Below are 57,007 nucleotides of genomic sequence, written 5' to 3'. Positions count from 1 at the left end.
CCGAGCGTTTCAGAACGCGGTTCATCACCGGATCAATCACCGTGACGATGTCGGAAATGCCCGAGTTCTTTGCATATTCCAGCGATGCGGCCATCAACTCGCAGGTGGCGTAGCCGACCGAATTGCGGGAATTGCCCCGATCCAGAACCTCGGTATCCACGCAAAACCGCGTTGATTCCCACAAGGTCGCGCTGCGCAGCGGCGGCTCTCCGTCGAGAATGTCGTGAAACACGTCCGACAGCATGTGCGGCCCCGTCGTCTGCAACGCGCGCACGCAGGACACGACATTTCCTGCGTCGTTCAGTCCGATGACATAAGCCGGGTCAAGCGCATCGAACTGGTCGATCTCCTTGCCGTCAATAATGTCCACATCCCAGCCCAATCGCTGACCGAACACCCGCGCACGCAATGCAAACATTTCGTCGAGGAGGCGGTTGTAGCGATGCCGGTTAAGGCCGTCGATTACAATGATCATGATTTTCTCCGCTACTAAATTGCTGTGGAGAGCATCAGATTTTTAAGTGTTAACTGCTATACGGGGAATCCCGTAGGGTCCGCACCGCTCCGTCAGGGCTAACTCGGGTGGATCAGACCCAGGCCAATGGCACGCCCGACGGCCTGCGGCGTGGTCAGCGCGCCCAGCTTTGATCGCCCCGACCGCAGGTGCACTTCAACCGTCCGGTTCGAAATCGACAGGATGTCGCCCACGTCCTGCTGGCTTTTGCCGGCGGCGATCCATTGCAGGATTTCCAGCTCGCGCGCCGACAGGCTGGGGTGATTCAGCTTGCGGTTCAGCGAATGCGACTGGATCACGTTGTCATGCAGGTGCACGGCGGCGGTTTGCAATCCGCCCAGGATCTTGGATTTCAGCAGTCCCCACTCGCGGTCGGAACAGTTGCGCGTGACGCTGAACAGACCGACATCGCCATAGGGGCCGCGCACCGGCACGGTCAGGCCCTGTTCGGAAATGCCGTGGTCGCTGGCGGCGCGGAATATGTCCTGAAACGTGCTTTCGCCGCGCAGGCGCTGCCAATCGACAGGTGCGATGCTGCGGCTGGCCAGAAGCAGCGCAGGGTCGCGGTGCTGGAACCCTTCGCTGACGTAGCGCGTCTGCCATTCATCGGGGTAGTTCACAAAGCCGTGTATGGTCTGCGCAATCGGGTCCATCCCCGCATAGGCCGCGAAATCCAGTTCATGTTCTTCGCACACGGAATCCAGAAACGAACGCAGGTTGTTCCCCGGAAACGGCAGATTGCTAAGATCAATAACGGACAAAACGTCCCTTTCCCGGCGCGATCTAAAAATTTTGTGCAAAATGCTTGCGTCAGATATCTCTGGAGGGAACTCGTTAACGCAACACGGGGGCAGAATACCCTGTTTGCGCGCACTGGGAAAGTCCGTTTCGGTCCCTCTTTGTCCCTCTGCCGCCCTGACCGGGTGAAAACGCCCGCGTCAGAGCACCGTGACAACCGTTCCGATGGGCACACGCTCGTAGAGGTCGATGGCATGGGCGTTCAGCATCCGGATGCAGCCGTTGCTGACCGACCGCCCGATGCTTTCGGGTTCGGTGGTGCCGTGGATGCGGAAATACGTGTCCACGCCGTTCTGGAACAGATAGAGCGCCCGCGCCCCCAGCGGGTTCGACGGACCACCGGGCTGGACATAATCATTGTCGATGAAACGCTCGTAACTCTCGGGGCTGCGCTCGATCATCTCGTCGGTCGGGCGCCATGTGGGCCACTCCTTCTTGACGGCGATGGTCGCGGTGCCGGTAAATTCCAGCCCCGCCTTGCCCACGCCGACGCCATAGCGGATCGCGGTGCGCGGCTCTGTCACCCAATAGAGGTAGTAGCTGCGCGGCAGGATCAAAAGCTGACCGGGCAGGAAATCCTTCTTGATGTTCACATATTGCGGGGTCGGATCAAACACGACCTCTTGCGCGATGGCCGGTGTCGCAAGCTGGCTTGCCAAGGGCGCAGCGAGGGCTGAGGCGATGAACGAACGGCGGTGCATGGCAGGCTCCTGATCTGAAAACGCGTGTGTTCATTAACACTTGTCCGTTTCCACAGGGATTTCAAGAGCGGCAGCCGCGTCACCCATACTGCCCCGTATCGGAAGACGTATCGCAATACGTATCGGGGCAGGGCACGCCGCAGCGCACCCTGTCCTTGTTTTGTCGTCTTAACGCGCGAACTTCTTGTGTTTCAGGCGTTTCGGCTCAAGCGCGTCGGCACCCAGACGGCGTTTCTTGTCTTCTTCGTAGTCCTCGAAGTTGCCCTCGAACCACTCCACATGCGCCTCGCCTTCAAAGGCAAGGATGTGCGTGCAGATCCGGTCGAGGAAGAAACGGTCGTGGCTGATGACCACGACACAGCCGCCGAATTCCACCAGCGCATCTTCGAGCGCGCGCAGGGTTTCCACGTCCAGGTCGTTGGTCGGTTCATCCAGCAGCAGAACGTTGCCGCCCTCTTTCAGCAGCCGCGCCATGTGCACCCGGTTGCGTTCACCGCCCGACAGCAGGCCGACTTTCTTCTGCTGATCGCCCCCCTTGAAGTTGAACGACGAGCAATAGGCGCGGCTGTTCACTTCCGCGTTGCCAAGCGCGATCAACTCGGCCCCGCCCGAGATTGCCTGCCAGACGTTGTCGTCGGCATTCAGATCGTCGCGCGACTGGTCAACATACGAAAGCTCGACCGTGTCACCGAACTCGATCTCGCCCGCGTCGGGCTTTTCCTGACCGGTCAACATCTTGAACAGCGTCGACTTGCCCGCGCCGTTGGGGCCGATCACACCGACGATGCCACCGGGCGGCAGCGAGAAATCCAGCCCGTCGATCAGTTGCTTGTCGCCCATGTGTTTCTTCAGACCGCTGACGTCGATCACCTTGTTGCCCAGACGCGGGCCGTTGGGGATGACGATCTGGGCATAGGCCAGCTTTTCGCGCTCGGTGGTTTCCAGCAGGTCGTTGTACGAGCTGATCCGCGCCTTGGACTTGGCCTGACGCGCCTTGGCACCCTGCCGCATCCACTGCAATTCGCGCTCCAGCGTCTTTTGCTTGGACTTGTCCTCGCGCGCTTCCTGCGCAAGCCGCTTGGCCTTCTGTTCCAGCCATGCGGAATAGTTGCCCTCGTAGGGGTTGCCGCGGCCACGGTCCAGTTCCAGAATCCAGCTGGTGATGTCGTCCAGGAAATACCGGTCGTGGGTGACGATCAGGATCGTGCCCTTGTAGTTGATCAGGTGCTGTTGCAGCCAGGCGATGGTTTCCGCATCGAGGTGGTTGGTCGGCTCGTCCAACAGCAGCATGTCGGGCGCTTCCAGCAGCAGCTTGCACAGCGCGACGCGGCGGGCTTCACCGCCCGACAGATCCGCGATGCGCGCGTCGTCGGGGGGACAGCGCAGCGCCTCCATCGACACGTCGATCTGGCTGTCCAGATCCCACAGGTTCTCGGCGTCGATCTGGTCCTGCAGGGCGGCCATCTCGTCGGCGGTCTCGTCCGAATAGTTCATCGCCAGCTCGTTGTAACGGTCCAGCTTGGCCTTCTTGCCTGCGACGCCCAGCATCACGTTTTCACGCACACTCAGGGACTCGTCCAGTTTCGGCTCCTGCGGCAGATACCCCACGCGCGCGCCTTCGGCGGCCCAGGCCTCGCCGGTGAAATCCTTGTCCATGCCCGCCATGATCTTCAGCAGCGTGGATTTACCCGCGCCGTTGACACCCACGACGCCGATCTTGACGCCGGGCAGAAAGTTCAGGTGGATGTTCTCGAAAAGCTTCTTGCCGCCCGGATAGGCCTTGGAGACTCCGGACATGTGGTAAACGTACTGATAGGCCGCCATTGGACGCTCCTTGCCGATGCGTGAATTTGTCTGGTGTCTTAGGCTGCGGCGCGTGACTTGGCAAACAGGTTTGATGCGCGGGGGCCGCCCTTTCGGCCTTTCTGGCCCTTTATTTCAAGGCGCAAGCCAGACTTCCAGCAGATTGGGCCGTGCGATCAGCCCCGCCTCTGAAAAGTCGTTCACCAGAACCTCGGCTCCGTCCAGTTTCTCCGACAGATCGCGGGCCAGCCATCGCGCGTTCTCGGCATAGTCGGCGCTGTAGTATCTGACTTGGGTTTTCGACGGTCCGCGCGCAACTTCTTCGCCGCCCTTATCTTCCCCCGCGACGTTCCAACCGGCTTCGGCAAGATCGTTTGCGATATCGCGCGATGTGGCGCGGGTGACGGGGGGCGTGAATTGCATGTGGACCAGTGGCGGAGTGGCTGCGGTCCCGCCGACGATCACGGGTTCTTCAATCGGAGCCGTCGTGTCGCTGGCGACATCGGGCAAAATAAGCGTCTCGACAGGCTCGGGCGCGTTCGACGTCACCAGGAAACTGTTGCCGTGCTCGCCGCTTTCAAAGCGCGCCTTGCACACGTGCGGCGGCTCTTGAAAAATGGTCCGCCAGCAGGGCGGCGAGGGCGTGCGCCCCGTCATTTGCAGCACACTGTCGAAGGCGCAGAACAGAATCAGCCCCAGGACCACGACGAACATCCAGCCCATCACGGTTTTCATCAGCGGGTTGGACACCACAAAGGTCAGCACCGTCGCGATCAGTCCAAAGCCAAGAATGTAGGTCGCCAGCGTGATGACGTTCTGCCCACTCCCGACCCAACTGACCGCAACAGCCCCGGCGGCGACAACGCCAAGGCCCGTCATGATCAGGATCGTGCCGCTGCGGTTGATCTTGAGAAGGGATTGCAGAAATTCTATCGGGGTCATTGAAAAAGGTCCTTGGGTCGAATGAATGACGTAAGGGTAATGCAATTTAGACGGGAAGCGTTAATGGTTTTTGCGCAAGGCAGCGGGGCGCACGCATGCACCTGATGGCGGATTTGCTGGCGCGGCACGCGCAACCCGGTCGTGTGGACTGGATCGGCGTGCGCCCGGAACGGCGCGCGGCGGTGGTCTCCCTGCCGCAGGTTCAGGTCGAGATGGCCGGTCTGGACGGCGACCGCGCGCGGGCGGGAAAGCGGGCGGTGACGCTGATCCAGGCCGAACATCTGCCGGTGATCGCGGGGCTTCTGGGCGGGCCAGAGGTGACGCCCGAAGCCTTGCGGCGCAACATCCTCATCTCCGGCATCAACCTCGGCGCGCTCAAGGGGCGCGATATCGCCGTGGGCGATGCGGTCCTGCGGCTGACCGTCATCTGCGCGCCATGCAGCCGGATGGAGGAAACCTTCGGCCCCGGCGGCTACAACGCGGTGCGCGGACACGGCGGCTGGTGTGCCGAAGTGGTCACGCCGGGGCTGGTCCGCCTGGGCGACGCGGTGCGCGTGGTTGATTGACGCCGCACTCTGGGGCAACAAGCGATGATGAACAGCGCACGCCCCTTTGCCACGACCGGCCAGACCATCGGGCTGTTGGGCGGATCATTCGATCCGGCCCACGCAGGTCACGTGCACATCACCCGCGAGGCGTTGAAACGGTTCGATCTCGACGCGGTGTGGTGGCTGGTCAGCCCCGGCAACCCGCTCAAGGCCAAGGGGCCCGCCCCGCTGGACAAACGCATGGCGCAAGCGCAGCACCTGATGCAGCACCCGCGCGTGACGGTCACCGATATCGAGGATGCGCTGGGCACGCGCTATACCGCGCAGACGCTCAAGGCGTTGCAGGCGCGCTATCGCGGTGTGCGCTTCGTCTGGCTGATGGGCGCGGACAATCTGGCGCAGCTGCATCTCTGGCAGGACTGGCGCTGGATCGTGGCCAATGTGCCCATCGGCGTGGTGGCCCGTCCGGGTGACACGATCTCGGCCCGGATGAGCCCGGCGGCCCGGCTCTTTGCACCCTACCGCATCGCGGGGCGGCATTCGCATCAGCTGGGGCATGCGGACGCGCCCGCGTGGTGCTTCGTCAACGTGCCGATGGTGGCGCAATCGTCCAGCGCGATCCGCGCGGCGGGCGGCTGGTCAGCAGCGTGAATCAGCGGCGCAGCCGCGCCGACACCACACCCGCGCCCACGATCAGCGCCAGCCCGACCCATGTCAGCGCATCGGGCAGGGCACCGAATATTGCCCAGCCCAGCCCGACCGCCGCCAGCAGCTGAAAATAGACCAGCGGTGCCAGCTTGGTCGCCGGCGCGATCCGGTTGGCGTAAAGCAGCAGCAGATTGCCCAGCATCGACCCCGCGGCACTCAGCAGCGTCAGACCCGCGACCGCAGCCGTGGCAGGCGGCAGATTGGCAAGGCCAAAGGGCAACAATGCCAGCGCCGCAATCGAAAACTGCGTGAACGCCAGCGCGACGGGCGACCCAAGGCCCGCCAGCCAGCGCGACGCGGTCAGGAACATGCCGTAGAACGTGCCCGCAGCCACCGCCCAGATCAGCCCGGCACCGCCGCCAAAGCCAGGCCGCACCACGATCAGCACGCCGACAAACCCCAGCGCGATCAGTGCCACGCGCAGTCCGGTCACCCGCTCACGCAGCACCAGCGCCCCCAGCGCAAAGCTGATCAGCGGGCCGATGAAGAAGGCGGCAAAGACGTCTGCCACCGCTTCGGTCCGCAGCGCCATCTGGATGCAGGTGATGCCCGCCGCCAGGATCAGCGCCCGCAGCCAGATCCGCCAGTTTCGCAGCAGACCAAAGGCGCTGCGCGGCGCAAAGGGCGCGATCATCACGGCGGCCAGGAAAAACCGCGAGGACGCGACCCACAGCGGCGACGCACCATGACCCGACGTCAGCAGCTTGCCCGCGCTGTCTCCCAATGGGATCAACGACATGGCGACAAACATGATCAGCGCGGCGCGGTGCATGATGCGCAGCTATCACGCAGTTTCGGGGTTGGGAATGGACCACGTTTCTGTGACCGCAAACCCTCTGATTGCGGCTTGTCCATCCATTCGGACCAAGGTTATTCTGGCGTCCATGTCCTATCAGATTTCCAGACGTTTCTTTCTGTCCGCAAGTGCGGCGTCCCTCGCCACGGGGGCCGTTGCCGACGCGCCCAAGACCTCCCTGCTGCCGCGTCTGCGCGGCGAGGGATTCCGCAAGAAGGCCGTCGCAGGCCCCGAGGTCATCGTGGCCGACGCCAATCTCGGCGGGCAGGTCTGCTATACCGTCGCCGACGCCAAGACCGGCCTGCGGCTCGAGGGGATGAACCCGCAGACCGGCACGCCCCCTGCCAGCACCGCCAAGGCGATCACCGCGCTCTATGCGATGGACGTGCTGGGCGGCGATCACCGTTTCGAGACGCAGGTGGTGGCGACGGGATCGGTGACCGACGGTGTGGTCTCGGGCGATCTGGTGTTGCTGGGCGGCAGCGATCCCAGCCTCGATACCAACGCGCTCGCCAAACTGGCGGCTGACGTCAAGGCGGCAGGCATCCGCGAGGTGCGCGGCGGGCTGGTGATCTATGACGGCGGCTCGGCCAACGTGACCACGATCGACCCGGACCAGCCGGCGCATGTGGGCTACAGCCCCGCCGTCTCGGGCATCGCGCTGAACTACAACCGCGTGCATTTCGAATGGAAACGCAGCGGCGGCGATTACGCGGTGACGATGGACGCGCGGTCGGACAAGTACCGCCCCGATGTAGTCGTGGCGCAGATGCGCGTCGAGGATCGCTCCGGCCCTGTCTACACCTATGCCGACATGAACGGACGCGACGACTGGACCGTTGCGCGGGGTGCGCTGGGCTCGGGTGGCGCGCGCTGGCTGCCGGTGCGCAAACCGGCACTTTATGCAGGCGATGTGTTCCACACGATGCTGCGGGCGCAGGGGATCAAGCTGTCCGCGCCCAAGGTGACATCGACCCGGCCATCGGGGCAGGTGCTGGCCCGACATTTCAGCGACGACCTGCGCGCGCTGGTCAAGGATATGCTGCTCTATTCCACCAACCTGACCGCCGAAATGGTCGGACTGGCCGCCACCATCAAACGCGGGCAGGCACCCCAGACGCTGAAGCAGTCGGCGGCAGAAATGAACGCTTGGGCGCGGCAGACGCTGGGCGTCGAGGGGCTGGCGCTGGTGGATCATTCCGGCCTGAGCGAAGACAGCATGGTCACGGCGGACGCGATGGTCGAGGCGCTGGTAAAGGTACACGGCGACGACAACCTGCGCCCGCTGCTCAAGGAAATCCCCCTGCGCGATGCGAAGGGGCGCCCGATCTCGTCCGGGCCGGTCACGGTTCAGGCCAAGACCGGCACGCTGAATTTCGTGTCGGGGCTGGCGGGCTATATCTCGGCCAATGACGGCACCGTCATGGCCTTCGCGATCTTCGCCGCCGACGAGGACCGCCGCGCCAAGCTGACCAAGGCGCAGCGCGAACGCCCCGAGGGCGCACGCTGGTACAACGGACGCGCCAAGAACATGCAGCAAGAGCTGATCGAGCGCTGGGGCACGCTCTACAGCAGCTAAGTCACAGCGTCAGGTGCCGGGCGCGCGCGCCACGCTCGATCGCGGCGGCGTGCAGCCGGTCGAGGTTCAGCTCATAGCGGATTTCTTCCAGCAGACGCAGCTCGCTTTCGTTCAGATGCGCGTTCGACGCGGCCACGTCGCAGGCCAGCGCATAGGCAGTCTCGAACAGCCGTTCGGGCAGGGCCTCGCGCACCAGCCCGAACAGCGCGTCCAGCCCGTCTTCCTGGTCGAACAGGTCAAACACCACCTGACTGACGGTCGACAGACGGTCGACGTCATAGCCTGCAAAAACCGGCAGCGTGTTGATGGCGGTGTTGATCTTCAGCAGCTCGGTGGTTTCCATTTCGGAATCCGACGCAGAAACCGCGATCATGACGGCGACCAGCGCATCCTGCTCGGTCATTGACGTTTGGGTGTCTTGGGGCACGGGGCGCGGTCCTTTGGTCTGCGTGTTGCAGGTGCAGAATATTGACGCGCTACCCTTTGCACAATAGGTAGCGGCGGTATTGCGCGGTTATGCGCGTTCGATGTTAAGGATATAGTGACATGGCGAAAATGACGGAAGCTGGCATGACCAGCAAAGCGTGGCCCTTCGAAGAGGCCCGCCGCATCCTCAAACGCTATGAAAAGGCCCCGCCCGAGAAGGGATACGTGCTGTTCGAAACCGGCTATGGCCCCAGCGGCCTGCCGCATATCGGCACCTTCGGAGAGGTGGCGCGCACCACGATGATCCGCCGTGCCTTTCAGGAAATCAGCGACATCCCGACGCGCCTGATCTGCTTTTCCGACGATCTGGACGGCATGCGCAAGGTGCCCGGCAACGTGCCCAATCCCGACAACCTGCAGGAATACCTGCAGATGCCGCTGACATCGGTGCCGGACCCGTTCGAAAAGTTCGAAAGCTTCGGCCACCACAACAACGCGATGCTGCGCCGGTTCCTCGACACCTTCGGCTTCGACTACGAGTTCATTTCCGCCACCGAATTCTATGCCTCGGGAAAATTCGACGAGGTGCTGTTGCGCGCCGCCGAGAAATATGACGAGATCATGGAGGTCATGCTCAAAAGCCTGCGCGAAGAGCGCCGCAAGACCTACTCGATCTTCCTGCCGATCCACCCCGACACCCGGCGCGTGCTCTATGTGCCGATTAAAGAGGTCAACGCCGCCGACGGCACGATCACCTTCGACGACACGGACGGCACCGAAATGACCCTGCCGCTGACCGGCGGCAACGTGAAACTGCAATGGAAACCCGACTTCGGCGCGCGCTGGGCAGCACTCGAGGTCGACTTCGAGATGTACGGCAAGGATCACAGCACCAACACGCCGATCTACGACAGCATCTGCCGCATTCTGGGCTGGAAGGCACCCGAGCATTTCACCTACGAGCTGTTTCTGGACGAGAACGGCCAGAAGATCTCGAAATCTTCGGGCAACGGCGTCAGCATCGACGAATGGCTGACCTATGCCAGCGCCGAAAGCCTGTCGTATTTCATGTACCAAAAGCCCAAGACCGCCAAGCGGATGCATTTCGACGTGATCCCCAAGGCCGTCGACGAATACCACCAGCAATTGCGCGCCTACGAGGATCAGGACGACAAGGCGCGTCTGAACAACCCGGTCTGGCACATCCACGGCGGCGATGTTCCGACGTCGAAGATGCTGGTGCCGTTCTCGATGCTGCTGAACCTCGCCTCGGTCTCGCAGGCCAAGGACAAGGACCAGCTTTGGGGGTTCATCCAGCGTTATGCGCCGGATGCGACACCGCAAAGCAATCCCGACATGGATCAGGCGGCAGGCTTTGCCGTGCGCTATTTCAACGACTTCGTGAAGCCCAAGCGCACCTTCCGCCTGCCCACCGATCTGGAACGCGAGGCACTCGAGGCACTGCGCGACGAACTCAAGGCCTACGATGGCGCGCTGGACGACGAGGCGCTGCAATCCATCGTCTACGCCGTGGGCCGTGATCGTTTCGACCCGCTGCGCGCATGGTTCTCGGCGCTCTACGAGGTGCTGCTGGGCGCGACCCAGGGCCCACGTTTCGGCGGGTTTATCGCGCTTTACGGCGTCGATGAAACCGTGGCGCTGATCGACCGCGCGCTGGCGGGCGAACTGGTCGCCTGACCTGATTGATAGACGCGGGCGGGGACCTCTCCCGTCCGTGTTTTGCCGTGGGGCAAATTTACGCTAGGTTACCTCCCATTCATAAAGAGGTAAGCCATGTCACGATTTTTCTTGTCCATCCTTTTCGCTTTGACCCTGTCCCTGACCTTCGCGGTGCCCGCAAAGGCGCAGGAGGCCGGGATCGAAGACACGATCACCCGCCAGATCGAAGCCTTTCAGGCCGATGATTTCGATCAGGCCTTCGGCTATGCCAGCCCGTCGCTGCAAAGCATGTTCCGCACGTCCGAAAACTTTCGCCAGATGGTCACCCAAGGCTATCCGATGGTCTGGCGCCCGGCCCAGGTGGAATATCTGGAACAACGCTCCGAAGATGGCGCGATCTGGCAAAAGGTGCTGATCACCGACCAGAAGGGCGGTGTGCATGTGCTGGATTACCGGATGCTGCAAACCGACGAAGGCTGGAAAATCAACGGCGTGACCCTGCTCGACAGCAGCGCCGTGGCCGTCTGAATACACCCCGCCGATGCCGACCACCGTGACGGTGCTGTGAAGTCCCGTTAACGCCCGCACGCTACATCCTGCCCCCGGAACGGGTGGCGTCGCCCCCGGTCAGGTCAACACTGGCGATTGCAGGGGGGCGGATGAAGACCCTTTGCCGCGCCACGGGAAAGGGTGATACTCATGAACAAGGCAATAACCGACGGCGTGCTGCTGATGCCACCGCCGTTCGCAAACGGCTTGGGCGTCTATTCCAGCGGCGACGGCACGCCGGGGTCGGACACCTATGCGAATGCAGCCAACGCGGCCTTTGTCCCCGCCGATCAGGACTTTGCCGGGTGTCTTGAGATCCAGAAAAACGCCAGCACCACCAAACTGCGCTACATGGGCGAAACCCCGATGCTGCCCGGCTGCTATCTGCGCGTCACGGCGCGCATCAAGGCGATCAGTGGCAACCTGCCCTCGGTCCGCATCGCGGGCTTTGCCGCTGCAGCAGGCGGTGCCAACGTCGCGGGCGTGGTCCAGACAGGCGATGCGGTGCCCCTGACCAGCTACGGCCAGATCGTCGAGGTCAGCGCGATCATCGGCACCGGCGACCGGGGCGGCGTCGACATGGTCTGGGGCCGCCAGGCGCTCTATGGCCATTTCGGGCTGGACCTCACGGGACCGAACGGCGGCGTCGTGCGCGTCGACGACATCGTGATCGAAGACGTCACGCAGGTCTTCCTGCGCGATATGTTGGCCCAGGTCGATGTGCGCGACTACGGCGCGATAGGCGACGGCACCACCGACGACAGCGCCGCCTTCGATGCGGCCAATGCCGCGGCGGCAGGGCGGCACGTGCTGATCCCCGCAGGCGTCTACCGGCTGAACAGCGACATGACCTTCGACACCCATGTGCGCTTCGAGGGCACGCTCTCGATGCCGACCGAGGCGGTCCTGCTGCTGCGCCGCGATTTCCATCTGCCCGCCTACATCGACGCATTCGAGAACGAGGAACTCGCGTTCACCAAGGCGTTTCAGGCGCTCTTGAACAACGCCGACCATGAATCGCTGGACATGGGCGGGCGCAAGGTCAACGTGACAGGCCCCATCGACATGATCGCAGCCGTCCCCAGCAAGACCAGCTATGCGACCCGCCGGATCATCCGCAACGGCCAGTTCGAGGCGTCGGGAACCGCCGCTTGGGCCACGCAGACCACCACGTCGCAGGCCACCTACGACCCCGACAACGCCACGCGTCTCGACAATGTGGTGAACGTCGCCAACATCGAGGTGGGCAGCGTGGTCACGGGCAACGGCGTCGGCCGCGAGGTCTACGTGCGCTCCAAGAACGTGGCCCAGCAGCGCATCACCCTGTCGGCACCGCTCTATGATGCGGCGGGCACGCAGACCTTCACCTTCAGACGGTTCCGCTACCTGCTGGATTTCAGCGGCTTTTCAAGCCTGTCCAAATTCGGGCTGGATGGCATCGAATTCCAGTGCAACAACGTCTGCTCCGGTATCCTGCTGGCGGAATCGGGGCTCACGTTCACGGTGCAGGACTGCTTTATCTCGCGGCCCAAGGATCGTGGCATTTCCTCGCACGGCGGCGGCTGTCAGGGCATGATCATCGACCGCTGCCAGTTCCTGTCGTCGGAGGATGGCGCGGACATGTCCGACCGCGTGTCGATCGGCTTCAACGTCAACGCCAATGACGTCAAGATCCGCAACAACCGCGCCACCAAGTTCCGCCATTGGGCGGTGATCGGCGGCGGATCGTCGATCATCATCGGCAATCACTTCTTTCAGGGCGATACGGTCAACGGCGGTGTGCGCAGTGCGGGGCTGGTGATGGCCAAGCCGCACAGTTCGGGGGTGATCTCGGCCAACTATATCGACAACTGCTTTATCGAATGGACCAACGAGCACGACCAGGCCCCCGAATTCAACTCTGAATTCTCGTTCAGCGCGCTGTCGATCACCGGCAACACCTTCCTGTCGGGCGGCGTCGCGCCGTGGTTCAGCTATATCGTGGTCAAACCGCACGGCGCGGGGCACTTCCTGTCCGGCGTGTCGATCACCGGCAACAAGTTCCGGTCGATCAGCGGCAACATCGACAGGGTCGAACGGGTCGACACCTCCTTTGCCGATCTGGACCGCGGACGGTTCAAGGATATCGAGTTTCACGGCAATTCGTTCCACGGCATCAACACCTCCGTCGCCAACCCCCTGCGCCTGCGCCACGGCGAAGCCAGCCCATCGCAGACATGGGTGATCGACACGGACGGTCAGCTGCCCTTCGGCGGCCGGGCCGTGCAGGTTGCAAGCGTCACGGCCCACGGCCCGCTGCGCAATGGCAACAACGTCATCCAGTACGAAACGCCCTATACCGACCCCGAGGAAGGCCCGGACCGCGATCAGGTTCACCTGCACTGGGGTCAGGCGGTGAAGGGCACCGTGAACCTGACGGTCCGTCTGGACAATTAGGGGGGCCCGTCGTTTCAGGGCCCGCATCTCCCTCCGGTGCGGGCCTTTTGCCATCTCCCTCTCAAAAATCGCTCCAAAGTCCCAGCTTGATCCCATAGCGCTCGGATCGCCCCCGGATCGCCTCGACCCCCACGACATAGCTGAACCTGCCGCGCTCCGGCGTATAGACATAGGACGGCGTCAGGGTCGCGCTGCTGGTGCCCAGGCTGTCGGCTGTCCAGAACAGCTGCACCATCGCCTTGCTGTGCTCGTTGAATGTCAGACCCGCCGTGGTGTCGACCTTCAGGCTGCGCACCGAGGTGCCGAAATCCCACTGCGCGGCGCTGTCCACCGCCAGCCAGCCGTCATATTTCCCCAGCTTGATGCCCCGCCCATAGCTCAGGCCCAGCTTTGCCAGCGGTGTCACCGCCACATCCTGAAACGCAGCGCCCAGACCGATCTGATAGGCCCAGACGCCCTTGCCCCCGAACGGCAGGGCGCGGCGGGCAAAGACATGGCCGCTGCCCGATTGCCCCGCCTGCGTCAGCCTCATGTCGATGTCCAGCCCCACGGTGGTCCCAGCGGTCAGCCCGTATTCCAGATAGAACCCGTTCTGCGCATTGAACTGGTCGGTCACCCCCGTCGAGGTCGCGGCAAACCCCGTCCCCTGTTCGCGCAGCCACGCACCCGCGTCGGCGGACGCTGCGCACAGGCTGGCGCAAAGGATGGCGATCCGCAGACGCATGACGATCCCCCCGAAGTGGACCTTCATCTTGGGCGAGACATGGTTAACAGGGCGTTACCGTGCACCCACGCGCGCCCATCCGGGGAACCAACCCGCCGCCCCTGCGGTTAACTGACGACAAACACAGGATTTCAAAGCGTTCACAGGAGACCGTCATGAGCACCGGAGCAAAGATCGCCCTTGCTGTCCTTGCCATTCTGGCAATCATCGCAGGTGTTTACCTGATCGACCTCGACCAGATCGAAGATGTGGGCGACCACACCATCGACGCATCGCCCGCGACGGACCCCGCTGCCTGACAGATGGTCCGTTTCGGCCATAGGCTTGCAACCCGTCGCAGCCCCTTGGGGGCCTGCATCTTGCACCAGTGCAGACCCTCGGTGCAGTTGCGCACGTTGAGCGTGGGCGTGCCGCATGATAGGCCTTTGGCATGGTAAAACCCGCTCATCTTCTGGCGCTCGATCAGCGCGACGGCCTTCCCGACAGCCTGCGCGTGCTGGCCGATGCCTATCCGCGCGGCACGTGGGAACAGCACGAGAATTTCAACCAGATGATCCAGTTCTGGATGCAGCGGCACATGATGTTCCGCCAGCTGATGGACCTGCTGAACCAGGACGCCGAAAAGGTGATGGACCGCAAGATCGCCTTCAACGACTACGCGCCGCGCCTGTCACATTACGCGGGCGCGCTGCTGAACGAATTGCACGGCCACCACCACATCGAAGACGCGCATTACTTCCCGCAGCTGATCCAGCTCGATGGCCGCATCGAAAAGGCCTTCGACCTGCTGGAAAGCGACCACCTGGCGATGGACGGCCTGCTGCACGGCATGGCCGACGGCGCGAACGCCGTGCTTCAGGGCGGCGAAGTCGGCACCTTCCGCGACACCCTGACCAACTTCGGCACCCTGCTGGAACGCCACCTGACCGACGAGGAAGACATCGTCGTCCCCGTGGTGCTGGAAACGGGGTTCCGGGGGTAGGGCAAACCCCTACCGCTTCCCCCCGTACCGTGACTTGCCGCCGCGCATGCCGCCGCGGCCTCCGGTGCTGCGGCCAGATGCCTTCTGTGCGTCGCCCACGGCCTTTTCCACCGCGTATTGCCGCGCCATCGGATCGTCGGCGACCACCAGATCGACCGCTTCCAGCCGTTTGACCTCGTCGCGCAGCCTTGCGGCCTCTTCGAACTCCAGGTTCTCGGCGGCCTTGCGCATGTCGGTGCGCAGACCGTCCAGAACCGCCTGAAGGTTGCCGCCCGCGAGCCCCTTGTCGATCTTGGCGGTGACGCGGCTCTGGTCGGTGTCGCCCTTGTAGAGCCCCGCCAGAATGTCCTCGACGTTCTTCTTCACCGTCGCGGGGGTGATCCCGTGTTCGATGTTATAGGCGATCTGCTTGTTGCGGCGACGCTCGGTTTCGCCCATCGCGCGTTCCATGCTGCCGGTGATGCGGTCGGCGTACATGATCACCCGCCCGTCGGCATTGCGCGCCGCCCGCCCGATGGTCTGCACCAACGAGGTTTCAGATCGCAAAAACCCTTCCTTGTCCGCGTCCAGAATGGCCACCAGCCCGCACTCGGGAATGTCCAACCCCTCGCGCAGCAGGTTGATCCCGATCAGCACGTCGAAAGCACCCAGTCGCAGGTCGCGCAGGATCTCGATCCGCTCGATCGTGTCGATGTCACTGTGCATATAGCGCACGCGGATGCCCTGTTCGTGCATGTATTCGGTCAGGTCTTCGGCCATGCGTTTGGTCAGCGTGGTGCACAGCGTCCGCATCCCCTTGGCCGCGACCTTGCGCACTTCGTCCAACAGGTCATCGACCTGCATCTCGACGGGGCGGATCTCGATATAGGGGTCGATGAGGCCGGTGGGGCGGATCACCTGTTCGGTGAACACGCCGCCGGTCTGCTCGATCTCCCAGGCGGCGGGCGTGGCGCTGACGAACACCGATTGCGGGCGCATCGCGTCCCATTCCTCGAACTTCAGGGGCCGGTTGTCCATGCACGACGGCAACCGGAACCCGTGTTCCGCCAGCGTCATCTTGCGCCGAAAGTCGCCTTTGTACATGCCCCCGATCTGCGGCACGCTCACGTGGCTTTCATCGGCAAAGACGATGGCATTGTCGGGAATGAACTCGAACAGGGTGGGGGGCGGCTCGCCCGGCGCGCGGCCCGTCAGATAGCGCGAATAGTTCTCGATGCCGTTGCAGACGCCCGTGGCCTCCAGCATTTCCAGATCGAAATTCGTCCGCTGCTCCAGCCGCTGCGCCTCCAGCAGCTTGCCTTCGCCGACCAGTTGGTCCAGCCGCATCCGCAGCTCTTTCTTGATGCCGATGATGGCCTGGCTCATCGTCGGCTTCGGAGTCACATAGTGGCTGTTGGCATAGACCCGGATATGATCCATGTTCGCGGTCTTCTCGCCGGTCAGCGGGTCGAATTCCGTGATGCTCTCCAGCTCCTCGCCAAAGAACGACAGCCGCCACGCACGGTCATCAAGGTGCGCGGGAAAGATCTCCAGCGCATCGCCACGCACCCGGAACGCCCCGCGAAAGAACGCGGAATCGTTGCGTTTGTACTGCTGCGCCACCAGATCGGCGATCACCTGCCGCTGGTCGTAACTCTGCCCGACCTTCAGATCCTGCGTCATCGCGCCATAGGTCTCGACCGAGCCGATGCCATAGATGCACGACACCGACGCCACGATGATCACGTCGTCGCGCTCCAACAGTGCCCGCGTCGCCGAGTGGCGCATGCGGTCGATCTGTTCGTTGATCTGGCTTTCCTTCTCGATGAAGGTGTCCGACCGCGCCACGTAGGCTTCGGGCTGGTAATAATCGTAATAGCTGACGAAATACTCGACCGCGTTGTCGGGAAAGAACCCCTTGAACTCGCCGTAAAGCTGCGCCGCCAGCGTCTTGTTCGGGGCCAGGATGATCGCGGGGCGCTGGGTCTCCTCGATCACCTTCGCCATGGTGAACGTCTTGCCCGTGCCCGTCGCCCCCAACAGCACCTGATCGCGCTCGCCCGCGTTGACGCCCTCGGTCAGCTCCGCAATCGCCGTCGGCTGGTCGCCCGCCGCCTCGAACTCCGTGTGCATGGTGAACCGCTGTCCGCCCTCCAGCTTGGGGCGGTTCTTTACATCCGGCGCAGGGTTCGACAGCACCGGCGCAGAAGAGTCGGAGTGGGCATAGGGCATGGCAGTCTCGCTTTCATTCCCCAACTTGGTCCGTTTCGCGCAGGGCGCAAGGGGCAGGCAGGCCATTGATGTCAGTTTTTGTCAGCATTGCCCGCTGCGAATCTCTCCCGTTCAGCGCTGCCAGATCGTGCGCGGTATCAGTGGCAATGCACGGGCTGCGACCCGCCGTGGCAGCACTGGCCTGGAGGCGAAGATTTCCGGCAGCCGCCGCTGTGTGCAATGGTCGTCTGGCCAGCGAGAGTAAGCTGGACAGGCCCCGTTTTCGCCAGAACGGGCGCGGACACGGCCGAGGCAGCACAAAAGGAAAGAATTGCAAGATATTTCATGTTTTTTGACCTTTGATAAAAAGATTACCAAATAGTTAACGCATCGAAACTGAAACCGGTCAACTCTTTGCATGTCGCGCGCACGGGGGCGCCCCCCAGCCCCCGCGTCAAAACGCATCTTGCCCCAAGCGGCGAAATTGCCGATATATGCAAGACGTCAGAACAGGAGCCTGTCCATGCGCGCACGAATCTACCAACCCGCCAAGACCGCCATGTCCTCGGGCAATGCGCGCACCAAGGGCTGGGTGCTGGAATTCATCCCCGCGACCGCGCGCACGGTCGACCCGCTGATGGGCTGGACCTCCTCCGACGACACCCAGGCCCAGGTGCGCCTGCGTTTCGACACCCGCGAGCAGGCCGAGGATTACGCCCGCGAAAACGGCATCGACGCGGTGGTGCAAGACCCCAACAAGCGCAAGCCGAACATCCGTTCGGGCGGCTACGGCGACAACTTCGCCACCAACCGTCGCGGTGTCTGGACGCACTAGGCGACGGGAAGCGACGGGCGTTCGCGCGCCTCTCCGATACCCCAAAAAACGGCAGCCCACGGGGTCGCCCCAGACCCAAGGCCATGCCATGACCATCGCCCACCTCGTGACCCATTCGGGCGGCTTTCACGCCGATGAACTTCTGTCGTCGGTCCTCCTGACGCGCCTGTTTCCCGACGCCGCCCTGATCCGCAGCCGCGACAAGGCGTGGATCACGCCCGGCTCTGATCGCATCATCTATGATGTGGGGGGGCAGTTCGATGCCGCCGCGCAGATCTTCGACCACCACCAGCGCCCCAATCCCCTGCGCGAAGATGGCCAGCCCTACAGCTCGTTCGGGCTGATCTGGGCGCAGTACGGGCGCGACTACCTTGCCGCGATGGATGTGCCTGCGCGCGATATCGACGCCATCCATGCCTCGGTCGACCGCAATTTCGTGCTGCCTGTCGATCTGCTGGACAACGGTGCCGTGAACGCCTCCGAGGCGGGGCCGATCTTTGCGGGCATGACGCTGCCTGTCCTGCTCGAAAGCCTCAAACCTGCATTTGACGATCCGGCGGAGGATGCCGATGACCGCGCGTTCATGGCGGCCCTTCCCGTCGCCCGCGCCTTCGTCGAGGCGCAAGTCAACCGCCGCGCCGCCAAGCACCGCGCCGAGGCGATGGTGCTGGCCGCGATCGAAGCGGCAGGCGACAACCGCGTGCTGGAATTGCCGATGGGCATGCCGTTCCGCGCGGGCGTCGAGGCGTCGGGCGCCGATCATCTGCTGTTCGTGGTCCACCCGCGCGGGTCAGACTGGGCGCTGACCACGATCCGCACCGGCGACGACACGTTCGATACCCGCGCCGATCTGCCCGCAGCCTGGGCGGGCCTGACCGATGCGGCATTTGAGGCAGCCTCGGGCGTCACCGGCGCGAAATTCTGCCACAACGGGCGGTTCATCGCGGTCGCAGACAGCCGCGACGCGATCCTGCGACTGGCGCAATTGGCCGTGGCCGAGGCGGAATAGCCGCCCCGGCTTGATCGTCGGCTTAGTCGGCAGCCATGAACACGCCACAGGCGATGCGCGATCCGGCATCCCCGGACGGTTGCGATGTGTAATCATCGGCACCCGAATGCACGATGAACGCGGCGCCATCGCCGTCCATGATCATGCTTTCCATGTCCAGAAGCTCCAGAAACACGTCCGCCTTCAGCACGCCGTCGGCGCCCACGGTCATGTTTGGCATGTCACCCGGATGCGGGCCATTTTCGGCCAGAACGCCGTGCATCTGGTCCCCCGCAATGTGCCCCCCCGCCGATGTGAAATCGGGCGCAGAGCAATCGCCGGTCTCGTGCAGGTGCACGCCGTGCACGCCCTCGGGCACGCCGCTCAGGTCGATCTGCACCAGCGTGCGGCCCGAGAGGGTGTTGTTCAGGCCGACAGTGCCGGAAATCTCCGGCCCCTGCACGTCGGCCACGGCGTCCGGGCTCATGTGCCCTTCGGCAAAGGCGGGCAGGGCCAGCGGCAAGCACAATGTCGTGGCGAGAAGTGTCTTTGTCAGTCGCATGATGGTTCTCCCTTTGTGTGATAACACCTCAACACACGGCGGATTGCATGGTTCCCCTTGATGCACCGCGCGGCTTGGACCATAACCACGCCCAAGCGGTCCCTTAGCTCAACCGGATAGAGCAGCTGACTTCTAATCAGCAGGTTGAGGGTTCGAGTCCTTCAGGGATCGCCATCAGCTTTTCAATCCGTCACCGCCGCCCGCAGGGATCATGACCCCTGCGGCAAGCTCAGGCGGGTCTCTTCCCCCATCGTCGTCACCTCGACCCGAAGGGCAGGCGGCTGGTTGGCTTCTGCCCGTGACGATACCACCTTGGCGCAGGCGTCGGGGTCGCTGTCACAGATCAGGACTTCGCGCTCGGCGACCTGCCGCATGCGGAACACCATCGCCATCTCCGACTGCACATATGCGCCCTCGTAGCTGCTCAGCTTGTCCAGCGGGCCATAGATCAGGATCGGCCCTTCGGACGCCTCGGCAACCTCTGCCAGCGTGCGCGTCTCGGCCTGCCAGGGGCGATAGATCGTGTACTGGTTGAAGGTCTGCAACAGATAGCTCAGCACCACCAGCAGCGCCAGATTGCGCGCGATGCGTCCGCGCAGGCCGCCACCGTGGTCCAGACGGCTCAGCAGGGCCGCCGTGCGCAAAAAGATCAGCGCATAGAAAACCCAGGCAAACAGGAACGTCCGCGGCGGCACCTGCACGCCCAGCTTGAGCACCTGCAGCACGATCAGCCCCATGCCCATCAGCATGCCCGCATGCAGATACAGCGTCTCCATCGGGGCCAGACGCAGCATCATCAGCGTGGCCAGCACCAGCATCGCGATGTGGAAATAGGATGCAGGCATAAAGCCATAGCTGGTCACATCCAGCAGCGTCGCAAAGGTCTCGCGCAGAACGCCCAGGTTCGCGACCATGCCCGCCAGATCCGCCGCAGGCGTGGCTTCGCGCCAGTCCGCCAGCGGCACGCCAAAGATGCCGTGCACGTACCAGTTCAGCGTATAGGTCAGCAGCACGGCGGCGGCAAAACTGGCTACGAACAGCGTGCACAGCCCGATCAGGTCGCGCAGGCTGCGCTTCTCGGTGCGCACCAGGCAGACCGCCAGCAACAGCAGCGGATAGGTGGTATAGGCCCAGAAACTGACGATCACGAACAGCGGCAACAGCGTGCGCAACGTCCGCGGCGTCACCCAGCACGCGATCACCGCAAACAGCGTGACAACGGCAAGACCGGGGATCAGCGTGTTAAACCACAGCGAAATCAACGTGGCGGGCGGGGCGATCAGGATAAAAAGTGCCAGTACGCGCGCGAACCACGGATGCCCGTCGCGCCCCATCGCAGCTACGGCAATGGCGGCGGCCAGCACGGCCCAAAGCGCCTGATAAACGGCAAAGTTCAGCCAGGACGGCGTGACGAACCCGCGAATATGCCAGAGGTAATTCAGCCACCGACCTTCGTTCAGGGTCTTTTCCCAGAACCATTTCCCTTCCGCGAACAGCGCCGGATAATCATCATGGCGCATGAAGGGGTCGATCAGATTGGGCAGCGAAATCGCAAGGACCGCCAGCAGCGCCAGCGCAACCACGGGCCCCAGACGCAGCGCGGCGGGCCGGTCTTCGGCACGCGCGCGTGTCGTCAGCCCAGCGTCACCCGGCACATCCGCCGCGAGGGTCAAGCGGCACCTGTCTTGCCGGGCGCGTTCATCGCGATGATCCTGGCGCGCACCTGCGCGATGCGGGTCACGGTGCCGCGCGGCAGCGTCGACACGACGGCACGGCGCAACCGCCAGATCGCATCGCCGCCGTTTTGCACGGCAGCGCCCTGCGGCACCGCATGTTTGGTCACGCTCTCGGGCAGACCCTTGCGGCCTGCCTCGTTGACATACAGGACCGCGTTATAACGATACCACGGCTCGACATCGCGGTTCTTCGCCAGATGCGGGCGGATGCAGTCATAGGCGGTGTATCCGCGCGCCGCGAACAGGTCCTGCCAGAACGACAGCGGCTGCTCGTTGACGTGAAACTCGCCGCCCTGTCCGGTCACGGCTGCGGAAAACAGCACCCGGTCAGAGGCGCGCGTCAGACTGTCCACCAGCGTTTCCGACGCGGATGTCGGCAGGTGCTCGCCCACCTCCAGGCTTTGCGCCAGATCGAACCGGCGGTCGGTGAACACCGGCGCGGTCAGGTCGGCGGCCATGAAATCTTCGCGCGGCACCGCAAGCTGGTCGCGGTTCACATAGTCGCCATCGACGGCCAGCACGTCGGCCACGCCGGTCTTGCGCCATTCGTCCAGCCACACACCGCGTCCCGATCCCAGATCCAGCACCGATGTGGGGGCAAGCCACGGACCCAAAAGCCCCAGAAGCTGTTGCGCCGAGCGGCGCGCGCCCTGGTCGATATAGTCAAAGAATGTGTCGGAATAGATATGTGTCATGGAAAATCTCTCTCTCAGATAGCGGACTTGGCAAAGACCCACAGGGTCATGATTATGAAATTCTGCACCGGCAGCACCAGCATCACCATCAGCGCGGCCAGCCAAGGCTCCAGCCCCAGCATCGGGCCCAGCAGCCCCGTCACCAGCGCCGACGTCACGAACCCGCAGCCCGTCATCACGCCAAAGCGCAGAACCTGCCCCGGATCGGCCAGCCGACGTTCGAACGTGAACCGTGCCTGCCCCGCATATTGCGCCGCGATGGCGATCACAAAGGCCAGCGCATTGGCGGCCACCAGCGACATCCCGATCTGCAGGAATGCCAGATACAGCAGCATGTAAAGCACGGCGATCAACACGCCGATGATCGCAAAGCGAATGATGCGGGCGGGGGTGGCCACGGTCTCAGACCACCTTGCGCAGGGGCAGCGTCTCGGCGCTGCGGGTGTCTTCCGAGACAAAGTACAGCGGACGGTTCTTGGCCTCGACGTACAGTCTGCCGATATATTCGCCCAGGATGCCCAGCGTCAAAAGCTGCACGCCCGAGAACAGGCTGATCACCAGCACCACCGACGCCCAGCCGGGGGCGGTCTGGTACACGATCAGCGAATGCATCACGTAGATCATCATCAGAAAGGAAAACGCGAGGCTGGCAAAGGACATGCGCGTCGCGAACTTCAGCGGCTTGGTGGAAAACGCGGTCATCGCATCGACGGCGAAACGCATCATCTTGCGCAGGGGGTATTTCGTCTCGCCCAGCTCGCGGGGGGCGCGGGTGTATTCAATCCCGACCTGACTGAAGCCTGCCCATGCGAACATGCCGCGCACGAACCGCGCCCGCTCGGGCATCGACAGCACAGCGTCCAGCGCCTTGCGGCTGACCAGACGGAAATCGCCGGTGTCGCGGGGAATTTCGATATCCGACATCGCGTTCAGCGCACGGTAGAACATCCAGGCGGTCGCGCGCTTGAACACCGTCTCGCCCTGACGTTCCTTGCGGCGCCCGTAAACCACGTCATAGCCGCGATCCATCATGCCCATCATGTCACCCAGCAGTTCCGGCGGGTCCTGCAGATCGGCGTCCAGCATGAAGATCCGTTCACCCTTCGCCGCCTCAAGCCCGGCGGTCAGCGCCACCTGATGCCCGCGATTGGCCGACAGACGAATGCCGCGCAGCTGCGGACAGCTTTGCCCGGCGCGCTGGATTTCGGCCCATGTGTCGTCGCTTGATCCATCGTCGACCAGCAGGATTTCGGCCCGCGCCCCATAGGGCGCGATCGTCTGCGTCAAACGCTCGACCAGATATGGGACAGAGGCCTCTTCGTTCATACAAGGCACAACAACAGAGATCAGCATCACAGCCACCTTTGATCAGTTCATATGGCGAAGCTAGTGGGTAAATGTGTCTGGATTGCGGTCATGATTGGGAAGGATTTGGAAACATCGCCGCTGTCTGCGTGCACCGTCTCGCAGGATACGCCGCCGCGACGGGGGGCGGGGCGGGGGGCGCAGCCCGATGGCGCGAAATCCTGATCAGACCAGATTTATGTGATATTTCAATCCCGTGGGGGCATGTTATGCGGGCATTCTGCCGCGCGTGGCCTGCTGTTAGCCCCTGTCGGGCCTGGCCGTGCCACCCCCCTCGGGGCGGCGATTTTGCGGCACGGGGCCGCGGTGCGCCAATCAGGCTGTGCATTTTCCGTACACCGCAAAATGCGGGATCGGCCGTTTATTGTTTCCAAAACCGCGACCTGGGGGCGCTCCTCCCGAAACGGTGGTGCCGTGACACGCAAACCCCGTTTCCACTCCCGGTCCTGTCAGGTCATGCCGCCTGCGTCTGGCGCATCTGGTCCCAGCTCACGGCGGAACTGACGTTCATGATCGCCGCCTGCGTGTTGTCGCCGTCGATGTTCAGCTTTGGCCCCATCGGCACCGCACTGAACCCCAGACGCGTCATCCAGCGCTGAAAGATCGCGGGCACGATGCCGATCACGAACTTGGCACCTTGGGCGCTGGCCGAACTTGCCATCGCCTGCATCAGTTGCATCTGCACGATCATCCGACGCTCTGCGGTGACGTCCGGTGTGATGAACAGCCGTGTCGCCTCGATCACATGCGGTGCGACTGGCGCCGTTTCGTACAGCACCTTTTGCGGAATATCCGGCAGCAACCCGCGCTGCGCGTCCTTCAGCATATAGGTATAGCACCCGCAATGCGCCGTTGTCGGCAGCAGCCTGACACCGGCCAGCACGCGCCCGAACTCGTGCACGACCACCGCCGAGCTTTGCGGTGTGTCGTATTGATCGAACTCCATGCCATCGGTCTGCGGCAGGTCCCAACGCTTCTGGTCGATAAAAACCCGCTTTCTGGCGCGCAGGAAATCGACATAGAGCTCCCCAAACCGGTGCTGATTTGTCACAGATATGGTGGTCGCGGTAAGCCTGCCGGCCTGCGAATTTAGGGCACCTATGTTGACATATTCTGACTTTGGCTTATAGGAACCTTGGGTTTTGACAAGTTTTTCATTGCCTTGTGGGGCAAGGTGAGGGAGTCTCGAGGCACCTGTAGCCTTCTTTGCGAACATTTCCATCGTGTAGTGATACCCTTAAGATTGTGTTAACCACTAAGCATACAACTAGTACGATCCGTTCACGATTTCGCCACCTTATTGACAATTTTTCCCGTTAGGGTGGGTTTGTTGATTAATCTGCAACAATTACGGGCGACGCCCGCACTGGCTCGAGAATGACGGATGGAGATGCCTGACACTGCTGCTTTTGACGAGGGCGTATTGCCGAAGGCGGCTGTCACGTGGTCGGACAGGAACCGTCTCCACGACTATGCCGCAATCGGGCAAAAGCTCTTTGTGCAACGCATCGTCATATATTCCGCAGCGATGCTCCTGACGGGCTTCTATCTCGACTGGGCCACAGCCGTCTATTTCTACGCGGCGATCTGGCTTTGCGAAGCCTTCGACGCGCTGTCCCTGCGCAGCGTCCTCAAACGCGCTGCCCTGTCGCCGGGCGAGTTTCGCGTCGAAATAACGCGGATCTATGTCGTCACCTTTCTTGGTGCCCTCACCATCGCGCTGTTCAGCATCAGCATCGCCAGTTTGCAAGGCACTGATTCAGGGCACTTCTTTCCGCTGTTCATCCTGGTGTCGGCGTCTATCTTCGCCGCGATGAACAACCACCACTTTCTCAAGGTTCTGGGGCTTCGGCTGGTGATCTACGTCATCGCCATCCTCTACATTCCCATCCGCGACGTCTGGATCGAACGTCCGCCGCTGTCTTCCGAAATCTGGATGAACCTCTTCACCGTGCTCTTCGTCCTGGGTTTTATCGTCGAGTTGGCGCGCAACTTCCTGGTGGGCTATTCGGCGCAACTGGAAGGCCGTCAGGCGCTGGAGGCCGAACACAAGCGCACCCTCGCCGCCTACGAGGCCAAGACGCGGTTTCTGGCCACCGTCAGCCACGAGTTGCGCACGCCGCTCACGTCGATCAAGGGCGCGCTCGACATGATCAATTCGGGCCTTGTGGGCGAACCGCCCGACAAGATGAAGCGTTTGCTGGACATGGCAGGGCGCAACAGCGACCGGCTGGCCGATCTGGTGGGCGATCTGCTGTTCCTGCAATCCTCCGACGCGGGACGCCTGAACCTCAACATCGAACGCGTCGATCTTGCCGTGCCCGCGCGCGACGCGGTCGAACAGACGCTGCCGTATGCGCAACGTCTGGGCATCACGATCGAAATTCAGGCCGCGTCGGGCAGGTTCTGGATAAACGCGGACAAAAAACGCATCGAGCAGGTCATAGCGAACCTGCTGTCGAACGCCGCCAAGTTCTCGCGCAAGGGCGACAATGTCGTCGTTTCAATCGACAGCACCAACGCGCACGTCCAGCTGTATGTGCAGGATCAGGGCATCGGCATTCCCGCGGGCACGGGTGCAAAGATCTTCGAGGAGTTCTTCCAGATCGACGCGCAGGACGACCGCCAGTTCGAGGGCACGGGCCTGGGCCTCAGCGTGTCCAAACGCATCGTCGAGGCGCATGGCGGCACCATCACCTACGAAAGCGAGGTCGGTCTCGGCACGACCTTCTGCGTGGAACTGGACGCCGCCGATCTGCCTGCCGACCCGCCCGCTGACCCGCCCGCCTGACAGCACGCCTTGGCAAACCCGCCGGTTTTTGCCATCAGGTCACAACACTTCGGGGGCGCACGAAAGGCTTGTCATGTATCACCGCTATGCCATCTACGTCACGCCACAGCCTGACAGCCCGCTCGCGGATTTCGGCGCGCACTGGCTGGGTTGGGACAGCGCCACGGGCCAGCCGGTTGCGCAGCCCGACATCGCAGGGCTGGACCTGCCCGCGATCACCGCAGCGCCGCAGCCATACGGCTTTCACGGCACCGTCAAGCCGCCGTTCCGGCTCGGCGACAAAAGCACGCCCGACGCGCTGCTGGCCGATCTGACGACGCTCTGCACGCGTCTGGCTCCCGTCACCCTCGCGGGGCTGGAACTGGCGCGGCTGGGCGGTTTCTTTGCCCTCGTGCCGCGCGGCGACAGCGCCGCACTGGCCGATCTGGCAGCAGAGGTGGTGCAGAGGCTCGACGCCCACCGCGCGCCCCCGACCGAGGCCGAGATCGAAAAGCGCCGCGCCGCGCGCCTGAACCCGCAGCAAGAGGCGCACTTGCAGCGCTGGGGCTATCCTTACGTGATGGACCAGTTCCGCTATCACATGACCCTGTCCGGACGGCTGGAGGCCGACACCCGCGCGCCGGTGCAGGCGGCACTTGCAGAACGCCTCGCCGACATCCCGCTGACCCCTTTCGCCATCGACGCGCTGACCCTGCTGGGCCAGGACGACGCGGGGCGCTTTCACCAGATCGCACGGGTGCCGCTGGCCGGTATCGCCCCCTGATCCGTCGCGGCCTCAGGCCATCTCGTGCGTGCCCTGCAACGCGCGCAGCGCCTCTGCGGCAATCTCGAACGACCGCACCCGCGCCGCATGGTCGTGGATCATGCCCGTCACCATCAACTCGTCCGGTTGGTGCGCCTCGATGATCCGCGCCAGCCCCTCGCGCACCCGCGCGGGCGATCCTTGGGCCGAACAGGACATCGCCTGCTGCACGCCCGCCATCACCTGCGGCGGGATCTGCTCTTCGACGTTTTCCACCGGATAGGGCAGCTTGCCGGGCCGCCCCGTGCGCAGCCGCGCAAAAGCCAGCAGTTGCGAAGACCGCAGATATTCCGCCTCGGCGTCGGTTTCGGCGGCACAAACACCCGCCGCGACCATCACATAGGGCTTGTCCAACCAGGCCGACGGCTTGAAATCGCGCCGGTAGATTGCCAGCGCGTCCTCCAGCATCGCGGGCGCGAAATGCGAGGCAAAGGCATAGGGCAGCCCGAAATGCGCCGCCAGTTGCGCACCATAAAGCGACGAGCCCAGTATCCATACGGGCACGTTTGTCCCCTCGCCGGGAAACGCGCGCACAGCCGCCGTGCCGTCACCATCCGCCATGTAGTTGATCAGTTCCGCCACATCCTGCGGAAAGCTGTCCTCGGGCGCCATGTAGCGGCGCAGGGCCCGCGCGGTCGCCATATCGGTGCCCGGCGCTCGGCCCAGCCCCAGGTCGATCCGGTCAGGGTACAGCGTCGCCAGCGTGCCGAACTGTTCGGCCACCATCAGCGGCGCGTGGTTGGGCAGCATGATGCCGCCCGCACCCACGCGAATGCGCGAGGTGGCCCCCGCGACGTGGCCGATCACCACCGCCGTGGCGGCGCTGGCAATACCGGGCATGTTGTGATGTTCCGCCAGCCAATAGCGGTGATAACCCGCGGCTTCGGCGGATTGCGCCAGTGCCACGGTGTTGGAAAGCGCATCGGCGGCGGTCGACCCTTCGGGCACCGGCGACAGATCAAGAAGCGAGAAGTGTTGCATGTCAAAGAAACCTTTCCTTGACCTCAATCTAGGGGCTCGCGATCCCCAGACCAACCACCTGACTGATATCAATCTGCGGCAACAGGATCGAAACCGTGGTTCCCGTCCCACCCGACACGATCTGAACCCCGCCGCGAAAGTGTTCGGCGATGGAATGCACGATGGACAGACCCAGCCCCGTGCCCTTGCCCGCAGGCTTGGTGGTAAAGAACGGCTCGACCACCGACGCGCGGATCGCGGGCGCGATCCCGTGTCCGGTGTCGCACACCTCATAGCTGATATAACGCCCCGCAGGCAGCACGCGCCCGCCCGCCACATGCAGCTCGGCGGCCAGCACGATCCGGCGCGCCCCGACACGCAGGCTGCCGCCCTCGGGCATCGCGTCACAGGCGTTGATCACCAGGTTCAGGATCGCGGTCACCAGCTGGTTCTTGTCCGCGTGGATCATGTGGCAGTGCGGCAGGGGCTGCACCTTCATCGTGACCAGCGCCGCATTGGCGTCTATCGCCTCGGGCCGCGTCGGCGTCTTGCGGGCAAACAGCAGCAGTTCGTTCACGGTCGATGCCGCCTGCTCCGTGGCGGTCTGCGCCGCGGCCAGACAGGCCGCCCGTTCCGCCTTGTCGTCCATATCTTCAAGCAGTTCCAGATTGCCGATGATGACCATCAGGTTGTTGTTGAAGTCATGCGCAACCCCGCCCGCCATCTGCCCGATCGCCGCCAGCTTCTGCGATTGCGCCACCTCGTCCTTGGCGCCTTTTTCCGCCAGCGTCAGCTTGCGCGACTGCCAGATGGATTGCGCAAAGAACCCGACCAGCGCCAGCCAGCTCATCACCATCCCGCCCTGTGCAATCGGACTGCCCAATTCGGGCAGCACATGGTACGCCACAAAGGCCATGCTCAGCGACATCACACCGATCTGGCCCAGCACCGCAAACAGAAACACCTCGTTGCGCCGGATCAGATAGACCAGCGAACAGCCGAACAGCCCGGTGCCGACCAGGTTCAGCGCGCGGTCGTCCTGTATCACCATCCAGACCGGCCCCAGCACAAAGCTTGCCAGCACCAGCAGAAACAGGCTTTGCGCGATGCGCACGTCCCGCAATGACGCGGTCCCGACCCGGCTGCGCATAAACAGGTAATAGGCCAGATGCGCCGCGCCATAGCTTGCGATCCACAGCAGGCCCCACGGGTTTTCGGTATAAACCGCAAGCATGACGCTGCCCGCCGCGATGCCCGTCAGACGCACCAGCCATTCCGCCACGTCGGAATATTCCAAGGCGCGCAGGCGCGTGATTTCCGCTATATGGTTCATCTGTGGAAACCCTACAGGATCGCATGCAAAACGCATCGCAAATTTCCTTCCCGGCGGCCTTGTTCGCACTCGCTCTGACATACGCCTGCGAATGTGCCACTTATTCAGGCGCACACCCCGATAAGCCCCAATTCTCGCGCGCGCGGGTTGCGCCGAAGCGCACACGCCTCATACTCGGGCCACATGACCGAACGCACCCAACCCCTCAGCCGCCGTGTCCAGCACCTTGTCGCACAGATCTATCCCGATCTGGACGCCGCCATGCTCTCCGCCCAGATCCTCGACGCCTTCTGGCCCGAGGGCACAGAGCGGCGCAAGCGGGGCAGGGCGCGCGGCAACACGCTGTGGTCCGAAGCCGATGCGCTGGTCATCACCTACGGCAACTCGATCATCGACGGCGCGCACAAGCCGTTGGATCTGCTGAACGATTTCCTGCACCGCTACCTGCGCGGAGCGGTCAACTGCGTGCACATCCTGCCGTTCTTTCCCTACACCTCCGACGACGGCTTCGCGGTCTCGGATTTCCGCATGGTCAATCCGCAGCTTGGCGACTGGCCCGACATCAACCGCATCGCGGCGGATTTCAAACTGATGTCCGATCTGGTGCTCAACCACGTCTCAAGCCAGGGCAAATGGTTCAACGCCTACCGCCAGGGCCAACAGCCCTACGACAAGTTTTTCTTCGAAGCAGACCCCGCCGACGATCACAGCATGGTCGTACGCCCGCGCACCACGCCGCTGTTGCGCCGCGTCGACACCACCAACGGCCCGCGCCACGTCTGGTGCACCTTCAGCCACGACCAGATCGACCTTGATTTCCGCAACCCCGAAGTGTTGCTGGAATTCCTGCGCATCATCCGCCTGCACGTCGACAACGGCGTCGAGATCATCCGCCTCGATGCCGTCGCCTTCCTGTGGAAGGAACCCGGCTCGCCCTCGATCCACCTGCCGCAGACGCACGCGGTGGTGCAACTGATGCGCCTCTTGTGCGACTTCGCCCGCGAAAAGATCATCCTGCTGACCGAAACCAACGTGCCCAAGGCCGAAAACCTCAGCTATTTCGGCCAGGGCGACGAGGCGCACGCGATCTACAATTTCCCGCTGCCACCGCTGATCCTGCACGCGATGATGTCGGGCTCGGCGCAATATCTGCGTCGCTGGCAGCGCGGCATGCCGCCCGCCCCGATGGGCTGCGCCTATCTGAACTTCACCGCCAGCCATGACGGCATCGGGATGCGCCCCGCCGAGGGGCTGCTGCCCGAGGACGAGAAACAACAGGTCATCGACACCGTGCGCGACATCGGCGGGCTGGTCTCGATGCGCACGCTGCCCGACGGCGGGCAAAGCCCCTACGAGCTCAACACCACCTTCTACGCCGCGATGGCGCGCACCTTCAAAGGGGCCGACGCCTACCATTTCGACCGCTTCATCTGTTCGCAAACCATCGTCATGTCGCTGGAAGGTATCCCCGCCTTCTACATCCATTCGCTGCTGGCCACGCCAAACGATCTGGACGGCGTCGAACATCGCGGCATGAACCGCGCGATCAACCGCCACCGCTGGGATTACCCGCAGTTGCGCGATCTGCTCGACGATGCAGACACCCCGCAGGCGCAGGTGCTGGATGCACTGACCGCGCGCCTGAAACTGCGCAAACGTCAGACCGCGTTCCACCCCAACGCCACCCAGTTCACCGTCAACATGGGCGACGACCGCATCTTCGGCGTCTGGCGTCAAAGCCTCGACCGCCACCAGTCGATCTTTGCGCTGCACAACATCAGCGACGAAACCGTCACCATCTCCTCCGAGGCGCTGAACCTGATCGAGGATGTCGCCTGGCACGATCTGCTCTCGGGCGAGGGCGTCGACCCCCTCGGCCCCGAAATCACGCTGGAACCTTACCAATGCCGCTGGATCAGCAACCGCAACTGATGCGGCCAGATCTGACCGCCCCATCCGGCGTCGGCGAAATCGTGCCGCTCACAGTTTCGTTGCCTCGATCCGGGGCCGGACTAGGTTAGAGTTTCGAAGGATTGCATCACGTTGGTGTGCACCCTGAAGTTGATTGATCAACTGCGGAAAGAACTTGAAAACCGGATGGTGACCCGCTTGGCTGTTGGTTATGATCTTGCCCGATAGCCTGCAATTTGTGGTATTTGTACACGTGACGCGACACACATTCAGAACGACACTGGCAGCGGGCGCTGTCTTGGTTTCCCTCGGCGCGGCGCTGCCTGCAACGGCGCTAGAACTCGCCGGTTTCAACGTGGCCTCGGGCGACGACGACCTGCGCGAAACCCTGATGGACGCGTCCCTCGTGGTCGAAGCCGCCGCAAACGAGGACATCACCACGCGCGAGGCTCTGGCCGCCGCCAGCGCCGACTATGCCCGGCTGGTCCGCACGCTCTATGCGATGGGCTATTACAGCGGCGTGGTGAACATCACCCTCGATGGCCGCGAGGCCGCGTCGATCCCCACGTTCAACGTGCCCGAACAGATCGGACAGGCCGTGGTCAGCATCGAACCCGGCCCCCGCTTTACCCTCGGCGTTGCCGAAATTGCGCCCCTCGCACCCGGCGACACGCCCCCCGACGATTTCCGCGTCGGCGCACCCGCCCGCAGCACCGTGTTGCAGGAAACCGTTGACAGCGGCGTGTCGGGCTGGCGCAACGCCGGCTACGCCAAGGTCGAACTGGCCCAGCAAAGCGTCACCGCCAACCACCGCGAAAACACCCTTGCCGTGCGTCTGGGCCTCGCCCCCGGTCCGCGCGTGCAATTCGGCAGGCTGGTGCGCACCAACGAAAGCGCCGTGCGCGCCAAACGCATCGCCCGCATCGCAGGCTTCCCCGAAGGCGAAGTCTATTCCCCCGAACAGCTCGAAACCGTGGCCACGCGCCTGCGCCGCACCGGCGCATTCTCCTCCGTCTCCCTGACCGAGGCCGAAACCCTGCGCGACGGCAACACGCTCGACGTGGCATTGGCACTGGTCGACGAGGAACCCCGCCGCTTCGGCTTCGGCGCGGAAATCTCCTCGTTCGAGGGGCTGACCCTCTCCAGCTACTGGCTGCACCGCAATCTCTTCGGCGGCGCGGAACGCCTGCGCATCGACGGCGAGGTGTCGGGCATCGGCGGCCAGACCGGCGGCACCGACTACAACCTCGCCGCGCGCCTCAACAGTCCCGCCTTCTTCGGCACCGATTCCGACGGCTTCGTCTACGGCTCGATCCTCGACGAGACCGAAGAGAACTACGACCTGCAACAGGCCCGCATCGGGGCAGGCGGCTCGCGCATCTTCTCCGACAATTTCCAGGCCGAGGTGGCGCTCGAACTGCGCTACGTGAAAACCACCGACGATTTCTACGGCACGCGCGAATTCTTCTTCCTCAACGCGCCGCTGTCGGCCACATGGGACTACCGCGACGACGTGCTGAACCCAACCGAGGGCTATTACCTCAAGGCCGAGGGCATGCCCTTCGTGCGTCTCGACGACTCCGATGTGGGGGTCCGCTTCTTCGCCGATGGCCGGGTCTTCCGCGCCCTTGACGAAGACAACGACTTCATCCTCGCGGGCCGCCTGCAACTCGGCTCGACCGTCGGCGCCGACCTTGACGATCTGCCGCCCGACTTCCTGTTCTACTCGGGTGGCGGCGGCACCGTGCGCGGACAACCCTACCAGTCGCTCGGCATCGACCAGGGCGGCGGCACCCTCACGGGCGGCAAATCCTTCATCGGTCTCTCGGGCGAAGTGCGCGCCTCGGTCACCGACACCATCGGCATCGTCGGCTTCGTCGATGCGGGCTTTATCTCTGCCGACGGCCTCTTTGCGGATGAGGGCGACTGGCACGCGGGCGCAGGTCTCGGCCTGCGCTACAACACCGGCATCGGTCCGATCCGCCTCGACGTCGCGGCCCCCGTGGCGGGCGACACCGGCGACGGCGTGCAGGTTTACGTTGGGATAGGACAAGCGTTTTGAGACAGTTTTTTATCGTTCTGACCGCCCTCGCCATGCTCTGGCTGCCGGGCAGCGTCGCCGCTCAATCGGATGACCGCGGCTTTCTCCAGTCCTTTCTCGAGGACAGCCTTTCAGGTGCCGGCCGCGATGTGCGCATCACCGGGTTCGAGGGTGCGCTGAGTTCCCGCGCCACCATCGAAGAACTGACCATCGCCGACGAGGAGGGCATCTGGCTGACCCTGCGCGACCTGTCGCTCGACTGGAGCCGCACAGCCCTGCTGACGGGGCGTCTTCAGGTCAGCGAACTGACCGTGGCCGAGGTGATCATGCCGCGCAAGCCGATCACGCCCGACACGATCGACGTCCCCGAACCCGAGGCTTCGGGCGCCTTCTCGATCCCCGAACTGCCCGTGTCGGTGAACATCGACAGCATCCGCGCCGACCGCATCGACATCGGCGAGCCGGTCTTCGGCGAAGCTGCGGTCATCTCGCTCAACGGCTCCGCGCAACTGGCCGATGGCGAAGGCACCGCACGGGTCGAGATCAACCGCATCGACGACACCGAAGGCAACGTGACCCTCGCGGCCAGCTATTCCAACGAAACCAACGTGCTCGACCTGCTGCTGAACGTCTCCGAGGACGAGGGCGGCATCCTCTCCACCCTGATGGTTCTGCCCGACAACCCCTCCATCGACCTCACGGTCGAAGGGTCCGGCCCACTGGATGATTTCGCCGCCGACATCACGCTCGCCACCGACGACACGCCCCGCCTCGAAGGGGCGGTCACCCTGCGTGGCACGCCCTCCGACGCGACCCCCCAAACCGACGCCGACGGTACACCCGCCCCCGCCGTCGACCGCAGCTTTACCGTCGAACTCGGCGGTGACATCGCGCCCGTCTTCGCGCCGCGCTACGGCGCCTTCTTCGGTGAAAACATCGCCCTCGAAACCTCCGGCACGCTTTTCGCCGATGGCCGTCTGGTGCTCGACACGCTCGACCTCGACACCCGCTCGCTGACCCTCACCGGCAACGTCGCGGTCGATGCCGACGGCTGGCCCTCGGTCATCTCACTCAACGGGCGCATCGCCGACGACGAGGGCACACCGGTCCTGCTGCCCTTGCCCGGCGAACAGACCCAGATCGACAGCGCCACCCTCAACGTCAGCTTTGATCGTGCGCTGGGCGAAGGCTGGGACGCGATCATCGCGGTCGAGGGGCTTGACCAGCCCACCCTGAAACTCGGGCAGCTTACCCTGAACGGCAGCGGCACGCTGTCCCAGGGCGAGGGCTCGCAGGTCGGCGGCGTCCAGGGCGACGTCACCTATACGGCCACAGGGATCGAACTGACCGACACCGCCCTTGCGGGTGCCGTGGGGCCGCGCGTCGCCGGTGGGCTCGGCTTTGACTGGACCGTGGGCAACCCGCTGCAACTGCGCGACATCGACGTGAACGGCACCGATTACGCCCTCACCGGACAGGCACAGCTTGCGGGGCTGACCGATGACCTCAACCTCGTCATCTCCGGTGATCTTGGCCTGACCGCCTCCGACCTCACCCGCTTTGCCGACCTCGCAGGCCAGGAAGACCTGCGCGGCGCGGTCGATGTCGACACCACCTTCACCTTCGCGCCCGTCAGCGGCGCGTTCGACGTCACCGTCGAGGGCGTCACCGACAATCTCGCGGTCGGCATCCCCGAGGCCGACAGCCTGATCGAAGGCCAAAGCCGCCTGACCCTCGCCGCGGAACGCGACGAGACCGGCACCCGGATCGAAAACTTCGAGATCGTCACCGACTATGTCGACGCCACGATCAGCGGCACACTCGCCTCCGAAAACACCACCCTGCAGATCGCAGCCGAAATCAGCGACACCGCCCGCATCGCACCGGGGCTCGAAGGGGCGACAACCCTGAATGGCACGGTCACCCAGAACGGCACCGACTTCGCGGTCGACATGCGCGCCACCGGACCGGGCCAAGCAGACGTGAACGTCGACGGCGTCATCGCCCAGATCGACGAGACGGTCGCCCGGATCAGCGGCACCGTCCAGGGCACCGTGCAATCGCTCGAACCCTATTCAACGCTCGCCGACCGGCCCCTGTCGGGCTCCGCCACCGTGTCCGCGCAAGGCTCCTACGACCTGCGCGACGGCACCTTTGACGTCACCACAGACATCGACGGCCAGAACCTCGGCGCAGGCATCCCCGAGCTTGACGCACTGCTGCGCGGCTCCAGCACGCTCGACCTTGCCGCCGCGCGCACCGACGTCGGCATCCAGATCGAAACCTTCGCGCTTGAGACCGACCAGATCACCGCATCGGTCAACGGCTCCGTAAACACCGACGACAGCGCCCTGCGCGTCGACGTGCGCATCCCCGATACCTCGGTGCTGGCCCCGACCCTGCAGGGCAACGCAACCCTGAACGGCACCCTGCGCCAGACCGGCACCGACTGGGCCGTGGACATGCGCGCCACCGGACCCGGTGCCGCCGACGTGCGCATCGACAGCACCGTCCCGCTGGTCGACGGCAGCCCCGCGCGGATCACCGCGAACGTGCAGGGCTCCGTGCAATCGCTCTCGCCCTATTCCGCGCTGGCCGACCGCGCGCTCTCGGGTGCCGTCAACCTGACCGCCGAAGGCTGGTACGACCCCCGCGACGCCACCTTCGACGTCGCCGCCGACATCTCGGGCCAGAACCTCGCCCTGGGCATCCCGCAGGTCGATCAGTTGCTGCGCGGTGCCAGCTCGCTGGATCTGGAAGTGCACAAGGACGCGGATCAGCCGCTGATCGTGGACAAGCTCGACCTCGACACCTCGCAGTTGCAAGCTGACGTCACCGGTTCCACCGCAAGCGGCGCCGCCAGCCTGCAATTCGACGCCCGCCTTGCCGACATCGGCCTCTTTGCCGAAGGCATCAACGGCCCCGCAACGGCACGCGGCACCGCCACGCAGGCAGGCGACAACTGGCGCGTCGACATCGACGCCACCGGCCCCGCAGGCACCTCTGCCGACATCACCGGCCAGGTTGCCACCGACGCCAGCCGCGCCAACATCGACGTGACAGGCTCCGCGCCCATCGCGCTTGCCAACACCTTCATTTCGCCCAACATCGCCGCAGGTCAGGCGCAGTTCAACCTGTCGCTGAACGGCCCGCTGGCGCTGTCCTCCGTCTCGGGCCGCGTCACCACCGACGGCGCGCGCCTGATCCTGCCGGGGCAGGGGATCACCCTGAACCCGATCAACGCCACGATCAGCCTCTCGAACGGGCGCGCCAACCTCGACAGCACGCTCGCGGTGTCGTCGGGCGGCACCATCCGTGTGTCGGGCCCGGTCTCGCTCGATGCACCCAACCGCGCCGATCTCGACATCACCCTGTCGGACGTCCGCCTTATTGATCCCGACCTCTATGAAACCGTCGTCAGCGGGCAGGGCGCGATCACCGGCCCGCTCACGGGCGGCGCGTCGATCCAGGCGAACCTGACGCTCGGCACAACCGAGATCCGGGTGCCCGAGGGCGGGGCCGACACCATACCGGTGCTGGACGAGCTGACCCACATCGCAGAGCCTGCCGACGTGCGCGCCACCCGTGCCCGCGCCGGACTGATCGAGGATCAGGCGACATCCTCGGACAGCGGCGGTAGCGGCGGCGTGGCCTTCCCCATCGACATTACCATCAATGCCCCCTCGCGCATCTTCGTGCGCGGTCGCGGCCTCGATGCCGAACTGGGCGGCAGCCTGCGCCTGACCGGGACCACGGCCAACGTGGTGCCCATCGGCCGCTTCGACCTGATCCGCGGCCGTTTCGACATCCTGACCAAACGCCTCACCCTCGACGAGGGCTCGGTGCAACTGCAGGGCGGCTTCGATCCCTATATCCGCTTCGTCGCCATCACCAGCAGCGGCGACACCACCATCACCATCACCGTCGAGGGTCCCGCCTCCGAGCCTGAAATCACCTTCTCCTCGACCCCCGATAAGCCCGACGATGAAATCCTCGCACAGCTTCTCTTCGGGCGTGGCCTCACGGAAATCTCGCCCTTGCAGGCGGTCCAGTTGGCCGCAGCCGTGCGCACGCTGACCGGGGGCGGCGGCGGCGGATTGGTCAACAGCATCCGCGAGCGTTTCGGCCTCGATGATCTGGACATCGTCACCGACGAAGACGGACAGGCCGGCGCACGCATCGGCAAATACGTGACCGACAACATCTATACGGACGTCACCGTCGGTGCCGACGGAGAGGCGGACGTGAACCTGAACCTGACCATTTCGCCCTCGCTGACCGCCCGTGGCAGCGTCGCGTCCGACGGCGAAACCGGCCTCGGGATCTTCTTCGAGAAAGACTACTGACCCGCCGCAACCTGTCCTGAAACATGGGAAATTTCCCACGCAAGGCGGTCTTCCGCCTTGCCAAGCCGTGCTGTCGGTCCACGTTTGGGGGACCATCCGCAAACAGGAGACACCATGAGACTGCCAGCCGCCCTGACCGACATCTTCCGCAGGTTAGAGACCGTCACGCTGGCCGTCATCATGGTCATCGCCGCAGCGCTCTGGGCCTTCGTGGCAATCGCCTCCGAAATGCTCGAGGGCGATCTGCACGCCTTCGACGAGGCGGTCCTGCTGGCCCTGCGCACCCCCTCGGACCCCTCCAATCCCATCGGCGGGCACCAGCTGGAAATCGCGATGCGCGACCTGACCGCGCTCGGTGGCGTCTCGGTGCTCACGCTGGTCTCGCTGGTGGTGCTGGGGTTTCTGGTCCTGCGCGGGCAGCGCGCGACGGCGGTGTTCGTCGGCATCGCGATCACCGGCGGGCTGGTGCTGTCCTATATCATGAAAACCGGCTTTTCCCGTCCGCGCCCCGATCTGGTCCCCCACGGCGTCGACGTGGCGACCGCCTCTTTCCCCTCGGGCCATTCGATGATGGCCGCCGTTACGTACCTCACGCTCGCGGTGATGCTGGCCCGCTCCGAACCCCTGCCGCGCATGCGGGTGTTCTATATCGTTGTCGCCACGGTCCTGACGGTGCTGGTCGGCAGCAGCCGGGTCTTTCTCGGCGTGCACTGGCCCTCCGACGTGCTGGCGGGCTGGATGCTGGGGGCCGCATGGGCCCTTGGCGTCTGGCTGATCGCACGCGAACTGGGGCACCGCCGACAGATCGAACCAGACCAGGCTGACGAAGCCTAGAACCCCTCAGGCAGAGGTCAGCGCGCCCACACCCGCAGCAATCTCGCGCGCCTGATCGCGCAGCACGAACTTCTGGATTTTCCCAGTCGAGGTGCGCGGGATCGCGGCAAAGACGATCTTCCCCGGCACCTTGTAGGGCGCCAGCCGCTCCTTGCACCAGGCGCGCAGGGCGTCTGCATCCACATCCTGACCCGCAACCAACTCGACGAACGCACAGGGCGTCTCGCCCCATTTCTCGTGGGGCATCGCCACCACGGCAACGATCCCGACCGCCGGATGACGGTAAAGCGCCTCCTCCACCTCGATCGACGAAATGTTCTCGCCGCCCGAGATGATCACGTCCTTCGAGCGGTCCTTAAGCTGGATGTACCCGTCGGGATACCGCACGCCCAGATCGCCCGAATGAAACCAGCCGCCCGCGAACGCCTCCTCGGTGGCCTTGGGATTGCGGAAATACCCCTTCATCACGACATTGCCGCGAAACATCACCTCGCCCATCGTCTTGCCGTCGCGCGGCACCGGCTGCATGGTTTCTGGGTCCATCACGTCCAGCCCCTCCAGCGGCAGATACCGCACGCCCTGCCGCGATTTCAGCGCGGCCTGCTCGGCGGCGGGCAGATCCGACCAGCCCTGATGCCAATCGTTGACCACCGACGGGCCATAGGTCTCGGTCAGCCCGTAGAGATGCGTCACGTCGAACCCGGCGGTCCGCATGTCGGCCAGCAGCTTTTCGGGCGGCGGTGCTGCGGCGGTAAAGAACTGCACGGTGCGCTCCAGCGTCCGCTTCTCATCCGCAGGGGCGGAAATCATCAGCGACATCACGATCGGCGCGCCGCACAGATGCGTCACCCCCTCGTCGGCAAGCGCATCCCAGATCGGTGCGGCCCGCACCTGACGCAGACAAACATGCGTGCCGATGATCGCCGACAGCGTCCAGGGAAAGCACCAGCCGTTGCAGTGAAACATCGGCAGGGTCCACAGATAGACCGCATGTTTCGCCATCGACGTGGTCAGCGCGTTGCCCTGCGCCAAAAGATACGCCCCCCGATGGTGCGAGACCACGCCCTTGGGATCGCCCGTCGTACCGGACGTGTAATTGATCGAAATCGCGTCCCACTCATCCTCGGGCATCAGCCAGCCAAAATCCGCATCGCCCGTCGCCACGAACGCGTCGTAATCCTGCGCATCACTCGCGGCCCGCGCCCCCTGATACTCCGCATCATCATACTGGATCACCAGCGGCGAGACCTGCGCCAGCGCCAGCGCCTCTTGCATCAGCGGCATGAACTCGCTGTCGACGATCACGATCTTCGAACGCGCATGATCCAGCTGAAACGCGATCACCGCCGCATCCAGCCGCGTGTTCACCGAATGCAGGACACCGCCGCACATCGGCACGCCGTAATGACACTCCAGCATCGCGGGCGTGTTCGCCAGCAGCGCCGAAACCGTGTCACCCCGCCCGATCCCCTGCTGCGCCAGCGCCGACGCCAACTGCCGCGACCGCGCGTAAAACTCCGCATAGCTGCGCCGCAAGGGCCCGTGCACCATCGCCGTGTGATCGGGAAACACCGAAGCCGCACGTTCCAGAAACGTCAGCGGCGTCAGCGGCTGGTGGTTGGCCGGGTTCCGGTCCAGATCGGTGTTATAGGGGTTGTTGTCCATCACGTCATGCATCCTGCCAGTGCGGCGCGCGTTTCTCGATGAAGGCACCAATGCCCTCCGCCGCATCGCGTGCCAGCATATTATCGACCATCACGCCCGACGCATAGTCATAGGCGTCGGACAGGCTCATGTCGCGTTGAGCGTAATAGGCCCGCTTGCCCGTGGCCAGCGTCATGCTGGACTTCGACGCGATCTTGCGCGCCATCTCCATCGTGGCCTCGCGCAACGCGTCGGCAGGAACGCAGCGGTTCACCAGCCCGATCTCCGCCGCCCGCGCCGCCGGTGTCATGTCCCCGGTCAGCAGCATCTCCATCGCGTGCTTGTCCGCCACGTTGCGCGACAGCGCCACCATCGGCGTCGAGCAGAACAGCCCGATGTGTACCCCCGGCGTGTTGAACCGCGCGGTGTCCGCCGCAATCGCCAGATCGCAACTGGCCACCAGTTGGCACCCCGCCGCCGCAGCAACTCCCGCCACTTCGGCGATCACCGGCTTGGGGCAATTCACCACGCCCTGCATGACGCCTGAACACATCGCCATGACCTTGGCGAAATACGCCCTGCCGCCATCGGCCCCGTCCCGCCCCGCCGTCATCTCCTTCAGATCATGCCCCGCGCAGAACGCAGGCCCGTTTGCCGCCAGCACGATCACCCGCACCGCCGCATCCGCCCCCGCATCGGCAATCGCGCCGGCCAGCGCGCCCAGCATCGCCTCGGACAGCGCATTGCGCCGCGCCACGTCGTTCAGCGTCAGACGCAAGACGCCGTCCGCATCCAGATCCCGCAAAAGGATATCGTCATTCGTCATCGGGGTAATCCTGAAAGCCTAGAGAATGTTGATCTCGACACTGTCGGCCAACGTATTGGCGATAAAGCAATACCGATGCGCCCGGTCCTGCATCTGCTCCATCGCCTCTGCCGACACGGCAAAGCCTGTGTCGAAGCGCACCACCGGATGCAGGTCGATCCGCGTCACCGACATCTGCCCCTTGGGGTTCTTGCCCAGATGCGCCACCGCATAGTCGTGATAGCTTGCCACCGGCCAGCCCGCCTTGGCCGCAAGCGCCAGGAACGTCATCATGTGGCAACTCGACAGCGCCGACGCCAGCGCCTGCTCGGGGTTGGTGTTCGCTGGATCTCCGCCCCAGTCGGGGGCGGAGTCCACGGAAATGTCATAGCGGCCATTGTACTGAACCGTATGTTCGTTCGAATACGATCCCGTCTGGAAAACGGGCGTCGCGCGGTGCCAGTGCAACTGGATCGCAAGGTCTGACATGGACTGTCCCTTTCTGAGAAACCGGCAGGCTTACGCCGCCGCGATCTGCTTCTTGGGATCGTAGAATGGCCGCTCGCACACCGTCGCATGCGACGGTCCCGACTTGGTCACGACCTCGACCTCGGCACCGACGTTGGCGTGCTCTGCGTCAACCATAGCCAGCGCGATGTTCTTGCGCAGACGCGGCGAATAGACGGCGGATGTCACCTTGCCGATCGTCTCGCCGTTGCGCATGATCGCCCAGAACGTCGTGTTCGGCCCGGTCAGCGGTTCGCAGTCGATGATGATGCCGACCTGCTTGCGGCTCACACCGCGGTCCTTGATCCGGCGCAGCGCGGCCTTGCCGATGAAATCCGCTTCCATGTCCAGGTTCACCAGACGGTCCAGCCCCAGCTCATAGGGGTTGGTGCCCATGTCCGCATCCGCGTGGAACGACAGCATCCCGCCCTCGATCCGCCGGATCGACGAGGTGTGACCGGGCTTCAACCCGAACGGCAGGCCCGCCGCCATGATGGTCTCCCACAAAAGATCGCCCTTGGACCCGTCGCGCAGATAGATTTCATAGCCCAGCTCGCTCGACCATCCGGTGCGCGACACGATCAGCGGAATCCCCGCCAGCTCGACCTCGCGCAGCCAGTAATACCGCAGGTCCAGAATCTCGTCGCCGAACAGCGCCTGCATGATCTGGCCCGACATCGGCCCCTGCAATTGCAGCGGCGACACGTCAGGCTCGCCAATCGTGACATCCAGCCCCGAATGCACCGCAACCCCCTGCGCCCACAGCAGAATGTCGCTGTCCGCCAGCGAGATCCAGAAATGGTTCTCGGCCAGACGCAGCAGGATCGGATCGTTCAGGATACCGCCATCCGCATTGGTGATCAGGATGTACTTGCACTGGCCCACGGCCATCGACGACAGATCGCGGCAGGTCAGCATCTGGGTGAACTTGGCCGCATCCGGCCCGGTGATCTCGACCTGACGCTCGACGCCCACATCGCACAGGATCGCATCGTTCACCAGATTCCAGAAGTTCTGCTCGGGGTCACCGAAATCGCGCGGAATATACATGTGGTTATAGACCGAAAAGCCGGTCGCGCCCCAACGCACTGTCGCGTCGAAATATGGCGACTTGCGGATCTGAGTGCCGAACCCGAAATCATCTGCTTGCATTGAAACGTCCTCCCGTTTTGCGCCTTGCCCCTCGGGGGCCAAAGTCTGCGTGAACCTGTCGGAGAACTAGCCGGGAAAAAGCCCGCTGTGTGGTCTGAAAAATTCGGAAATCCGGTCCGATCAGGCCGATTTTTGGTCCACTTCCGGCCCGTTTGGACCTTGTTTGGACCCCGCTTCGTCCCGGCACGCTATCCGCCGTATCTGCCCGCCAGCTTCGCCAGATTCGGACGGCTCGACTTCACCTTCCGTACGGCGATGTATGTCATGTAGCGGTCGATCCCCAACTCGGCGGCCAGCAGCTCCTCGATCATCACCTGAAACGACGCAAGGCTGGGGCTGATCACCTCCAGCACGTAATCCATGCCGCCCCCCGTCGCGATGCAATCGGTGATTTCGTCAAGGCCTTGGATATAGGCCTCGAAGCGGTCGAAATCGGTTTTGCGGTGATGGGTCAGCGACACGGTCACGACCACATGGGTAAAATCGCAGATCCGCGCCAGCGCGATGTCGGCGCTGTATCCCTTGACGAACCCCGCCGCCTTCAGCCGGTCCAGCCGCGCCCAGCAGGGCGTCGCGGACAGGTTGCAGATCTCGGCCAGCTTGGTCTTGCTCAACTGTCCGTGCTTTTGCACCGCAGACAGAATGCGGATATCCGTCGCATCAAGACCCACTCGTTTCATCTACGTCGCTTCTTTCGTCACAGGGGTATCGCAAACGGCGCGCTGCCGCCTGATCAAGGGTGTAGCGCAGAAACCCGGCGATCCGCTCCGGTTTTGCGACCAATTCTGTCGCAGCCGCGTCCGCAGGGCAGGGCGCTGCGCGTCGCCCCGCCATCCCGCCGCATCCCGCCGCTGCGACAGGATGACCGGGAACCGGCGTGCCTGTCCTGTCGTTCACATCCTAACGCTACGTAAAGAGAAAGGACATTCTCATGGACTGGACAACATTGGTCAGCGGTCTTGCAATCGTCACCCTCGTGATCGTGCTGGTGCTCGCACTGGTCAACAAACGAAAGGTCGACAAGCGCAGGGCCGACCCGAATTCCGAACGGTCAACACTGGCCAAGGACAAGTCATCGACAGGCCACCCGCCCGACGTCTAGGGGGCGTCGCGGCGCACGGCCGAACCCACGGCCAAAAGGACGGGCAGGGGGCCCTGACACCGCGCAGCAAGCGCGCCACCCGCCGCCATCCCCGCACCCAACGCGATTGTGACGGGGCACGGTGTAGACTTCCCGCGCCCGTCTCCACACAGTCCACCCCATGATGATCCACCCCATGATGAATCGCCGCTATTTCATGCTCGCAGCCGCCGCCCCGCTTGCGGTGCCGCACATCCTGCGCGCCCAGTCCGACGACCTGACCGCAGCGCTTGACCGCCTGCCGCAGCTGCATTCCCTTCAGGTCCGACGCGCAGACCAGGTGATCTTTGCCCAGGCGCCGCGTGGTCCGGGGCTGGAACGCCCCGCAAACATCAAGTCGTGCTCGAAAAGCATCGTCGCCCTGCTGCTGGGGGCCGCGATCGACAGGGGCGAAATCGCATCGGTCAACGCAACCCTCGGCACTGTCGCACCGGACATCCTGCCCGCCGATGCCACACCCGGCGCCGCCGACATCACGATGCAGGATCTGGTAACGCTGCGCGCGGGCCTCGAGCGGACCTCGGGCGCCAACTACGGCGCTTGGGTGAACAGCCGCGACTGGCTGTCCGATGCGTTGTCCCGGCCAATGGTCGCGCAACCCGGTGGCCGGATGCTCTATTCGACGGGCACCACCCATATCCTCGGCGCGGCCCTGACCGAAGCGACCGGGCAAAGCCTTCTGGCGCAGGCCCGCGCCCGCATCGGCGATCCCTTGGGCATCGAGATACCGGCGTGGACGCGCGACCCGCAGGGCTATTACCTCGGCGGCAACGAAATGGCCCTGCGCCCGACCGCCATGCTGGATATCGCGACAATGCTGCGTGACAGCGGCCGGTTCAACGGCACCCAGGTCCTGCCCGCCGCGTGGATCGACGCCTCGCTGCACCCCTATGCCAGATCGCCGTGGTCGGGACTGTCATATGGCTATGGCTGGTTTCTGTCGCCCTCCGGCTATGCACTCGGCAGAGGCTACGGCGGGCAGATCATCGCCGCACACCGCGACAGAGACCTCGCCGTGGCGATCACCTCGGACCCGACCCTGCCCGCCCGCTCCGAAGGGTACTTCGGTGACCTGATGCAACTCCTGGACGGGCCGATCCTGAACCTCGCGTAACATCCGCCGCACGGGGGACACCGTAGTGTCTTGGGGAAACCTTGACCCGCCTGCGCGCACCGAAAGACCGCGCATCGACTGCACAACGTCTTGGTGCGTCGATCGTGGCAGAAAGGCAAACGGGCACGGCTCACGCCAGACAACCGGGCTTCCGCCATCATCGGGCCAAAAGTCCCAGATCCGTTTCTGCACCTGTGCAGGGTCAGTCGTTTCCGCTGTCCCTAACGCGACGCCCCAAACGACGCCCAAGTTTGTGAATGTTGGTCAGTTTTCGGCAACACTGGCTGACCATAAGCGCTATCTGAACAAAGGGCTTTGGATGGTGCTGTGAGAGAGGATTGAACTCTCGACCTCACCCTTACCAAGGGTGTGCTCTGCCACTGAGCTACCACAGCATCCGTTTCCCAGACTGCTACCCCGAGGGTTCCCCCGATGCAAGCGGGCTCTGGAACAGCCCTTTCGTTTCGGCCACCGTCACGGGCCGCCTCGACGTGCGGGGTGATTAGACGCAAACGTGCCCCCGCGCAACCCCCTTCGACACCTTCGGCACAACCCATTCTGGACGCCCCCGCGCCCCTGCGCTAACAAGACCGCATGGCACAGGACAACCGCACCAAACCCCAGCAGCCGAGCGCGCGCGAAGCCCGCCTGAAAGCCGCGCTCAAGGCCAACATGGCAAAGCGCAAGGCACAGGCCCGCGCCCGCGCGGCGCAAGGGACGGCCCAAGGGGACGCGGACACGCAGGCAAAGGAAAAAGACTGATGGATTCGATTCTCGTACGGGGCGGCGGCGCGCTCAAGGGGCAGATCCCCATCGCCGGCGCCAAGAACGCCTGCCTGACGCTGATGCCCGCGACCCTGCTCAGCGAAGAACCGCTGACCCTGACCAACGCGCCGCGCCTCAGCGACATCAAGACGATGACGGCGCTGCTGGGCTCGCTCGGGGCCGAGGTGACCAGCCTGCAGGACGGCAAGGTGCTGGCGATGTCCAGCCACAACATCCACAACCACACCGCCGACTACGACATCGTGCGCAAGATGCGCGCCTCGATCCTGGTGCTGGGTCCGATGCTGGCGCGTGACGGTCATGCGATCGTGTCGCTGCCCGGCGGCTGCGCCATCGGCGCGCGCCCCGTCGACCTGCACCTCAAGGCGCTCGAAGCGATGGGGGCCGAGCTTGAGCTGAAAGACGGCTACGTGCACGCCAAGGCGCCCAAAGGCCTGCGCGGCGGCACCATCGACTTTGACTTCGCCTCGGTCGGGGCCACCGAAAATGCGCTGATGGCCGCCACCCTGGCCAAGGGCACCACGGTCATCAAAAACGCCGCGCGCGAGCCCGAAATCGTCGATCTCGCCGAATGCCTGCGCAAGATGGGCGCGCAGATCGAGGGCGAGGGCACCTCGACCATCACCATTCAGGGCGTCGACCGTCTGGGCGGGGCCACGCACCCCGTCGTCACCGACCGGATCGAGCTGGGCACCTACATGCTGGCCCCCGCGATCTGCGGCGGCGAGGTCGAATTGCTCGGCGGGCGCATCAATCTGGTCCAGGCCTTCTGCGAAAAACTTGACGCGGCAGGCATTTCCGTGTCCGAATCCGCGAACGGCCTGACGGTCAAACGCAACGGCGGCGACATCCGCGCGGTCAACGTCACGACCGAACCTTTCCCCGGCTTTCCCACCGATCTTCAGGCGCAGATGATGGCGCTGCTGTGCACCGCCAACGGCACCTCGGTGCTCGAGGAAAAGATCTTCGAAAACCGCTTCATGCACGCCCCCGAACTGATCCGTATGGGTGCCGACATCGACGTGCAGGGCGGCGTCGCCACGGTCAAGGGCGTCAAACGGCTCAAGGGCGCGCCGGTCATGGCCACCGATCTGCGCGCCTCGGTCTCGCTGATCCTCGCGGGTATGGCGGCAGAAGGCGAAACCAAGGTCAGCCGCGTCTATCACCTCGATCGCGGCTATGAACACGTCGTCGCCAAACTCTCGGGCGTCGGCGCAGACATCGAAAGGGTCAAGGACACATGACCGCAGACGCAACCTTCGAAGACGGACGCGAGCGCCCCCTCAACCTCGGCGCGCTCGATGCCGACGACCTGTCGGTGATCTCGTCGCTGGCGCAGGACGCGGTGTTCCCGATCACCGAGATGAAATGGGCCATCCGCCAGCGCCGCTTTGCCGTGCTGCTCAACCGGTTCCGCTGGGAAGACGATGCCCGCACCGCCCAGCCCGCCCAGCCTGAACGCGTGCAGGCGCTCCTGTCCTTCGACACCGTGCTCGAAGTCGCAAGCCAGGGCATCGACCGCAGTGACCGCGATACGGTGCTGTCGCTGCTGTCGATCACCTTCGAGCCCACCACCGACGGCGCGGGCCACATCCTGCTGACCCTCGCAGGCGACGGCGTCATCCGCCTGACCGTCGAAGCCATCGAAGCCACGCTGAAGGATGTAACGCGGCCCTATCTGGCACCGTCCAAAAGCAGGCCGCGACACCCGGATTGAGGGTGGCGGGGGCAGGGGCGCTGACCGCCCCGCCGTCCAACGCGACCTCCCCCCAAAGGGCATCGCCAGACCCCAGGTTGGACGTGTAACCTCACCCCAAAGGGCGGCGCCCGCCCGTCGTGCTGAAAGCACGCCTTCGGCGTGACGGGCGGTCGGGCGCTGCCCGGCGGCACTGCGTGCCTTGATTCCGGACCTTGGTGGGATTTTCTGTTATTGGTATGATTTTTGTGACGGGCGCCTTTGACACCCCCTTCGCCCAGCTCTGCCAAGCCGCGGATGCAAGCTTCACCCCAAGAGTAAAAGCTCTTGTACGACCGCCAAGCTTATAAACAGGGCAGATGAAATGCGATCAGGTGGCGGCTAAAACCTTTTGCTTTTAATGGGTCTCCCACAGAGGTCTGCAGTCAGCTGCGAAAGGAAATATGCCGCGCTCCCAGGACGCTTTCGGGTTGTCTTCTCGGACAATTAGACCGGGCCTCGAAAATATTCGCACTTGGATGCCGTCGCCCACGTCGAAGAAGTAGTAAATGGCGTCCCATTCGCCATCAATACGGCTGTATTTCTCGTAGGCACCTTCCCCGATGCGAATAAACCGTTGCGGCCGTCCTTGACCGTCCGGATAAATCCTTTCGGCAACACTGCCGTAAAACTCCCATGTATTTATGCCAAACTGAGTATGCCTTGTGCAGGATAAACCAGTCAAATCTACGGGCTCCGATTGAACCGGAGTGCTGACAAGCAGCAAGCTCACCACAATCGACAAATACATAACTTGTTTCATGCCCACAGAGCTACACAACGTACACACGATAGCAAGCTCTGCTGCAACTCGTCTGATGCCCCTTTTATTCGAGGTCGTCAGTGCGGGTCGAGAATCCAATGTCAGTTCCTAATCCGGAGCGATGTCATGCGCGGGAATGACGGTGTGCCGTCAGATGGCACCCCCACCACCCCCCCCCTTCATCTTGCCCAATAAACTCCGGGGGAGGCGCGTCAGCGCCGGGGGCAGCGCCCCCATCCCCCGCTTGAGCCTGCCGCCCGCGCCCGCTATGTCACGACCGACATTGCAAGCGAGCCTCCCATGCCCCAGTTCCTCGATCACGCCGATGCCGACTTTGAAACCCGCTTCACCGCGCTCTTGAATGCCAAGCGTGAAGACAGCCCCGATGTCGACGCCACCGTGGCCGACATCATCGCGCAGGTGCGCGCGCAAGGCGACGCCGCCGTCATCGAACTGACCGCGAAATTCGACCGCCAGACGCTCACGCCCGCCACCCTGCGCATCACGGAATCCGAAGTCGACGCCGCCATCGCCACGGTCAACGCCACCGACCGCGCGGCACTGGAACTCGCCGCCGACCGCATCCGCGCCTACCACGCGCGCCAACTGCCCGCAGATGCCAGCTGGACCGACGACGCGGGCGCCACGCTGGGCTGGCGCTGGACGCCGGTGTCGGCTGCGGGCCTCTACGTCCCCGGCGGCCTCGCGTCCTATCCGTCCTCCGTGCTGATGAACGCGATCCCGGCCAAGGTCGCAGGCGTGCAGCGCCTTGCCATCACCGTGCCCACGCCCGACGGCATCCTCAATCCGCTGGTGCTGCTGGCCGCGCGCCTCGCAGGTGTCGATGAAATCTACCGCATCGGCGGCGCGCAGGCGATTGCGGCGCTGGCCTACGGCACCGAAACCATCGCACCGGTGGACAAGATCACCGGCCCCGGCAACGCTTTCGTCGCCGCCGCCAAGCGGCGTGTGTTCGGCAAGGTCGGCATCGACATGATCGCGGGCCCCTCGGAAATCCTGGTGATCGCCGACGCCGAAAACGATCCCGACTGGATCGCGCTGGACCTGCTCAGCCAGGCCGAACACGACGAAAGCGCGCAAAGCCTGCTGATCACCACTGACGCCACCCTGGGCCGCAAGGTGGCCGAAGCCGTTGAAAAACACCTGCAAACCCTCGAACGCCGTGCCATCGCCGGTGCCAGCTGGCGCGATTTCGGTGCCATCATCACCGTGCCCGATCTCGACACCGCCGCCACGCTCAGCAACCGCATCGCCCCCGAGCACCTCGAGCTGATGGTCGCCGACCCCAATGGCCTGAGCGAAAAAATCACCCACGCCGGCGCGATATTCCTCGGTGCCTGGACGCCCGAGGCCATCGGCGATTACGTCGGCGGCCCCAACCACGTGCTGCCCACCGCCCGCTCGGCGCGGTTCTCGTCGGGCCTGTCGGTGATGGATTTCGTCAAGCGCACCACGCTGGCGCAGATGACCCCCGACGCCCTGCGTGCCATCGGCCCCGCCGCCGAAACGCTCGCCACTTCGGAAAGCCTGCAGGCCCACGGCCTGTCCGTCACCGCCCGCCTCAACCGCCTGAACAGCCCCACATGACGCAGCGGGGCGATTGTGCCCGGCTGCGTTCATGGTCTAACCTCAAGTGACTCACACGCAAAGGATGCGACATGTCCCGCATCACCCACATCGACCTCGACGACGGCAACCTGCCGCCCCCCACGCCCGAGATTGAACAAGAGCGCAAGGTCGCGATGTTCGACCTGCTCGAAGACAACAGCTTTGCGCTGCCCGACCGCGACGACCGCGATGTGCCGCCGGGGCCCTATCACCTTGGCCTTGCCATCCGCGACGGTCGGCTGGTCTTCGACGTGACCACGGAAAAGGCCGAAAAAGCCGCCGAATTCCACCTCTCGCTGGGGCCGTTCCGGCAGGTGGTCAAGGATTACTTCCAGATCTGCGAAAGCTACTTCGAGGCGGTCAAGAAACTGCCGCCCAGCCAGATCGAAACCATCGACATGGCCCGCCGGGGCATCCACAACGAAGGCAGCCGCGTGCTTCAGGAACGCCTGACCGGCAAGGCCCAGATTGACGAAGGCACCGCCCGCCGCCTGTTCACCCTGATCTGCGTCCTGCATTTCGGCGGATAGAATGGTTGCTCCCTTGCCCCAATCGGTTCTGTTTTGCTGCGATCACAACGCAGTGCGCTCTCCGATGGCCGAGGCGATCATGAAAAAATTCTATGGCACCGGCACCTACGTCCAGTCCGCCGGGGTCAAGGCCGACATGGAGATCGACGGCTTTTCGATCGCCGTCTGCCAGGAAATCGACGTGGAACTGTCGCGCCACCGCTCGCGCAGCTTCGACCAGATGGAAGACTGGGGCGACGATCTGGGCAGCTTCGACCTGATCGTCGCCCTGTCACCCGCCTCGCAACGCCGCGCGCTGGAACTGACCCGCTTTTGTCACCTCGAAATCGCCTATTGGCCGATCATGGACCCGACCGGCCTCGGCGAAACCCGCGAGGCCAAGCTGGCCAGCTACCGCGACGCCCGCGACCAGATCATCGCCCGCCTGCTCGACCGCTGGGGCGATCCCACCGTACTCACCTGAAGGAATACACGCCCATGTCGACCGTCCTGCACCGCTATTTCGACGCCTTCAACGCAGGCGACACCGACGCCATGCTCGACTGCCTGACCGACGATGTCGCCCACCACGTCAACGAAGGCCAGATCCGCACCGGCAAATCCCACTTCGCCGACTTCTGCGCCCACATGACCCGCTGCTACGACGAGACGCTGACCGACATGGTCATCTTCGTGAACGACGACCAGACCCGCGCCGCCGCCGAATACGTGGTCAACGGCACCTACCTGCAAACCGACGACGGCCTGCCGGACGCCCGCAACCAGACCTACAAACTCCCCGCAGGCTCGTTCTTCGACCTCGAAGGCGGCAAGATCGCCCGCGTCACCACCTACTACAACCTCGCCGACTGGACGGCGCAGGTTTCGTGATCCAGTGCCACGTGCTGACGGGTGCCGCCCTCGACGCGGCGCTCGGCGATGTGGCGCGCCTGCGCATCGCGGTGTTCCGCGACTGGCCCTACCTCTACGACGGCGATCTCGACTATGAACGCCGCTACCTCGCCACCTTCCGCGCCTCACCGCAGGCCGTGGTCGTGGGCGCCTATGACGGCGATACCCTCGTGGGCGCCGCCACCGCCGCCCCGCTGGCCGACCACGCCGACGACTTCGCCGCAGCCTTCGCGCACACGGGCATCGACATCGCGGATGTGTTCTATTGCGCCGAAAGCGTGTTGCTCGACGACCACCGCGGGCAGGGCGTCGGGCACCGGTTCTTCGATGCCCGCGAGGACGCCGCCCGCGCCTTCGGCCTCAAGCATTCCGCATTCTGTGCCGTGCAGCGCCCCGCCGATCACCCGCAAAAGCCCGCGCACTACCGCCCGCTCGACACCTTCTGGCGCAAACGCGGCTATGCCCCGCTCGACGGGGCCATCGCACATTTCAACTGGAAAGACGTGGGATCAGACGCCCCAACGGCCAAACCGCTCCAGGTCTGGATCAAGCCGCTCTGATCAGGTGCACAGCTGCCCTGCCTGATCGCCGAACGCCTTCCACCGCAGCCAGTACGCCTCGTCGCTGGACGAACTGGACGTCCGCATTTCCTGCGCGCTGTGCGGGTCCGAAAAGAACCCGACCGCGCGGCGCTGGTCGGATGAGCTCAGCGACATGTCGGCCACGGCCTGCACACAGCCACACCGCGCCTTGTCCGCCTGCTTGCGCCCCGACGCCTGACAGGCGTTCGCAATCGGCCCCGTGGCGAAGAGGTTGGGCGCCGGCTGCCCCAGCCCCGGCGACACGCGCACACCGGCAGACTGATAGCCCGCCGCATTATAGCTCGAATACCTGGTCCCGCCGCCACCACAGGCCGCCAGAAGGGCCAGACAGGATAAAACCGCCAGAAGTCTGTTCATATACGCCTCACACCATCGCGGCATTCTTTGGCCGCAGCTTACTGCTGGGGAATCTTATGCCCGAATTCGGGGCAGGGGGCAATTCACGAGTGTGGGGGAGGGGGGATGAAATCGCGGAAGCGAGGTGCGTGGCACTGCGGGGCAGCGCCCAACCGCCCGCCGGACCGAAGGTGCGCCCGTATGCCACCGGCACGCCTCCCGCGCGACAGGCGGAGCGCGGAGCGCGTGTGGTGGCTGGGCTGCTTTCTGAGCAGGAAGACGGGCGGGGAGTGGGCTTTGGCTGCGCAGGTGAGATTTATTGATAACGAACAGCTAAGCTGACATTCAAGATTGATCGTTGAGACCAATGGAGTATGTCAGCCGCAATCGTTGGTGCGCGCCCTTGGTTTGACGGCGACCGTAGTTGGCCATCGGCCACCATGCAGGTCGGTTTAGTGGTTGTGCCGCGTTATTGGCTATGACTAGATCGGTAGTTCAACTCTGTCTCCCGGCACCACCTCAAAACTCTACGGAGCCGATCTCAGGACAATCCGCCAGCCAATCACTGCGCAGCGCCCGGCTCTCCTTCTGACGTGGAGCTTGCGCCCCTTAGAATTAGTTCAGAATCGATTTTTGATGGTTCGAGGTACCTTGGATGAGCAAGCAGAACCCGAAGAACAAATCGGAGAAGCTCCGCCGCAAGCTGCCTTTCACCTTCACCTTGGGTACTACTGCTATCTACGGCCTTCTTCCGTGCTTTAGGCTTTTTCCCATGCACAATTTCCGATCTTACCGCATAGACCTGCTTTACCTTATCAGCAATTTCGGTAGCTGGTATGGAACTACCGCTTATCCATGTAAGTGCAGCAGCACGTAGTCTAAGCTTGTACGACAAAGACTGATTTTGGTCGTCGCCCAACAGTAGCTCCAAGCCGATAGTTCCGTCCAGCACAGCATCTGATGGGTCATTGCGAGTTAGGCAGCTGCTTAATCGCCGCGTAGCGAGTCTGACAGCTTCGCTGTCATTATTGTTCATTTGCTCAAATACGGTGCGAACAGCGCTCATTTCTTCTTTAGTTACAGTTGGGCATTCTCGAGCCCAACCATAGTTATCGAATTCACTTGGATACTGCCTGACGGTTGTTCCGTACACGGGCGGCAAATCGCAATAATAATTAAGTGCCCATCTTCTTGGCACCCAAAGCAACTGAGCGTACCCAGTCTTCACGCCAGTCGCTACTCGGAGAGCGCCCAGAAAACTTTCTACGGCATCCAAAGCATTTTGCGATGTGGATGAAAGCGACTTTGAAACGTCACCGACTTCGTCCACCTCCAAGCTCCAACCGTTTGATACGAAAGCGTGAGTTGCTGCATGCGCAACTTGTTCGGAAGCGCCAGTTCCATGGGTGCGCATGCGAGCCCGAGAAAGCTGAAATCTCTCAGGTATACGCGCAATGTATGTGGTTTCTGACAAGCGAAGGCGCTCGAATTCAAAGTGCGTGAGTGCGATTGGAACCATCAAAGATAGTTCATGGGTCTGTCGGATGACACCGAATAACAAAGGCCCCAAGATCACATCCCTAGCTTTTGGGTCGACTGCAGCCTTTATGCCGTGCCTATGTAGGTACTTCTCAACAGCGTCACCCAAGATCTGATTGATCGTGTAGTCTGCAAAGGAAGTCTCACTTTTGTAACCTGTGTATGTGAGCCTTGAGCCAATTCGATGTGACTGAAGAAATTCAATTAGTCTATCTAGCGCTGGAAGCGCGCTTTCTTCGACATCAAACTTTCCGCCAAGGATGCCTGGTAGCCCTGATGGCCTTATGGTGCTCACATAATCCCTTGGAGCGCTATCAGAGTAAAATCCTATGCCGTTAAAAATTGGAAAACCGCTATCCGTGGTGCTTCGCCGCGGGTAGTCAGAGTGCGGACCGATGTAAATTCCCGGCTCAGAAAGCTTTGCAACGACGACACCATGAAGTTCTTCGAAGGCGGCTTCGAATAGAATTTTGAACTGCAGAAACTCCTCCCTGAACTTTTTGATGCGTTCGAGCCTGTCTTTATGGCTTTTCACTTCGCTTTTGTCGTCTTCGTCGTTCACCCTTGATTTACCCCTAAGTGTTTACTGTCTAGATTTTCGCGAAGCCGTTGGGAGAGAGTCTATCAGGTTTCGCAGCCGCAGCGAAGGTCTGGTCTGACAGGCCGCGTAGCAGCATGGTCGACGATGGGTCAACGTCCGCTCAGGACCGATCACACATCCCCCCATCCCCTCCATGCTCACTTGACCAAATCCCAAATCCCCTACATATCCTCGCCCATGACACCGCTTTCACATATCCGCAATTTTTCCATCGTCGCGCACATCGACCACGGGAAATCCACGCTTGCCGACCGTCTGATCCAGTCGACCCACACCGTGGCCGACCGGGACATGAAGGAGCAGATGCTTGACGCCATGGACATCGAGCGCGAGCGTGGCATCACCATCAAGGCCAACACCGTGCGGATCGACTATGTCGCCGACAACGGCGAGGCCTATGTGCTCAACCTGATCGACACCCCCGGTCACGTCGACTTCGCCTACGAGGTCTCCCGCTCCATGCGCGCGGTCGAGGGCTCGCTGCTTGTCGTCGACAGCACCCAAGGCGTCGAGGCGCAAACCCTCGCAAACGTCTATCAGGCCATCGACGCCGATCACGAGATCGTGCCGATCCTGAACAAGATCGACCTGCCCGCCGCCGATTGCGACCGCGTCGCCGAACAGATCGAGGACGTCATCGGCATCGACGCCTCCGGCGCCATCCGCGTCTCCGCCAAGACCGGCGTCGGCATCAAGGAAACCCTCGAAGCCATCGTGCACCGTCTGCCCGCGCCCAAGGGCGAGGAAGACGCCGACCTCAAGGCGATGCTGGTCGACAGCTGGTACGACAGCTATCTCGGCGTCATCGTCCTCGTGCGCATCATCGACGGCCGCCTGAAAAAGGGTGAGCGGATCAGGTTCGTCTCCAACGGCACCATCCACCACGTCGACCGCATCGGTGTCTTCCGCCCGCAGATGCAGGTCGTCGACAGCCTCGGCCCCGGCGAGATCGGCTTCCTGACCGCCTCCATCAAACAGGTCCGCGACACCCGCGTCGGCGACACTGTGACCCACGAGAAGAAAATCGTGAAACCGCTGCCGGGCTTCAAACCCTCGCAGCCGGTGGTCTTCTGCGGTCTCTTCCCCGTCGATTCCTCGCAATTCGAGGATCTGCGCGACGCCATCGACAAACTGGCGCTCAACGATGCCTCCTTCAGTTTCGAAATGGAAACCTCCGCCGCCCTTGGCTTCGGCTTCCGTTGTGGTTTCCTCGGTCTCCTCCATCTCGAAGTGATCCGCGACCGGATCGAGCGCGAATATGACATCGACCTGATCACCACGGCCCCGTCAGTCGTCTACCGCATCTTCATGCGCGACGGCGCGATGCAGGAACTGCACAACCCCGCCGACATGCCCGACCTCAGCGTGGTCGATCACCTGGAAGAGCCGCGGATCAAGGCGACCATCCTCGTCCCCGACGAATACCTCGGGGACGTTCTGAAACTCTGCCAGGACCGTCGCGGCGTGCAACAGGACCTGACCTATGCGGGCAGCCGCGCGATGGTCGTCTACGACCTGCCGCTGAACGAGGTCGTCTTCGACTTTTACGATCGCCTGAAATCGGTGACGAAGGGCTATGCGTCCTTTGACTACCAGATGACAGGTTACCAAACCGATAACCTGGTCAAGATGTCGGTGCTGGTGAACGACGAACCCGTCGACGCCCTGTCGATGATGGTCCACCGTGACCGCGCCGAAATGCGGGGCCGCGCCATGGTCGAAAAGCTCAAGGACCTGATCCCGCGCCACATGTTCAAGATCCCGATCCAGGCGGCCATCGGCGGCAAGGTCATCGCCCGCGAGACCCTGTCTGCCATGCGCAAGGACGTGACGGCCAAATGCTACGGCGGCGACGCCACGCGCAAACGCAAGCTGCTGGACAAGCAGAAGGCGGGCAAGAAGAAGATGCGACAGTTTGGCAAGGTCGAAATTCCACAGGAAGCGTTTATTTCAGCGCTGAAGATGGACAGTTGAAATCACACTGCGAACGGGCAGCGCAAGCTGGCCATTCGCAGTGCGCGAAAGCGTTTGGCGAAGCCAAGCGCGCAGCGGGACTCTGTTGCGATTTTTATGTTTTCGAAAGTCTATATGTTGAGATTCCCCAGTAGTGGGGCGCAGCGCCAAACGGAGTTTAAGAATCTAAATTCCAATACCTAAATCGGACATTGCCGAATTGATTAGTATCGAGTGTTTTGAGTATCTTGCAAATGCCTTTGGGTGATTTTCTCGGAATTTGAGAAGGCTTTCCTTCGCAGATTCGTGGTTATCTAAAGTATATGCAATTAAAGCGCGATTTAAGTCGATGATATGAGACTCTTGTCCGTCACATAGAAAGATTGAACTTTCAAGATACCCACTCGCTTTGCTTTTGTCTCCTTCAAGGGCATAGCAGAGGGCTAAGTTTGATAGCTCATAAATTGATGCGCCCGAACTTTCTACCTTTTTGGTGAAAATTGTCTTAGCATCTTTGGTCATGCCTGAGTGGAGAAGCACAAAAGCGGTGTTGTTGCTAGAGAAGGTCTCTCCAGTTCTAGTGTTCCCCACCTGACATAGGATTCCCAATGATGTCCGGCTGTGGCATGATCAGCGGATGCGACGTTCCGACATCTGCCTTTACCTTGGCCCCGCCGACCGTGCTGATCTTGAAGCGCTGATCA

53 protein-coding genes and 2 tRNA genes (1 of these 55 cut by a window edge) are annotated in these 57,007 nt (G+C 63.4%); 28 read left to right on the top strand and 27 right to left on the bottom strand.

What is annotated here, in order from left to right; genetic code table 11:
• The 5 genes from NTA49_RS14135 to NTA49_RS14115 all read right to left on the bottom strand — a co-directional run.
• Positions 1-475: the 5' portion of an acyl-homoserine-lactone synthase gene (locus NTA49_RS14135; protein ID WP_258295446.1), read on the bottom strand. Its footprint begins 356 nt before the window's first position; 475 of the gene's 831 nt are visible here — the first part of the coding sequence; the start codon lies at positions 473-475; the stop codon falls past the left edge of the window.
• A 98-nt stretch (positions 476-573) separates the two neighbouring features.
• Positions 574-1,275: a LuxR family transcriptional regulator gene (locus NTA49_RS14130; protein ID WP_258295445.1), complete on the bottom strand. Its 702-nt coding sequence runs from the start codon at positions 1,273-1,275 to the stop codon at positions 574-576.
• 177 nt (positions 1,276-1,452) lie between these two features.
• A complete protein-coding gene (locus NTA49_RS14125; protein WP_258295444.1) occupies positions 1,453-2,013 on the bottom strand; it encodes a L,D-transpeptidase in 561 nt (186 codons plus the stop codon).
• 168 nt (positions 2,014-2,181) lie between these two features.
• Positions 2,182-3,837, bottom strand: a complete 1,656-nt coding sequence (ettA, locus tag NTA49_RS14120; RefSeq protein ID WP_258295443.1) for an energy-dependent translational throttle protein EttA — start codon at positions 3,835-3,837, stop codon at positions 2,182-2,184.
• A gap of 114 nt (positions 3,838-3,951) precedes the next feature.
• On the bottom strand, positions 3,952-4,758 hold the full coding sequence (locus NTA49_RS14115; RefSeq protein ID WP_258295442.1) for a hypothetical protein: 807 nt from the start codon (positions 4,756-4,758) through the stop codon (positions 3,952-3,954).
• 95 nt (positions 4,759-4,853) lie between these two features.
• Between NTA49_RS14115 and NTA49_RS14110 the strand changes: the two genes are divergently transcribed.
• Together NTA49_RS14110 and NTA49_RS14105 are read left to right on the top strand one after the other, a co-directional pair.
• Positions 4,854-5,324, top strand: coding sequence for an MOSC domain-containing protein (locus tag NTA49_RS14110; RefSeq protein ID WP_261368332.1), 471 nt, complete (start codon positions 4,854-4,856; stop codon positions 5,322-5,324).
• Between the two features lie 27 nt (positions 5,325-5,351).
• Positions 5,352-5,957 (top strand): nicotinate-nucleotide adenylyltransferase, encoded by a 606-nt coding sequence (locus NTA49_RS14105; RefSeq protein ID WP_258295440.1) that lies wholly within the window; start codon positions 5,352-5,354, stop codon positions 5,955-5,957.
• Position 5,958: 1 nt separating this feature from the next.
• On the opposite strand, the gene NTA49_RS14100 is transcribed toward NTA49_RS14105, so the two are convergent.
• Entirely contained in the window at positions 5,959-6,786 is an 828-nt protein-coding gene (locus NTA49_RS14100; protein ID WP_258295439.1) for a DMT family transporter, read from the bottom strand.
• Positions 6,787-6,898: 112 nt separating this feature from the next.
• On the opposite strand from NTA49_RS14100, the gene dacB reads away from it, so the two are divergent.
• A complete protein-coding gene (gene dacB / locus NTA49_RS14095) occupies positions 6,899-8,389 on the top strand; it encodes a D-alanyl-D-alanine carboxypeptidase/D-alanyl-D-alanine endopeptidase (RefSeq protein ID WP_258295438.1) in 1,491 nt (496 codons plus the stop codon).
• Position 8,390: 1 nt separating this feature from the next.
• On the opposite strand, the gene NTA49_RS14090 is transcribed toward dacB, so the two are convergent.
• Entirely contained in the window at positions 8,391-8,792 is a 402-nt protein-coding gene (locus NTA49_RS14090) for a tellurite resistance TerB family protein (RefSeq protein ID WP_261368342.1), read from the bottom strand.
• A gap of 143 nt (positions 8,793-8,935) precedes the next feature.
• On the opposite strand from NTA49_RS14090, the gene NTA49_RS14085 reads away from it, so the two are divergent.
• The 3 genes from NTA49_RS14085 (at position 8,936) to NTA49_RS14075 (ending at position 13,480) form a co-directional block, all read left to right on the top strand.
• Positions 8,936-10,513, top strand: a complete 1,578-nt coding sequence (locus NTA49_RS14085; RefSeq protein ID WP_261368331.1) for a lysine--tRNA ligase — start codon at positions 8,936-8,938, stop codon at positions 10,511-10,513.
• A gap of 96 nt (positions 10,514-10,609) precedes the next feature.
• Complete coding sequence (locus tag NTA49_RS14080; protein WP_258295436.1) at positions 10,610-11,023, top strand: DUF4864 domain-containing protein; 414 nt, start codon at positions 10,610-10,612, stop codon at positions 11,021-11,023.
• 171 nt (positions 11,024-11,194) lie between these two features.
• Entirely contained in the window at positions 11,195-13,480 is a 2,286-nt protein-coding gene (locus NTA49_RS14075) for a glycosyl hydrolase family 28-related protein (protein WP_258295435.1), read from the top strand.
• A gap of 61 nt (positions 13,481-13,541) precedes the next feature.
• Here the strand turns inward: NTA49_RS14075 and NTA49_RS14070 are convergent, their stop codons facing one another.
• A complete protein-coding gene (locus NTA49_RS14070; RefSeq protein ID WP_258295434.1) occupies positions 13,542-14,231 on the bottom strand; it encodes a hypothetical protein in 690 nt (229 codons plus the stop codon).
• Between the two features lie 128 nt (positions 14,232-14,359).
• Between NTA49_RS14070 and NTA49_RS14065 the strand changes: the two genes are divergently transcribed.
• Both NTA49_RS14065 and NTA49_RS14060 read left to right on the top strand, forming a co-directional pair.
• Positions 14,360-14,503 carry a hypothetical protein gene (locus NTA49_RS14065; protein WP_258295433.1) on the top strand — a complete coding sequence of 48 codons (144 nt, stop codon included), beginning with the start codon at positions 14,360-14,362 and terminating at the stop codon, positions 14,501-14,503.
• A gap of 131 nt (positions 14,504-14,634) precedes the next feature.
• Positions 14,635-15,186, top strand: coding sequence for a hemerythrin domain-containing protein (locus NTA49_RS14060; protein WP_258295432.1), 552 nt, complete (start codon positions 14,635-14,637; stop codon positions 15,184-15,186).
• Between the two features lie 9 nt (positions 15,187-15,195).
• On the opposite strand, the gene uvrB is transcribed toward NTA49_RS14060, so the two are convergent.
• A complete protein-coding gene (uvrB, locus tag NTA49_RS14055) occupies positions 15,196-17,397 on the bottom strand; it encodes an excinuclease ABC subunit UvrB (protein ID WP_261368330.1) in 2,202 nt (733 codons plus the stop codon).
• Positions 17,398-17,899: 502 nt separating this feature from the next.
• On the opposite strand from uvrB, the gene NTA49_RS14050 reads away from it, so the two are divergent.
• Both NTA49_RS14050 and NTA49_RS14045 read left to right on the top strand, forming a co-directional pair.
• Entirely contained in the window at positions 17,900-18,211 is a 312-nt protein-coding gene (locus NTA49_RS14050; protein WP_258295431.1) for an ETC complex I subunit, read from the top strand.
• An 88-nt stretch (positions 18,212-18,299) separates the two neighbouring features.
• A complete protein-coding gene (locus NTA49_RS14045) occupies positions 18,300-19,220 on the top strand; it encodes an MYG1 family protein (protein WP_258295430.1) in 921 nt (306 codons plus the stop codon).
• Between the two features lie 22 nt (positions 19,221-19,242).
• Here NTA49_RS14045 and NTA49_RS14040 read toward each other — a convergent pair whose 3' ends face one another.
• Positions 19,243-19,761: a superoxide dismutase family protein gene (locus tag NTA49_RS14040; protein WP_258295429.1), complete on the bottom strand. Its 519-nt coding sequence runs from the start codon at positions 19,759-19,761 to the stop codon at positions 19,243-19,245.
• A gap of 97 nt (positions 19,762-19,858) precedes the next feature.
• On the opposite strand from NTA49_RS14040, the gene NTA49_RS14035 reads away from it, so the two are divergent.
• Positions 19,859-19,935, top strand: a tRNA-Arg gene (locus NTA49_RS14035).
• 35 nt (positions 19,936-19,970) lie between these two features.
• Here the strand turns inward: NTA49_RS14035 and NTA49_RS14030 are convergent.
• From NTA49_RS14030 to NTA49_RS14010, 5 genes are all read right to left on the bottom strand, one after another.
• Positions 19,971-21,434 carry a hypothetical protein gene (locus NTA49_RS14030; RefSeq protein WP_258295428.1) on the bottom strand — a complete coding sequence of 488 codons (1,464 nt, stop codon included), beginning with the start codon at positions 21,432-21,434 and terminating at the stop codon, positions 19,971-19,973.
• Positions 21,431-22,192, bottom strand: coding sequence for a class I SAM-dependent methyltransferase (locus NTA49_RS14025; protein ID WP_258295427.1), 762 nt, complete (start codon positions 22,190-22,192; stop codon positions 21,431-21,433). The genes NTA49_RS14030 and NTA49_RS14025 overlap by 4 nt, the downstream gene beginning before the upstream one ends.
• A gap of 14 nt (positions 22,193-22,206) precedes the next feature.
• Positions 22,207-22,590: a GtrA family protein gene (locus NTA49_RS14020; protein ID WP_258295426.1), complete on the bottom strand. Its 384-nt coding sequence runs from the start codon at positions 22,588-22,590 to the stop codon at positions 22,207-22,209.
• Positions 22,591-22,594: 4 nt separating this feature from the next.
• Complete coding sequence (locus tag NTA49_RS14015; protein WP_258295425.1) at positions 22,595-23,545, bottom strand: glycosyltransferase family 2 protein; 951 nt, start codon at positions 23,543-23,545, stop codon at positions 22,595-22,597.
• A 466-nt stretch (positions 23,546-24,011) separates the two neighbouring features.
• On the bottom strand, positions 24,012-24,608 hold the full coding sequence (locus NTA49_RS14010; RefSeq protein ID WP_258295424.1) for an acyl-homoserine-lactone synthase: 597 nt from the start codon (positions 24,606-24,608) through the stop codon (positions 24,012-24,014).
• A 339-nt stretch (positions 24,609-24,947) separates the two neighbouring features.
• Here NTA49_RS14010 and NTA49_RS14005 point away from each other — a divergent pair, with 339 nt between their 5' ends.
• Positions 24,948-26,348, top strand: a complete 1,401-nt coding sequence (locus NTA49_RS14005; RefSeq protein WP_258295423.1) for a sensor histidine kinase — start codon at positions 24,948-24,950, stop codon at positions 26,346-26,348.
• 73 nt (positions 26,349-26,421) lie between these two features.
• Positions 26,422-27,111 (top strand): DUF1045 domain-containing protein, encoded by a 690-nt coding sequence (locus NTA49_RS14000; RefSeq protein ID WP_258295422.1) that lies wholly within the window; start codon positions 26,422-26,424, stop codon positions 27,109-27,111.
• Positions 27,112-27,123: 12 nt separating this feature from the next.
• Here NTA49_RS14000 and NTA49_RS13995 read toward each other — a convergent pair whose 3' ends face one another.
• A complete protein-coding gene (locus NTA49_RS13995; protein ID WP_258295421.1) occupies positions 27,124-28,131 on the bottom strand; it encodes an LLM class flavin-dependent oxidoreductase in 1,008 nt (335 codons plus the stop codon).
• A gap of 28 nt (positions 28,132-28,159) precedes the next feature.
• A complete protein-coding gene (locus NTA49_RS13990) occupies positions 28,160-29,443 on the bottom strand; it encodes a sensor histidine kinase (protein ID WP_258295420.1) in 1,284 nt (427 codons plus the stop codon).
• A gap of 183 nt (positions 29,444-29,626) precedes the next feature.
• Between NTA49_RS13990 and NTA49_RS13985 the strand changes: the two genes are divergently transcribed.
• The 4 genes from NTA49_RS13985 (at position 29,627) to NTA49_RS13970 (ending at position 38,575) form a co-directional block, all read left to right on the top strand.
• Positions 29,627-31,375, top strand: a complete 1,749-nt coding sequence (locus tag NTA49_RS13985; RefSeq protein ID WP_258295419.1) for a sugar phosphorylase — start codon at positions 29,627-29,629, stop codon at positions 31,373-31,375.
• Between the two features lie 232 nt (positions 31,376-31,607).
• A complete protein-coding gene (locus tag NTA49_RS13980; RefSeq protein WP_258295418.1) occupies positions 31,608-33,416 on the top strand; it encodes an autotransporter assembly complex protein TamA in 1,809 nt (602 codons plus the stop codon).
• The gene (locus tag NTA49_RS13975; protein ID WP_258295417.1) at positions 33,413-37,741 is read left to right on the top strand and encodes a translocation/assembly module TamB domain-containing protein; all 4,329 of its coding nucleotides are present in this window, start codon (positions 33,413-33,415) and stop codon (positions 37,739-37,741) included. Before NTA49_RS13980 ends, NTA49_RS13975 begins: the two co-directional genes overlap by 4 nt.
• 114 nt (positions 37,742-37,855) lie before the next feature.
• Positions 37,856-38,575: a phosphatase PAP2 family protein gene (locus NTA49_RS13970; RefSeq protein ID WP_258295416.1), complete on the top strand. Its 720-nt coding sequence runs from the start codon at positions 37,856-37,858 to the stop codon at positions 38,573-38,575.
• 6 nt (positions 38,576-38,581) lie between these two features.
• Here the strand turns inward: NTA49_RS13970 and NTA49_RS13965 are convergent, their stop codons facing one another.
• The 5 genes from NTA49_RS13965 to NTA49_RS13945 all read right to left on the bottom strand — a co-directional run bounded on the left by NTA49_RS13965 (position 38,582) and on the right by NTA49_RS13945 (position 43,363).
• Complete coding sequence (locus NTA49_RS13965) at positions 38,582-40,240, bottom strand: acyl-CoA synthetase (protein WP_258295527.1); 1,659 nt, start codon at positions 40,238-40,240, stop codon at positions 38,582-38,584.
• 4 nt (positions 40,241-40,244) lie between these two features.
• Complete coding sequence (locus tag NTA49_RS13960) at positions 40,245-41,045, bottom strand: enoyl-CoA hydratase (protein WP_258295415.1); 801 nt, start codon at positions 41,043-41,045, stop codon at positions 40,245-40,247.
• A gap of 18 nt (positions 41,046-41,063) precedes the next feature.
• Positions 41,064-41,513, bottom strand: a complete 450-nt coding sequence (locus NTA49_RS13955) for an OsmC family protein (RefSeq protein ID WP_258295414.1) — start codon at positions 41,511-41,513, stop codon at positions 41,064-41,066.
• A 30-nt stretch (positions 41,514-41,543) separates the two neighbouring features.
• On the bottom strand, positions 41,544-42,683 hold the full coding sequence (locus NTA49_RS13950) for a glycine cleavage T C-terminal barrel domain-containing protein (RefSeq protein ID WP_258295413.1): 1,140 nt from the start codon (positions 42,681-42,683) through the stop codon (positions 41,544-41,546).
• 188 nt (positions 42,684-42,871) lie between these two features.
• Positions 42,872-43,363, bottom strand: coding sequence for an Lrp/AsnC family transcriptional regulator (locus NTA49_RS13945; protein WP_258295412.1), 492 nt, complete (start codon positions 43,361-43,363; stop codon positions 42,872-42,874).
• A gap of 251 nt (positions 43,364-43,614) precedes the next feature.
• Between NTA49_RS13945 and NTA49_RS13940 the strand changes: the two genes are divergently transcribed.
• On the top strand, positions 43,615-43,785 hold the full coding sequence (locus NTA49_RS13940; protein ID WP_258295411.1) for a hypothetical protein: 171 nt from the start codon (positions 43,615-43,617) through the stop codon (positions 43,783-43,785).
• A 175-nt stretch (positions 43,786-43,960) separates the two neighbouring features.
• The gene (locus tag NTA49_RS13935) at positions 43,961-44,938 is read left to right on the top strand and encodes a serine hydrolase domain-containing protein (protein WP_261368338.1); all 978 of its coding nucleotides are present in this window, start codon (positions 43,961-43,963) and stop codon (positions 44,936-44,938) included.
• 320 nt (positions 44,939-45,258) lie between these two features.
• Here the strand turns inward: NTA49_RS13935 and NTA49_RS13930 are convergent.
• Positions 45,259-45,333, bottom strand: a tRNA-Thr gene (locus NTA49_RS13930).
• 199 nt (positions 45,334-45,532) lie between these two features.
• Between NTA49_RS13930 and NTA49_RS13925 the strand changes: the two genes are divergently transcribed.
• From NTA49_RS13925 to NTA49_RS13915, 3 genes are read left to right on the top strand one after another with little or no spacing between them, the layout of a single operon-like run.
• Complete coding sequence (locus NTA49_RS13925) at positions 45,533-45,700, top strand: hypothetical protein (protein ID WP_258295409.1); 168 nt, start codon at positions 45,533-45,535, stop codon at positions 45,698-45,700.
• Positions 45,700-46,968, top strand: a complete 1,269-nt coding sequence (gene murA / locus NTA49_RS13920) for a UDP-N-acetylglucosamine 1-carboxyvinyltransferase (RefSeq protein WP_258295408.1) — start codon at positions 45,700-45,702, stop codon at positions 46,966-46,968. The genes NTA49_RS13925 and murA overlap by 1 nt, the downstream gene beginning before the upstream one ends.
• Positions 46,965-47,441 (top strand): DUF2948 family protein, encoded by a 477-nt coding sequence (locus NTA49_RS13915; RefSeq protein WP_258295407.1) that lies wholly within the window; start codon positions 46,965-46,967, stop codon positions 47,439-47,441. Before murA ends, NTA49_RS13915 begins: the two co-directional genes overlap by 4 nt.
• 376 nt (positions 47,442-47,817) lie before the next feature.
• Here the strand turns inward: NTA49_RS13915 and NTA49_RS13910 are convergent, their stop codons facing one another.
• A complete protein-coding gene (locus NTA49_RS13910) occupies positions 47,818-48,222 on the bottom strand; it encodes a hypothetical protein (protein WP_258295406.1) in 405 nt (134 codons plus the stop codon).
• A gap of 300 nt (positions 48,223-48,522) precedes the next feature.
• On the opposite strand from NTA49_RS13910, the gene hisD reads away from it, so the two are divergent.
• From hisD to NTA49_RS13885, 5 genes are all read left to right on the top strand, one after another.
• Entirely contained in the window at positions 48,523-49,830 is a 1,308-nt protein-coding gene (gene hisD, locus NTA49_RS13905; RefSeq protein WP_258295405.1) for a histidinol dehydrogenase, read from the top strand.
• A gap of 71 nt (positions 49,831-49,901) precedes the next feature.
• Positions 49,902-50,381: a UPF0262 family protein gene (locus tag NTA49_RS13900; RefSeq protein ID WP_258295404.1), complete on the top strand. Its 480-nt coding sequence runs from the start codon at positions 49,902-49,904 to the stop codon at positions 50,379-50,381.
• Between the two features lies 1 nt (position 50,382).
• Positions 50,383-50,844 carry an arsenate-mycothiol transferase ArsC gene (locus tag NTA49_RS13895; protein WP_258295403.1) on the top strand — a complete coding sequence of 154 codons (462 nt, stop codon included), beginning with the start codon at positions 50,383-50,385 and terminating at the stop codon, positions 50,842-50,844.
• 14 nt (positions 50,845-50,858) lie between these two features.
• Entirely contained in the window at positions 50,859-51,251 is a 393-nt protein-coding gene (locus NTA49_RS13890) for a ketosteroid isomerase-related protein (RefSeq protein WP_258295402.1), read from the top strand.
• On the top strand, positions 51,251-51,832 hold the full coding sequence (locus NTA49_RS13885; protein WP_332844293.1) for a GNAT family N-acetyltransferase: 582 nt from the start codon (positions 51,251-51,253) through the stop codon (positions 51,830-51,832). Before NTA49_RS13890 ends, NTA49_RS13885 begins: the two co-directional genes overlap by 1 nt.
• On the opposite strand, the gene NTA49_RS13880 is transcribed toward NTA49_RS13885, so the two are convergent.
• The gene (locus tag NTA49_RS13880) at positions 51,833-52,231 is read right to left on the bottom strand and encodes a hypothetical protein (RefSeq protein WP_258295400.1); all 399 of its coding nucleotides are present in this window, start codon (positions 52,229-52,231) and stop codon (positions 51,833-51,835) included. It lies immediately after the preceding gene.
• A gap of 541 nt (positions 52,232-52,772) precedes the next feature.
• On the bottom strand, positions 52,773-54,311 hold the full coding sequence (locus NTA49_RS17280) for a HEPN domain-containing protein (protein WP_258295399.1): 1,539 nt from the start codon (positions 54,309-54,311) through the stop codon (positions 52,773-52,775).
• Positions 54,312-54,527: 216 nt separating this feature from the next.
• Here NTA49_RS17280 and lepA point away from each other — a divergent pair, with 216 nt between their 5' ends.
• Positions 54,528-56,324 carry a translation elongation factor 4 gene (gene lepA, locus NTA49_RS13870; RefSeq protein WP_258295398.1) on the top strand — a complete coding sequence of 599 codons (1,797 nt, stop codon included), beginning with the start codon at positions 54,528-54,530 and terminating at the stop codon, positions 56,322-56,324.
• Positions 56,325-56,489: 165 nt separating this feature from the next.
• On the opposite strand, the gene NTA49_RS13865 is transcribed toward lepA, so the two are convergent.
• Positions 56,490-56,825, bottom strand: a complete 336-nt coding sequence (locus NTA49_RS13865; RefSeq protein ID WP_258295397.1) for a tetratricopeptide repeat protein — start codon at positions 56,823-56,825, stop codon at positions 56,490-56,492.
• Between the last annotated feature and the right edge of the window lie 182 nt (positions 56,826-57,007).

This window comes from Pseudosulfitobacter koreensis (assembly GCF_024733015.1).
GTDB lineage: Bacteria > Pseudomonadota > Alphaproteobacteria > Rhodobacterales > Rhodobacteraceae > Pseudosulfitobacter > Pseudosulfitobacter koreensis.
This window is presented reverse-complemented; position numbering and strand designations above follow the sequence as displayed.

What these genes read in the sequence shown, in the direction of transcription:
- NTA49_RS14115 (WP_258295442.1), bottom strand. Translation starts at nt 4,758, where the DNA reads ATGACCCCGATAGAATTTCTGCAATCCCTTCTCAAGATCAACCGCAGC.
- NTA49_RS14060 (WP_258295432.1), top strand. Translation starts at nt 14,635, where the DNA reads ATGGTAAAACCCGCTCATCTTCTGGCGCTCGATCAGCGCGACGGCCTT.
- ettA (WP_258295443.1), bottom strand. Translation starts at nt 3,837, where the DNA reads ATGGCGGCCTATCAGTACGTTTACCACATGTCCGGAGTCTCCAAGGCC.
- NTA49_RS13985 (WP_258295419.1), top strand. Translation starts at nt 29,627, where the DNA reads ATGACCGAACGCACCCAACCCCTCAGCCGCCGTGTCCAGCACCTTGTC.
- NTA49_RS14100 (WP_258295439.1), bottom strand. Translation starts at nt 6,786, where the DNA reads ATGCACCGCGCCGCGCTGATCATGTTTGTCGCCATGTCGTTGATCCCA.
- lepA (WP_258295398.1), top strand. Translation starts at nt 54,528, where the DNA reads ATGACACCGCTTTCACATATCCGCAATTTTTCCATCGTCGCGCACATC.
- NTA49_RS14065 (WP_258295433.1), top strand. Translation starts at nt 14,360, where the DNA reads ATGAGCACCGGAGCAAAGATCGCCCTTGCTGTCCTTGCCATTCTGGCA.
- NTA49_RS13950 (WP_258295413.1), bottom strand. Translation starts at nt 42,683, where the DNA reads ATGCAAGCAGATGATTTCGGGTTCGGCACTCAGATCCGCAAGTCGCCA.
- NTA49_RS14025 (WP_258295427.1), bottom strand. Translation starts at nt 22,192, where the DNA reads ATGACACATATCTATTCCGACACATTCTTTGACTATATCGACCAGGGC.
- dacB (WP_258295438.1), top strand. Translation starts at nt 6,899, where the DNA reads ATGTCCTATCAGATTTCCAGACGTTTCTTTCTGTCCGCAAGTGCGGCG.
- NTA49_RS14090 (WP_261368342.1), bottom strand. Translation starts at nt 8,792, where the DNA reads ATGACCGAGCAGGATGCGCTGGTCGCCGTCATGATCGCGGTTTCTGCG.
- NTA49_RS13965 (WP_258295527.1), bottom strand. Translation starts at nt 40,240, where the DNA reads ATGGACAACAACCCCTATAACACCGATCTGGACCGGAACCCGGCCAAC.
- NTA49_RS13915 (WP_258295407.1), top strand. Translation starts at nt 46,965, where the DNA reads ATGACCGCAGACGCAACCTTCGAAGACGGACGCGAGCGCCCCCTCAAC.
- NTA49_RS14005 (WP_258295423.1), top strand. Translation starts at nt 24,948, where the DNA reads ATGCCTGACACTGCTGCTTTTGACGAGGGCGTATTGCCGAAGGCGGCT.
- NTA49_RS14080 (WP_258295436.1), top strand. Translation starts at nt 10,610, where the DNA reads ATGTCACGATTTTTCTTGTCCATCCTTTTCGCTTTGACCCTGTCCCTG.
- NTA49_RS13890 (WP_258295402.1), top strand. Translation starts at nt 50,859, where the DNA reads ATGTCGACCGTCCTGCACCGCTATTTCGACGCCTTCAACGCAGGCGAC.
- NTA49_RS14125 (WP_258295444.1), bottom strand. Translation starts at nt 2,013, where the DNA reads ATGCACCGCCGTTCGTTCATCGCCTCAGCCCTCGCTGCGCCCTTGGCA.
- NTA49_RS14110 (WP_261368332.1), top strand. Translation starts at nt 4,854, where the DNA reads ATGCACCTGATGGCGGATTTGCTGGCGCGGCACGCGCAACCCGGTCGT.
- NTA49_RS13940 (WP_258295411.1), top strand. Translation starts at nt 43,615, where the DNA reads ATGGACTGGACAACATTGGTCAGCGGTCTTGCAATCGTCACCCTCGTG.
- NTA49_RS13880 (WP_258295400.1), bottom strand. Translation starts at nt 52,231, where the DNA reads ATGAACAGACTTCTGGCGGTTTTATCCTGTCTGGCCCTTCTGGCGGCC.
- NTA49_RS13960 (WP_258295415.1), bottom strand. Translation starts at nt 41,045, where the DNA reads ATGACGAATGACGATATCCTTTTGCGGGATCTGGATGCGGACGGCGTC.
- NTA49_RS14085 (WP_261368331.1), top strand. Translation starts at nt 8,936, where the DNA reads ATGGCGAAAATGACGGAAGCTGGCATGACCAGCAAAGCGTGGCCCTTC.
- NTA49_RS13935 (WP_261368338.1), top strand. Translation starts at nt 43,961, where the DNA reads ATGATGAATCGCCGCTATTTCATGCTCGCAGCCGCCGCCCCGCTTGCG.
- NTA49_RS13865 (WP_258295397.1), bottom strand. Translation starts at nt 56,825, where the DNA reads ATGACCAAAGATGCTAAGACAATTTTCACCAAAAAGGTAGAAAGTTCG.
- NTA49_RS13995 (WP_258295421.1), bottom strand. Translation starts at nt 28,131, where the DNA reads ATGCAACACTTCTCGCTTCTTGATCTGTCGCCGGTGCCCGAAGGGTCG.
- NTA49_RS14070 (WP_258295434.1), bottom strand. Translation starts at nt 14,231, where the DNA reads ATGAAGGTCCACTTCGGGGGGATCGTCATGCGTCTGCGGATCGCCATC.
- NTA49_RS13945 (WP_258295412.1), bottom strand. Translation starts at nt 43,363, where the DNA reads ATGAAACGAGTGGGTCTTGATGCGACGGATATCCGCATTCTGTCTGCG.
- NTA49_RS13970 (WP_258295416.1), top strand. Translation starts at nt 37,856, where the DNA reads ATGAGACTGCCAGCCGCCCTGACCGACATCTTCCGCAGGTTAGAGACC.
- NTA49_RS13990 (WP_258295420.1), bottom strand. Translation starts at nt 29,443, where the DNA reads ATGAACCATATAGCGGAAATCACGCGCCTGCGCGCCTTGGAATATTCC.
- NTA49_RS14075 (WP_258295435.1), top strand. Translation starts at nt 11,195, where the DNA reads ATGAACAAGGCAATAACCGACGGCGTGCTGCTGATGCCACCGCCGTTC.
- murA (WP_258295408.1), top strand. Translation starts at nt 45,700, where the DNA reads ATGGATTCGATTCTCGTACGGGGCGGCGGCGCGCTCAAGGGGCAGATC.
- NTA49_RS14050 (WP_258295431.1), top strand. Translation starts at nt 17,900, where the DNA reads ATGCGCGCACGAATCTACCAACCCGCCAAGACCGCCATGTCCTCGGGC.
- NTA49_RS14105 (WP_258295440.1), top strand. Translation starts at nt 5,352, where the DNA reads ATGAACAGCGCACGCCCCTTTGCCACGACCGGCCAGACCATCGGGCTG.
- hisD (WP_258295405.1), top strand. Translation starts at nt 48,523, where the DNA reads ATGCCCCAGTTCCTCGATCACGCCGATGCCGACTTTGAAACCCGCTTC.
- NTA49_RS13925 (WP_258295409.1), top strand. Translation starts at nt 45,533, where the DNA reads ATGGCACAGGACAACCGCACCAAACCCCAGCAGCCGAGCGCGCGCGAA.
- NTA49_RS13895 (WP_258295403.1), top strand. Translation starts at nt 50,383, where the DNA reads ATGGTTGCTCCCTTGCCCCAATCGGTTCTGTTTTGCTGCGATCACAAC.
- NTA49_RS14040 (WP_258295429.1), bottom strand. Translation starts at nt 19,761, where the DNA reads ATGCGACTGACAAAGACACTTCTCGCCACGACATTGTGCTTGCCGCTG.
- NTA49_RS13910 (WP_258295406.1), bottom strand. Translation starts at nt 48,222, where the DNA reads ATGAAACAAGTTATGTATTTGTCGATTGTGGTGAGCTTGCTGCTTGTC.
- NTA49_RS13900 (WP_258295404.1), top strand. Translation starts at nt 49,902, where the DNA reads ATGTCCCGCATCACCCACATCGACCTCGACGACGGCAACCTGCCGCCC.
- NTA49_RS13955 (WP_258295414.1), bottom strand. Translation starts at nt 41,513, where the DNA reads ATGTCAGACCTTGCGATCCAGTTGCACTGGCACCGCGCGACGCCCGTT.
- NTA49_RS14045 (WP_258295430.1), top strand. Translation starts at nt 18,300, where the DNA reads ATGACCATCGCCCACCTCGTGACCCATTCGGGCGGCTTTCACGCCGAT.
- NTA49_RS14000 (WP_258295422.1), top strand. Translation starts at nt 26,422, where the DNA reads ATGTATCACCGCTATGCCATCTACGTCACGCCACAGCCTGACAGCCCG.
- uvrB (WP_261368330.1), bottom strand. Translation starts at nt 17,397, where the DNA reads ATGCCCTATGCCCACTCCGACTCTTCTGCGCCGGTGCTGTCGAACCCT.
- NTA49_RS14015 (WP_258295425.1), bottom strand. Translation starts at nt 23,545, where the DNA reads ATGCTGATCTCTGTTGTTGTGCCTTGTATGAACGAAGAGGCCTCTGTC.